The sequence below is a fragment of the Alteromonas sp. G5_S2_22_S1 genome (assembly GCF_054968525.1).
In genome coordinates this window covers 57,672-115,342 of sequence record NZ_JBQKUJ010000002.1, presented here as the reverse complement: position 1 = coordinate 115,342, position 57,671 = coordinate 57,672, and the positions used below count along the sequence as shown (strand labels likewise).

Annotated in this window: 46 protein-coding genes (2 of these 46 cut by a window edge); 13 read left to right on the top strand and 33 right to left on the bottom strand. The window is 46.4% G+C overall.

Annotated features, from left to right (window positions below; all coding sequences use genetic code 11):
• The 9 genes from ACTRWF_RS02725 to ACTRWF_RS02685 all read right to left on the bottom strand — a co-directional run.
• On the bottom strand, positions 1–402 hold the beginning of the coding sequence (locus tag ACTRWF_RS02725; protein ID WP_012517248.1) for an ABC transporter permease. The gene continues 594 nt to the left of window position 1, outside the view; 402 of the gene's 996 nt are visible here — the first part of the coding sequence; its start codon is at positions 400–402; the stop codon falls past the left edge of the window.
• A gap of 89 nt (positions 403–491) precedes the next feature.
• Entirely contained in the window at positions 492–1,901 is a 1,410-nt protein-coding gene (locus tag ACTRWF_RS02720) for a CmpA/NrtA family ABC transporter substrate-binding protein (RefSeq protein ID WP_015066202.1), read from the bottom strand.
• A gap of 557 nt (positions 1,902–2,458) precedes the next feature.
• Positions 2,459–3,775, bottom strand: coding sequence for a methyl-accepting chemotaxis protein (locus ACTRWF_RS02715; protein WP_012517246.1), 1,317 nt, complete (start codon positions 3,773–3,775; stop codon positions 2,459–2,461).
• Positions 3,776–3,975: 200 nt separating this feature from the next.
• Positions 3,976–4,971, bottom strand: a complete 996-nt coding sequence (locus tag ACTRWF_RS02710; protein ID WP_015066201.1) for a glycosyl transferase family protein — start codon at positions 4,969–4,971, stop codon at positions 3,976–3,978.
• Entirely contained in the window at positions 4,955–5,896 is a 942-nt protein-coding gene (gene cobA / locus ACTRWF_RS02705; protein ID WP_462835097.1) for a uroporphyrinogen-III C-methyltransferase, read from the bottom strand. Before cobA ends, ACTRWF_RS02710 begins: the two co-directional genes overlap by 17 nt.
• Before the next feature lie 36 nt (positions 5,897–5,932).
• The gene (locus tag ACTRWF_RS02700) at positions 5,933–8,761 is read right to left on the bottom strand and encodes a molybdopterin-dependent oxidoreductase (protein ID WP_462835096.1); all 2,829 of its coding nucleotides are present in this window, start codon (positions 8,759–8,761) and stop codon (positions 5,933–5,935) included.
• A gap of 58 nt (positions 8,762–8,819) precedes the next feature.
• Complete coding sequence (gene nirD / locus ACTRWF_RS02695) at positions 8,820–9,191, bottom strand: nitrite reductase small subunit NirD (RefSeq protein WP_015066198.1); 372 nt, start codon at positions 9,189–9,191, stop codon at positions 8,820–8,822.
• Positions 9,192–9,227: 36 nt separating this feature from the next.
• Positions 9,228–11,777 carry a nitrite reductase large subunit NirB gene (nirB, locus tag ACTRWF_RS02690; RefSeq protein WP_015066197.1) on the bottom strand — a complete coding sequence of 850 codons (2,550 nt, stop codon included), beginning with the start codon at positions 11,775–11,777 and terminating at the stop codon, positions 9,228–9,230.
• 327 nt (positions 11,778–12,104) lie between these two features.
• Positions 12,105–13,670 (bottom strand): SulP family inorganic anion transporter, encoded by a 1,566-nt coding sequence (locus tag ACTRWF_RS02685; RefSeq protein WP_015066196.1) that lies wholly within the window; start codon positions 13,668–13,670, stop codon positions 12,105–12,107.
• 405 nt (positions 13,671–14,075) lie between these two features.
• Between ACTRWF_RS02685 and ACTRWF_RS02680 the strand changes: the two genes are divergently transcribed.
• Together ACTRWF_RS02680 and ACTRWF_RS02675 are read left to right on the top strand one after the other, a co-directional pair.
• The gene (locus ACTRWF_RS02680; RefSeq protein ID WP_012517238.1) at positions 14,076–14,363 is read left to right on the top strand and encodes a hypothetical protein; all 288 of its coding nucleotides are present in this window, start codon (positions 14,076–14,078) and stop codon (positions 14,361–14,363) included.
• 325 nt (positions 14,364–14,688) lie between these two features.
• Entirely contained in the window at positions 14,689–16,029 is a 1,341-nt protein-coding gene (locus ACTRWF_RS02675; protein WP_015066195.1) for a nitrate regulatory protein, read from the top strand.
• Positions 16,030–16,101: 72 nt separating this feature from the next.
• Here ACTRWF_RS02675 and ACTRWF_RS02670 read toward each other — a convergent pair whose 3' ends face one another.
• Genes ACTRWF_RS02670 through ACTRWF_RS02650 form a run of 5 tightly spaced genes read right to left on the bottom strand, consistent with a single transcriptional unit; the run spans position 16,102 to position 18,429 of the window.
• Complete coding sequence (locus ACTRWF_RS02670; protein ID WP_250635964.1) at positions 16,102–16,503, bottom strand: nucleotidyltransferase family protein; 402 nt, start codon at positions 16,501–16,503, stop codon at positions 16,102–16,104.
• A complete protein-coding gene (locus ACTRWF_RS02665) occupies positions 16,445–16,732 on the bottom strand; it encodes a nucleotidyltransferase family protein (RefSeq protein ID WP_250635963.1) in 288 nt (95 codons plus the stop codon). The genes ACTRWF_RS02670 and ACTRWF_RS02665 overlap by 59 nt, the downstream gene beginning before the upstream one ends.
• Before the next feature lie 2 nt (positions 16,733–16,734).
• Positions 16,735–17,427, bottom strand: coding sequence for a phosphatase PAP2 family protein (locus tag ACTRWF_RS02660; RefSeq protein WP_012517235.1), 693 nt, complete (start codon positions 17,425–17,427; stop codon positions 16,735–16,737).
• A gap of 32 nt (positions 17,428–17,459) precedes the next feature.
• Positions 17,460–17,780: a BolA/IbaG family iron-sulfur metabolism protein gene (locus ACTRWF_RS02655; RefSeq protein ID WP_012517234.1), complete on the bottom strand. Its 321-nt coding sequence runs from the start codon at positions 17,778–17,780 to the stop codon at positions 17,460–17,462.
• Positions 17,781–17,787: 7 nt separating this feature from the next.
• Positions 17,788–18,429, bottom strand: coding sequence for an alpha-ketoglutarate-dependent dioxygenase AlkB family protein (locus ACTRWF_RS02650; protein WP_012517233.1), 642 nt, complete (start codon positions 18,427–18,429; stop codon positions 17,788–17,790).
• 333 nt (positions 18,430–18,762) lie between these two features.
• On the opposite strand from ACTRWF_RS02650, the gene ACTRWF_RS02645 reads away from it, so the two are divergent.
• Both ACTRWF_RS02645 and ACTRWF_RS02640 read left to right on the top strand, forming a co-directional pair.
• The gene (locus ACTRWF_RS02645) at positions 18,763–19,995 is read left to right on the top strand and encodes a methyltransferase (RefSeq protein WP_012517232.1); all 1,233 of its coding nucleotides are present in this window, start codon (positions 18,763–18,765) and stop codon (positions 19,993–19,995) included.
• A gap of 47 nt (positions 19,996–20,042) precedes the next feature.
• Positions 20,043–20,651 (top strand): peptidylprolyl isomerase, encoded by a 609-nt coding sequence (locus tag ACTRWF_RS02640; RefSeq protein ID WP_012517231.1) that lies wholly within the window; start codon positions 20,043–20,045, stop codon positions 20,649–20,651.
• 98 nt (positions 20,652–20,749) lie between these two features.
• Here the strand turns inward: ACTRWF_RS02640 and ACTRWF_RS02635 are convergent, their stop codons facing one another.
• From ACTRWF_RS02635 to efp, 7 genes are all read right to left on the bottom strand, one after another.
• Positions 20,750–21,979 carry a dipeptidase gene (locus tag ACTRWF_RS02635; protein ID WP_012517230.1) on the bottom strand — a complete coding sequence of 410 codons (1,230 nt, stop codon included), beginning with the start codon at positions 21,977–21,979 and terminating at the stop codon, positions 20,750–20,752.
• Positions 21,980–24,325 (bottom strand): TonB-dependent receptor, encoded by a 2,346-nt coding sequence (locus ACTRWF_RS02630; protein ID WP_012517229.1) that lies wholly within the window; start codon positions 24,323–24,325, stop codon positions 21,980–21,982. It lies immediately after the preceding gene.
• Between the two features lie 436 nt (positions 24,326–24,761).
• On the bottom strand, positions 24,762–25,286 hold the full coding sequence (locus ACTRWF_RS02625; RefSeq protein WP_012517228.1) for a GNAT family N-acetyltransferase: 525 nt from the start codon (positions 25,284–25,286) through the stop codon (positions 24,762–24,764).
• A 70-nt stretch (positions 25,287–25,356) separates the two neighbouring features.
• A complete protein-coding gene (locus ACTRWF_RS02620; RefSeq protein ID WP_462835095.1) occupies positions 25,357–25,980 on the bottom strand; it encodes a gamma-glutamylcyclotransferase in 624 nt (207 codons plus the stop codon).
• A gap of 106 nt (positions 25,981–26,086) precedes the next feature.
• Positions 26,087–28,552: a TonB-dependent receptor domain-containing protein gene (locus tag ACTRWF_RS02615; protein WP_462835094.1), complete on the bottom strand. Its 2,466-nt coding sequence runs from the start codon at positions 28,550–28,552 to the stop codon at positions 26,087–26,089.
• Between the two features lie 164 nt (positions 28,553–28,716).
• Entirely contained in the window at positions 28,717–29,685 is a 969-nt protein-coding gene (epmA, locus tag ACTRWF_RS02610; RefSeq protein ID WP_287148829.1) for an elongation factor P--(R)-beta-lysine ligase, read from the bottom strand.
• A gap of 102 nt (positions 29,686–29,787) precedes the next feature.
• Entirely contained in the window at positions 29,788–30,357 is a 570-nt protein-coding gene (gene efp / locus ACTRWF_RS02605; RefSeq protein ID WP_012517224.1) for an elongation factor P, read from the bottom strand.
• A gap of 36 nt (positions 30,358–30,393) precedes the next feature.
• Here efp and epmB point away from each other — a divergent pair, with 36 nt between their 5' ends.
• Positions 30,394–31,419 carry an EF-P beta-lysylation protein EpmB gene (epmB, locus tag ACTRWF_RS02600; RefSeq protein WP_012517223.1) on the top strand — a complete coding sequence of 342 codons (1,026 nt, stop codon included), beginning with the start codon at positions 30,394–30,396 and terminating at the stop codon, positions 31,417–31,419.
• A gap of 1 nt (position 31,420) precedes the next feature.
• Here the strand turns inward: epmB and ACTRWF_RS02595 are convergent, their stop codons facing one another.
• Positions 31,421–31,612 (bottom strand): hypothetical protein, encoded by a 192-nt coding sequence (locus tag ACTRWF_RS02595; protein ID WP_020742859.1) that lies wholly within the window; start codon positions 31,610–31,612, stop codon positions 31,421–31,423.
• A gap of 254 nt (positions 31,613–31,866) precedes the next feature.
• On the opposite strand from ACTRWF_RS02595, the gene ACTRWF_RS02590 reads away from it, so the two are divergent.
• Positions 31,867–32,199 carry a hypothetical protein gene (locus ACTRWF_RS02590; RefSeq protein WP_020742858.1) on the top strand — a complete coding sequence of 111 codons (333 nt, stop codon included), beginning with the start codon at positions 31,867–31,869 and terminating at the stop codon, positions 32,197–32,199.
• A gap of 129 nt (positions 32,200–32,328) precedes the next feature.
• Here the strand turns inward: ACTRWF_RS02590 and ACTRWF_RS02585 are convergent, their stop codons facing one another.
• The gene (locus tag ACTRWF_RS02585) at positions 32,329–33,537 is read right to left on the bottom strand and encodes a YfiM family lipoprotein (RefSeq protein ID WP_232362902.1); all 1,209 of its coding nucleotides are present in this window, start codon (positions 33,535–33,537) and stop codon (positions 32,329–32,331) included.
• Between the two features lie 209 nt (positions 33,538–33,746).
• Positions 33,747–34,451: an HAD family hydrolase gene (locus ACTRWF_RS02580; RefSeq protein ID WP_012517218.1), complete on the bottom strand. Its 705-nt coding sequence runs from the start codon at positions 34,449–34,451 to the stop codon at positions 33,747–33,749.
• A 236-nt stretch (positions 34,452–34,687) separates the two neighbouring features.
• Between ACTRWF_RS02580 and ACTRWF_RS02575 the strand changes: the two genes are divergently transcribed.
• On the top strand, positions 34,688–35,365 hold the full coding sequence (locus ACTRWF_RS02575; RefSeq protein ID WP_012517217.1) for a hypothetical protein: 678 nt from the start codon (positions 34,688–34,690) through the stop codon (positions 35,363–35,365).
• Between the two features lie 31 nt (positions 35,366–35,396).
• Here ACTRWF_RS02575 and parE read toward each other — a convergent pair whose 3' ends face one another.
• The 5 genes from parE to nudF all read right to left on the bottom strand — a co-directional run bounded on the left by parE (position 35,397) and on the right by nudF (position 39,884).
• Positions 35,397–37,292 (bottom strand): DNA topoisomerase IV subunit B, encoded by a 1,896-nt coding sequence (parE, locus tag ACTRWF_RS02570; RefSeq protein WP_012517216.1) that lies wholly within the window; start codon positions 37,290–37,292, stop codon positions 35,397–35,399.
• A gap of 118 nt (positions 37,293–37,410) precedes the next feature.
• Positions 37,411–37,992 (bottom strand): YqiA/YcfP family alpha/beta fold hydrolase, encoded by a 582-nt coding sequence (locus ACTRWF_RS02565; RefSeq protein WP_015066189.1) that lies wholly within the window; start codon positions 37,990–37,992, stop codon positions 37,411–37,413.
• A gap of 28 nt (positions 37,993–38,020) precedes the next feature.
• A complete protein-coding gene (locus tag ACTRWF_RS02560; RefSeq protein WP_012517214.1) occupies positions 38,021–38,824 on the bottom strand; it encodes a metallophosphoesterase family protein in 804 nt (267 codons plus the stop codon).
• Positions 38,821–39,261 carry a DUF1249 domain-containing protein gene (locus ACTRWF_RS02555; RefSeq protein WP_015066188.1) on the bottom strand — a complete coding sequence of 147 codons (441 nt, stop codon included), beginning with the start codon at positions 39,259–39,261 and terminating at the stop codon, positions 38,821–38,823. Before ACTRWF_RS02555 ends, ACTRWF_RS02560 begins: the two co-directional genes overlap by 4 nt.
• Complete coding sequence (nudF, locus tag ACTRWF_RS02550) at positions 39,258–39,884, bottom strand: ADP-ribose diphosphatase (protein WP_020742856.1); 627 nt, start codon at positions 39,882–39,884, stop codon at positions 39,258–39,260. The genes ACTRWF_RS02555 and nudF overlap by 4 nt, the downstream gene beginning before the upstream one ends.
• A gap of 296 nt (positions 39,885–40,180) precedes the next feature.
• On the opposite strand from nudF, the gene tolC reads away from it, so the two are divergent.
• The gene (gene tolC, locus ACTRWF_RS02545; RefSeq protein ID WP_462835093.1) at positions 40,181–41,569 is read left to right on the top strand and encodes an outer membrane channel protein TolC; all 1,389 of its coding nucleotides are present in this window, start codon (positions 40,181–40,183) and stop codon (positions 41,567–41,569) included.
• Between the two features lie 97 nt (positions 41,570–41,666).
• Here the strand turns inward: tolC and ACTRWF_RS02540 are convergent, their stop codons facing one another.
• Positions 41,667–41,819 (bottom strand): hypothetical protein, encoded by a 153-nt coding sequence (locus tag ACTRWF_RS02540; protein ID WP_012517210.1) that lies wholly within the window; start codon positions 41,817–41,819, stop codon positions 41,667–41,669.
• Between the two features lie 214 nt (positions 41,820–42,033).
• Between ACTRWF_RS02540 and ACTRWF_RS02535 the strand changes: the two genes are divergently transcribed.
• On the top strand, positions 42,034–42,888 hold the full coding sequence (locus ACTRWF_RS02535; RefSeq protein ID WP_024015683.1) for an ion transporter: 855 nt from the start codon (positions 42,034–42,036) through the stop codon (positions 42,886–42,888).
• Between the two features lie 182 nt (positions 42,889–43,070).
• Here the strand turns inward: ACTRWF_RS02535 and prsT are convergent, their stop codons facing one another.
• Positions 43,071–45,845 (bottom strand): XrtA/PEP-CTERM system TPR-repeat protein PrsT, encoded by a 2,775-nt coding sequence (gene prsT / locus ACTRWF_RS02530; protein ID WP_012517208.1) that lies wholly within the window; start codon positions 45,843–45,845, stop codon positions 43,071–43,073.
• 306 nt (positions 45,846–46,151) lie between these two features.
• Between prsT and ACTRWF_RS02525 the strand changes: the two genes are divergently transcribed.
• From ACTRWF_RS02525 to ACTRWF_RS02515, 3 genes are all read left to right on the top strand, one after another.
• The gene (locus tag ACTRWF_RS02525) at positions 46,152–47,921 is read left to right on the top strand and encodes a DEAD/DEAH box helicase (protein ID WP_012517207.1); all 1,770 of its coding nucleotides are present in this window, start codon (positions 46,152–46,154) and stop codon (positions 47,919–47,921) included.
• Positions 47,922–48,050: 129 nt separating this feature from the next.
• The gene (gene cysG, locus ACTRWF_RS02520; protein WP_012517206.1) at positions 48,051–49,436 is read left to right on the top strand and encodes a siroheme synthase CysG; all 1,386 of its coding nucleotides are present in this window, start codon (positions 48,051–48,053) and stop codon (positions 49,434–49,436) included.
• A gap of 97 nt (positions 49,437–49,533) precedes the next feature.
• Positions 49,534–50,529, top strand: coding sequence for a hypothetical protein (locus ACTRWF_RS02515; RefSeq protein WP_232363096.1), 996 nt, complete (start codon positions 49,534–49,536; stop codon positions 50,527–50,529).
• Between the two features lie 133 nt (positions 50,530–50,662).
• Here ACTRWF_RS02515 and ACTRWF_RS02510 read toward each other — a convergent pair whose 3' ends face one another.
• Together ACTRWF_RS02510 and ACTRWF_RS02505 are read right to left on the bottom strand one after the other, a co-directional pair.
• Entirely contained in the window at positions 50,663–52,060 is a 1,398-nt protein-coding gene (locus tag ACTRWF_RS02510; RefSeq protein ID WP_462835092.1) for a PhoH family protein, read from the bottom strand.
• Positions 52,061–52,363: 303 nt separating this feature from the next.
• Positions 52,364–54,439 carry an extracellular solute-binding protein gene (locus tag ACTRWF_RS02505; protein ID WP_015066180.1) on the bottom strand — a complete coding sequence of 692 codons (2,076 nt, stop codon included), beginning with the start codon at positions 54,437–54,439 and terminating at the stop codon, positions 52,364–52,366.
• Positions 54,440–54,884: 445 nt separating this feature from the next.
• Here ACTRWF_RS02505 and rapA point away from each other — a divergent pair, with 445 nt between their 5' ends.
• Positions 54,885–57,671, top strand: the 5' portion of a protein-coding gene (rapA, locus tag ACTRWF_RS02500; protein WP_015066178.1) for an RNA polymerase-associated protein RapA. It continues 57 nt past the right edge of the window; the window shows 2,787 of its 2,844 coding nt (coding positions 1–2,787); it begins with the start codon at positions 54,885–54,887; its stop codon lies off the right edge, out of view.

Sequence of the window (57,671 nt, the reverse complement as noted above, 5' to 3'; positions counted from 1 at the left end):
AATAAAAAAGCCCACCATTACGGTGTATAGACTTGTCCATATTTGGTCAAAAAAGGTCGGCGCACCGGTAAAATCTCTTATTTTTGGCTCATAAGTGGGGTCTTGAGCTACGCGAGCTGCGTTTCTCGCCTCTTGACGTTCATAAAATGCCGCGGCCTTTTCACGCTGTGCAATATGTTCATCAATTAATGCCCCCGTCTGTTCAAAAACCTGTACCGGGCCAGGAAATTGCCCTAGCGAGGTATCAATACTTTTCGCGACGCCATTCCAAATAGCCAAAAACATTAGCAAACCGATAACAGGCAGCAACAAGGCAGGGGTGGATTGGTATAGCCGACTCGCCATTGAATTAGCATTAGACGGCGAGGTTGGAAGACGAAGAATGGTAGTCATCTTGCTCATTGCTTGCTCCTGACATTGATTAAGCGCTGGTGCACTGTGTTTGCCCCGCTGCACCCAAAGGAAGCTTCCGGGGCGATTAAACTCGACACTTAAAGAACTGTGTTGCCTTTAAGGCCAATTTTAAATTGCTCTAAATAAGCATTTGGCTTGCTTCCATCAAAGGTGACGCCGTCAATAAATTCGCTTTGTGCAGGCTTGTAACCTGTTTCTGTCGAAAACTCTGGGAAGTCTGACGCCTTCGCTTTTCCTTCTGCAATAAGTGCTTTAGCGGCCTGAGCATACACTTCAGGCTTATACACCTTCTTCGCGGTTTCTTTGTACCAGTCGTCAGACTTTGCTTCAGATATTTGCCCCCAGCGACGCATTTGCGTGAGGTACCAAATCGCATCGCTGTAGTAAGGGTAGGTTGCGTTATAACGGAAGAATACGTTGAAGTCTGGCACATCGCGTTTATCGCCTTTTTCGTACTCAAACGTTCCGGTCATGCTGTTGGCAAGGACATCTTCATCCGCGCCTACATAGTTACTTTTCGCTAGAATTTTCACCGCTTCAGGACGATTCGCATTGTCGTTTTCATCAAGCCACATTGCTGCTCGAATAAGGGCTTTAACCACGCGAATATGCGTATTGGGGTACTTTTCAGCCCAACCTTGGCTAACGCCGAACACTTTCTCGGGATTGTTTTTCCAAATCTCGTAGTCAGTGATAACGGGAACACCAATGCCTTTAAATACAGCCTGTTGGTTCCACGGCTCGCCTACGCAATATCCGTAAATCGTGCCCGCTTCCATGGTTGCTGGCATTTGAGGAGGAGGGGTTACAGAAAGCAGTGCCTGTGCGTCTATTTGCCCCGCTGTATCACCTTTGTGTGGCGCGTAGTACCCCGGATGAATACCCCCCGCGGCTAGCCAGTAACGAAGTTCATAGTTATGGGTAGAAACTGGAAAAACCATACCCATATTAAACGGCCTACCGGCGTTGCGGTATTCGTCAACAACAGGTTTCAGGTAGTCGGCTTTAATAGGATGTACTGGTTTGCCATTTTCCTGAGGGATATGGGCTTTCATTTTTTCCCAAACCTCATTGGATACCGTTATACCGTTACCGTTGAGATCCATACTGAAGGCCGTAACCACGTGAGACTCGGTACCAAAACCGATAGTCGCACCGAGCGGTTGCCCCGCGAGCATGTGCGCTCCGTCCAACTGCCCATCAATAACCCTATCTAGCAACACTTTCCAGTTTGCTTGTGCTTCAAGGGTAACGTAAAGCCCTTCTTCTTCGAAAAAGCCTTTCTCGTAGGCTACCGCTAGGGGTGCCATGTCAGTTAACTTGATAAAGCCAAACTTTAACTCTTCTTTTTCAGGCCAGCCCAACGCTGGCTCCTGTGCGGTAACAGAAGTGGAGAAGCTCGCTACGGAGACAGCGAGAGCAGCGCATACGCCAGCACTCGCCGTTCGCAAGCGTTTAAGTAGTGATGTTGTTTTTAACCCAGTCATACGTGTTCCTCGTAACCAAAAAAAAAACCCACCAGCTATCGACGTAATACCGTCGAGCATGGTGGGCTTCGTTGCCGTGTTTGTAATATCGGAGTTCTTACAAACGCATCAAGTTGTTAATGGTAAGTCAGGAATTCCCGCTCACACACCTCATCTTTAAGGGAGGTTTATCAAAAGCTTTAGCTTATAAAACCACTCTGTTCTTATTATTATTCACTTGCCATAGTTACCGGAGATGATATCGCTTCCCTACCGTTCTCCGCTGAATCCTGTTTATTTACCCTATGGCAAATGTTGTGCATTCCACAATGTCGTTGCACTGTGTATGCAAACACTACTCTTTAATAGCAGTATCGTTATTGCACCAGATTAATAGCAGCCTTTGTGCCACAAATATAAACATCTGATTTATATGATATTTAGCAAAAAACAAGGAAGGACATTCAAGAATTACGGGGAGCTAAGTGCACCAAAAAAGGGGGTACTGTTCAACGGTGGTGCGTGTGATACGCGTCCACCGCTGAATCATGTGTTGGCCTTGTTAAAGGGAGACTACCTTACAAACGCTTAGTGAATTGGCCTATGGCGTTTACCACCTCGTTCGCGCCACTTTGTATTTCGCCCATCGCTTGACCAGACTGAGTTGAATACTCTAACGCTTCTCGGGCTTTTTCTTGCCCAGCTTCAATCAACTGCACTGCATTTTCAGTTAGCTTTCTATTTTCTACTACCACATTGACAATTTCTTCTGTAGCACTGCTTGTTCGCGAGGCAAGTTGCCTAACCTCATCAGCCACCACGGCAAACCCACGACCTTGGTCGCCGGCCCGTGCCGCTTCAATAGCGGCGTTTAATGCTAATAAGTTAGTCTGATCGGCAATACCGCTAATGCTTTTTACAAGGTCGGCGACTTTTTGTGATTGCTCGTCAAGATCCTTAATACCTGCGCTAGCATTACCCATTTGAGCGGTAAGTTCGTTCATCGCATTCACTGTGGAATCGAGTACTTCATTACCTTTGCGCGCCTGTTCACCTGTTTCCTGTGAAATATTAAAAGCGACATTCGCGGCTTCAGAAATAGCAAATTCGCGCTGCATTTGCTCTGTAATCACAGTGGCAAATTTCACCACTTTATACAGTTCTCCGTCTTCATTTCTAATTGGGTTGTATGACGCTTCTAACCACACTTCATTGCCAGCACTATCTATACGCTTGTAACGCCCCGATTCTAACTGTCCTTTTGCTAAACCCCGCCAAAACTGTTTATATTCCTCAGAATTTGCTTCTTCTTCGGTACAGAAGATGCGGTGATGCTTACCTTGAACTTGTTCTAAGGTATAGCCGGTCCCTTTTAAAAAGTTCTCGTTCGCCGTGATGATAGTGCCGTCTAATTTAAATTCGATAACAGCAGAAGAACGATGAAGCGCAGCAATCATGTCTCTCAATTCATTGCTGTGAGTGATATTTCGCGTTTGCTCTGCCATATAAAAGGCGATGTACTTCACATTTCCAAAGGCATCATCAATAGGCTGAATAATCCCCCTCACCCAAACCTCTTGGCCTTTAGCATCGAAAAAGCTTATCGCGCCATGCCAGTGGCGGTGAGTTTTGATGGCGCCAAGTAAATCCTGTGCAGCTGGCTTTCTTAACGCATTTTGACTCATTAGGCTGTCTAGACTCTTGCCTTCTAATTCGCTGAGTGAATAGCCAGTAGCTTGGGAATAGAGGTCATTCACTGCGCGAATTCGGCCTTCTGCACTTAATTCGACATACAACATTTCTTCCCGTAATTCTTCCTGAACGGTATGATATGCCTCGATTTCCTTTTCCAAACGTTGCTTCTCGGCTATCAACTCTTTATTTTTGAAAAACATTCTGCGCTCCTAATGGACCTCGTTTCACGCATTTTTAACGTCTGCATCTATTTACACTAAAGGCAAATCACCACTACAGGCAAATCACCACTACAGGCATGCCCGTAGCATGCCTCGGTAAGAGCAGTCATTTTGAAACAATAGGCTAATTTTTTTGGTCTTGACTAAAGATAGCAGAGGATTTGAAGAGCATTAAAAATTTAAGAAAATAAAAAAGGCAGGGATTGTTTATCGCGCTCAGCCCAAAGCTGCCTTGCTTGGGTAAGGGCATCGGTAACGGCACAATTTTTAAGAAGTACTAGATAGCTAGCTAATGTACTTAGGATAGCCTGCTCACCATAAAGGCTATTTGCTTTACCTGCCCAGACGTCAAGCATGTCGTCAACCTTCATATCTTTGTCTTTGAGCGCCCATTTATCAGCGAGCACAGGCATTATAACTTCTTCGGTTTTCCCGTTTCGGGTAATAAAAAGCTCAGTTTCTCTTTCACCGTTAACTTCTGGATCACCTCCATCACCGCGAAAGCAGAGCGCATCAATCGAAGGATAGTTTTCGTTTACGCGGCAGTGTTTATGGTCAAGGTGCATGTGATAAACCCCTTGAACACAAAATTTGGCAGCTGTAGGGTTCAATAGTCTAGCGAGAGTATTAGCACACGATCGTAATCCAAAGACGTCTCGTAATTTAATAATAGTGTCCAAAGCGGGAAGAAGATAAGACAAATCAAGGTAAGTGACACCCTTTTCAGTCAACTGCTGTTTTGCCTGAGCAATACTATTAACTTCGGGTAAGCCAAGTTTGGGTAAAGCGATACTCGCGTAAAGGCGACCAGAACCTGGCTCGTGGGCACCGTGAAGCATAACTGAATACCCGTTTCTTGCCAATATGGCCACGGCCAATAAATACCAAGGTAGTTGACGGCGTTTACCTGCATAACACCCTATATCTAAGGTAGGCGTAAGTGTTTTCACCTCGGGCTCGATTAACTCTCTACAGGCATCGACAAAACCAATGACTTCTTCTGGGGTTTCTTCTCGCGTGCGCAGCAGCATGAGAAAAGCGCCGCGCTGATCGCCTGTCACTTCATTAGCCAACACCATTTTCATGGCATGGTAGGCCTCTTCTCGGGTTAGGCTGCGCCCTCCTTTCTGACCCTTACCAATTATTTTTATGTATTCGCTAAATGGTTGCTGCATGCTCGGATGAATGTAGTAGAAGTGTATTAACCTGTTGACGAGACTCTACCACTTTTCCAAATATAAGTAACGTCGGGCCCGTTAAATTCGCTGCGTTTACTTTACTATGTATATCAGCCAGCGTTCCTGTAATCATGCGCTGCCCAGGGGTGGTCGCATTTTCTATGGCTGCTACAGGCCATGCGCGTGGCACGTTGTGATTAACCAGCCCACGGCAAAGCCCTTCTAGGCGACTTAGCCCCATGTAAACCACCATGGTGTGTTTCAATACGCTTTGTGCCATTGACGCCATTTCTGGCCATTGGTCTGCATCTTTAAAGTGGGCCGTCATAAAGCTTACCGATTGGGCGCAGCGCCTGTCGGTAAGGGGTATTCCGGTATAGGCAGATACGCCCGATGCAGCGGTAATACCAGGCACGATAGCGAAAGGAATTTCCGCTTTGGTTAATGCATCAGTTTCTTCGCAGGTTCTTGCAAATAGCGCTGGGTCGCCCCCTTTTAAACGCACGACGGTGCGCCCCATGCCTGCGAGTTCAACTACGCGCTTACAAATAGCATCTTGGGTGAAGCTGTGCTTTTTACAGCGTTTACCCACATATTCTTTCGCCACTGCTTGAGGGATTAACGCCAGTATATCTTCGCTCACTAAGGCATCGAACAGCACTATGTCTGCCTGTTGTAAGAGGCGAAGCGCCTTTAATGTAAGTAACTCGGCATCTCCTGGGCCTGCGCCTACAATAAATACTTGGCCGCGCTTTCCAGCGTTACGCTGAGAAAGCGTTGAAAATCGGCTCAAAAAACGCGACGCCGTCGAATTGCTCTTGATTATGTGCTGGGTATTGCGTTTAGCTACGCTAAGGTTGGCTCCGCGGGCTTTAAAAAAGGTGCGTAACAAAGGTAACGACCAGCTAGATGCTAATGACATGGATAAACGCTCCTAAATAATGTGAATGTAGATAACTTAAGCACCTATCAATGCGTGCTGATTAATTCGTTGTGATAGTGCAGGCTTACACGATCCACAGTTCGTACCGCATTTTAGCTTTTTTCCAAGTTCCGTTACCGAGGAGCAACCGCCCTCTATAGCGTCACTAATTGTTTTCTCGCGCACCTCGAAGCAACTACACACTACATCGCCATTTAAAAACGCCTCGTCTACTTGAGTGCGTAATAACTTGCGCTGGGTTTCAAGGCTAATAGAGGTATTCAGCAGACTGGCAACCCAAGCATTAGGCACTGACCATCCAACGTTAGCGTCTACTGCGGCTTCCTGCTCTGGCTCATCACCTAAAAACGCCGCAAAGCAAAGCTTATCGTCTACAAGGGCTATACATACTGAGTAGGTGTGATGATGAAACTGCAATAACACAGTGTTTTGTGGTAACAGAGGTAACACGTCTTGTGTGAATGCTCGGCGGCCCTTGTTCGATGCAATATTAAATACCGTTGACGCATCACCAGACAGGTTTGTATTCGCTGGCAATACTGCACCTTCAATGGGCGTTTTCGTCCAATAGTCGCAAGCATGCTGCAGTGCGACTTCATCGAGAAAGTTAAATTCACTGGGCTGCGCGTTTTGCACTATTGATGCAACGAAAACTTTGCCGTAGGTGGTAAAGCGTACAGGTTCTATAGCAACGGCAGCGTGCTTTAACTCGGGTTGACCTGAAATAGGGTCTACCGCACTGGCGTAAAGTGCCCCCAACTTGCAGTGTGAGCCGTACTGAGCAGACCAATGGATAGGAATGAAGACTTCTCCTTTGCGCATGTCTTCATCGATTTTAACGGGATAGATAACCGGGGCATCTACACATGCCGCACTATGCAAAGCCACGTAGTCTTTATTCCTCGCGCCTAGCGTTTTAGCATCATGAGGGCTTACATGCACGCTGGCATTAGACGTATGGGCTAGCAACTTTGCTGCTTTGCCGGTACGAGTCATGGTATGCCATTGATCTCTGGCGCGCCCACTGTTTACCACAAACGGGAACAGCTTCGACGTTTGTTGCTGTGGTGCTTTAAATACAACAGGAATAAGCTTGGCTTTACCGTTAGGCGTAGAGAACTGTTTATCGGCAAAGGGTCGCTTGCTGTTAAGCCCTTGCATACCTTGCAACTCATCAGATGTTGTAAATGGCCACTGTAAAGGCGACATGGCGTCATATTGCGCCTGAGTAATATTTTGTAAAGGCGATAGGTCCAGCTGGCGTTGCCCATTATTTTGATAACCGGTTAACCCTGCGTATTCGCAAAAAATTTGCGATGGATGGGTAAAATTAAATGCCTCAGCAAAGCCCATTTTAGCCGCTACGTCACACATAATTTGCCAATCGTGTTTTGCACAGCCTGGCGGAGGCAAGATACCCCGCTGACGTGATACACGGCGCTCTGAATTGGTCACCGTTCCATCCTTTTCAGACCATCCCGTTGCCGGAAGGGCAATGTGGGCGTATTTCAATGTGTCGTTAGATTCAACGATGTCAGACACCACCACCATGTCGCACTTTGATAGTGCGCGCTCGACTTGACCGCGGTTGGGCATACTTACTACAGGGTTAGTGCCCATTATCCAAACGAATTTTACTTCCCCCCTTTCAATGGCGTTAAAGAGGTCAACAGCTTTAAGCCCCTGCCCTTTAGGCATAACTGGCGCGTTCCAGTATGTTTTTACTGCGTTGATATGCTCAAGGTTTTCAAGGTCCATATGTGCGGCAAGCATATTTGCTAACCCGCCTACTTCACGGCCTCCCATGGCATTCGGCTGGCCCGTAATTGAGAAAGGCCCGCAGCCTTCTTTTGCAATTAAATCGGTGGCTAAATGGCAGTTTATAATGGCTTGCGCTTTATCTACGCCTGCTGACGATTGGTTCACCCCCATTGAATAGAAGGTAATAGCCCGAGTCGCTTCACAAAAAATCTCATAAAAGGTTTTCACGCTGCTAGCGTCGACATCGCAAATCTTGGCGACTTCGCTAAGCGTCGACGCGCTCGCACTTTCTAAGGCTTCATCTAAACCGTCGGCAAACCTTCCAACGCTTGCCTTGTCTATCCTTTCCTGCTTATTAGCAAAGCGTAGCAGGCCATTGAAGAGTGCCACATCACTGCCGGGTTTTATTGCTAGGTGAAGGTCGGCAATGGTACAGGTTTCGGTTTTGCGTGGGTCTATGACCACCACCTTCATGTGCGGGTTTTTAAGCTTTGCACGCTGAATACGCTGAAAGAGTACAGGATGTGCCCACGCCGTGTTACTCCCTGTTATAACAAGTAAGTCAGTGCTTTCTAAATCTGCGTAATCGCATGGCACCACGTCTTCGCCAAATGCACGCTTGTAGGCAGCCACGGCTGACGACATGCAAAGGCGTGAGTTAGTATCAATATTGGCACTGCCGATGTAGCCTTTCATTAATTTGTTGGCAATGTAATAGTCTTCGGTCAGTAGTTGACCTGACACGTAAAAAGCAACGGCATCCGCGCCATACTGCGCAATAGTAGAGGCGATCTTATCCGCAATCACATCGGTGGCCGTGTCCCAATCCACCGATTTACCTGCCATGGTTGGGTGAAGCAAACGCCCATTAAGGCCGTTCGTTTCAAGCAGGTTTGTTCCTTTAACGCACAATCTACCAAAATTGGCGGGATGCTCGGGCGTGCCCTTAACAGTGTCCAGGGTTACGGCACGCATACTTGCGTTGCAACTGATATCTACGCCACAACCCACGCCGCAATAAGGGCATGTTGTTTGTCTTAACTGTTCAGACATAATATCGGGTTGTGGAGTAGCCATATTCATATCATTACCTTTTTCGTTTTCTCTGCTTTGTCAACGCCTTCTGTGTGCAGCGTACCGCTTAAATGCCAATGAAAACCTTTTCACCTTCTACTTTCACCGGGTAAGTGGTAACCGATATATCATCGTGTTCCTTACATAGCCCGCTTTCTAAAAAGTAATGCTCCTTGTATAAAGGAGACGCAACTACCGGGGCGCCGCCAATTGACCCCAAAAGCCCGCGATATAGCACGTTGGCCTTGCCAATGGGGTCGTAATTACTTATCGCAAAAACCTGGGTTTCCCCTTTGATACATAAACAAAAAATCGCGATTTGCCGAGACTCTACCAGGGCGCAAACGCCGCTATTTTTTACTAAGTCCCGTGTTTCGCACACTAGGTGCCATTGCTGAATATCTTGTCCTGAAGCTAAAAGATTTGGCGCTGCTGACATCAAATGTTCCTCCTAAGCTCTTTAATAACTAAATCGCTATACCATAGCGACTGGAATAAACTGGTCTTTCCCTGCCACTTTTTCAGCTTCTGTTGCAGGGCGAACCTGGCCGCGCTCTGAAACAAACTGAATATTGGTATCGCCTGCATTACTGTTTACAAACTGACGGAAACGCTTGCGCGCTTCAGGGTCTTCGATAGTGGTTTTCCACTCACATTGATACGCGTCAACCACGGTATCCATTTGCGCTTCTAGCTCGTCGTTAATGCCCAAGGCGTCGTTTATCACCACATCTTGAAGATAAGCTAAGCCGCCTTCTAGGTTATCCATCCACACTGAAGTACGCTGAAGGCGATCGGCAGTCTTCACATAGAACATCAACACGCGGTCGATATATTTGATAAGGGTTTCGGTATCTAAGTCGGTGGCAAACAAGTCGGCATGGCGGGGCTTCATACCGCCGTTACCGCATACATACAAGTTCCAGCCCTGCTCAGTGGCAATAACACCAATGTCTTTACTTTGGGCCTCAGCACATTCACGGGTACAGCCTGATACAGCAAATTTGATTTTGTGCGGTGCACGTAAGCCTTTATAGCGATTTTCTAAATCGATAGCGGTACCAACTGAGTCTTGTACGCCATAGCGACACCAAGTACTTCCCACGCACGACTTCACAGTGCGCAGTGCTTTCGCATACGCATGACCGGTTTCAAATCCCCCCGCTACTAGCTTCTCCCAGATGTCAGGAAGGTGTTCAACACGCGCGCCGAATAAATCGATACGCTGCCCACCGGTTATTTTGGTGTACAGGTTGTACTCTTTCGCCACTTCACCTAACAAAATCAATTTCTCTGGCGTGATTTCTCCGCCCGGTACCCGTGGCACAACGGAATAAGTCCCGTCTTTTTGCATGTTGCCAAGGTAGATATCGTTAGTATCTTGTAACGGTAGGTGGGCCGATTTTAGAATGTAGTCGTTATAAACTGATGCCAAAATAGAGCCCACTGCGGGCTTACAAATCTCGCAACCTAAACCTTCACCATGCTGCTCTAGCAGGTCATCAAACGTGCGAATATCGTTTACTTTTACAATGTGAAAGAGCTCTTGACGTGTATAGTTAAAGTGCTCACAAATGGCTTTTGAAACTTCAACGCCGCGTTTTTCAAGCTCGCTGTCCACCACGTTTTTAAGTAGCGCTGCACAGCCACCACAGCCTGTACTGGCTTTGGTTTCACCTTTCACATCAGCTACGCTACAGCAGCCACCTTCAATGGCTGAAACAATATCGCCTTTTGTTACATTCAGGCAGGAACAAATAGACGCGGTGTCGGGTAACGCATCGGCGCCAAGAGCAGGAGCGGCATCCGACGACGGAAGAATAAGGCTTTCAGGATGCTCAGGAAGGTCGATAGCGTTAAGCGCATACTGCAATAACGTATCGTAATCGCTTGTGTCACCAACCAGTACCGCGCCCAGCACTTTCTTTTGTTCACTATCAACAACAAGCTTTTTGTAAACGCCTTCAGGCTGGTTTAAGTAGGTATAACTCAATGCCCCTTCAGTACGTTCGTGCGCATCACCAATGGAGCCAACCTCAACCCCCATAAGCTTCAACTTGGTGCTCATATCGGCACCTGAAAACTCTGCATCACCACCGGTTAGATGACTTACCGCGGTGCGAGCCATAGTATAGCCGGGGGCGACAAGGCCGAAAATTTTGTTGTCCCATAGCGCGCACTCGCCTACGGCGTATATATTCGGATCAGACGTCACACAGTGGTTATCAATAACAATACCGCCGCGCTCGCCAAGTGTTAGTGCTGACTTCCTACCAAGCTGATCCGAAGGGCGAATACCCGCAGAAAAAAGGATCATGTCGGTTTCAAGTTCGGTGCCATCGGCGAACACCATTTTATAGCGACAGGTATTTCCCGCTTCAATGCTTTGTGTCGCTTTTTGGGTATGAACAGTCACGCCCAAATCTTCAATTTTATCTTTAAGGACTTTACCACCGGCTTGGTCAAGTTGAACCGCCATTAGCTGTGGCGCGAACTCGACGACATGAGTATCAAGGCCGGCTTGCTTAAGTGCGTTCGCCGCTTCTAAGCCTAACAGGCCGCCGCCGACAACCACCCCCACGCTACTTACCGCCGCCGAGGCCTCAATGGCAAGCAAGTCATCGATGGTACGGTAGACCAAACAGTGCTCTTGCTCGTTACCGGGAATAGGCGGCACGAAAGGATATGAGCCGGTAGCAAGCACAAGTTTATCGTAACTAAATACCTGCCCCTCTGACGTCGTCACTTTTTTGTTGTCACGGTCTATATCGGTCACCAACGCATTGGTCACTACACTTACGCCCCACTGGGCATACTGTGCTGGGGTGGTAAGCGCTAAATCATCAGCACTTGCGCCACTAAAAAACGAAGATAAGTAAACGCGGTCGTACGCGAGGCGAGACTCGCCGCATAAGACGGTTATTTCTACATTGGCGTCGCTTTGATGAAGCTGCTCAACAAAATGGTGCCCCACCATGCCGTTGCCTACGACGACAATTTGCGTTTTTGAGTCCAATGAAGTCATGATATTCCCCTTTTTTCGGGACAAAAAAAAGCCCGCTTCAACTTTCGTTGATGCGGGCTTCGTTGCCTATTTTGCTAGTACTGACACTTAAGTTCAGCATATTCTAGCTAACACATTTTACGGAGTGTTATAAATCACACAATTTTCAGCGATTGACACAAATCACTAAAACACACTTTACGTTTAATAATATCCAAATTCAGTGCCAACCGTGTAACACGCTGTTTTTAATAGATTTAAGATAAAAAAGGCAATATTTTTATTTCTAAGCTGCACCAAACAAACGCAAACCTGTGTTCACTTGGTGCATTACTTAATGTTAAAGATTTATGCCAGTTTGTCTGTCGCTACGCGATAACGAGGGTCTTCTACCACGTTTATCTCAACAAACTTGTCTGCCTTGCGAAGTAGTGAACGACACTCATCGCTAATGTGGCGAATGTGCAGCTTCTTACCTTGCTCTTCATACTTGTCAGCAAGGGTGTCCAGCGCATCAATACCTGACGAATCCCAAATGCGAGAATCTTTAAAATCAATAACGATATCATTAGGATCGTTGGCAATATCAAACAAATCTTTAAAGTGAGATACCGAACCAAAGAACAGTGGGCCGTCTAGCTCATACACTTTCCAGCCGTCGTTATCGATATGCGATTTCGCTTCAATATGACGGGCGTGTTTCCATGCAAACACCAGCGCGGAAACGATAACCCCTACCACAACCGCTATCGCAAGGTCAGCAATAACCGTAACGCCGGTGACCAAGAATAATACAAAGGCATCTTCTTTGTTAACGCCGCGAACAATTCTAAATGACGCCCATTCAAAAGTAGCGATTACTACCACAAACATAACCCCAACAAGGGCGGCTAGCGGGATCATTTCAATAAGCGGGGCGGCGAATAAAATAAAGCCCAACAGTACTAACGCCGCGGTGATGCCTGACAGGCGACCACGACCACCAGAGTTAATATTAATCATGCTTTGACCAATCATGGCGCAACCGCCCATACCGCCGAAGAAACCGTTAACGGTATTCGCAACACCTTGGCCCACGCATTCTTTGTTACCGCGACCACGGGTATCGGTCATTTCATCAATCAAGGAAAGCGTGAGTAGCGATTCAATAAGCCCTACTAAGCAAAGGATCACAGACGTAGGTAGAACAATCATCACAGTTTCCCAGGTAAACGGCACCATAGGAATAGCAAAGCTTGGCAATTCACCGGCTAGAGTAGCGGCGTCGCGCTGGTCTGCAGGCAGCAAGTCACGAACAAAGTCGATAACCGTACGGGCTTCTAGGTCAAGGCCGTGCACTAATGCCGTTACCGTAACAATGGCCACAAGCGAAGCAGGTACAGCTTTAGTTAGCTTAGGAAGCAAGTAAATAATGGCCATGGTTAACGCCACAAGCCCTAGCATCCAATATAGCAGCGTACCTTCCATCCACTGAAGTTCACCTGCCGCATTGGTCACTTTAAATTGACCTAGCTGAGCCAAGAAAATAACGATGGCCAAACCGTTTACGAAGCCCAGCATTACCGGGTATGGCACCAGTCGAATAAACTTGCCGAGCTTGAATATACCGCACATTATTTGCAGCAAACCGGCCAAGATAACCGCAGCGAACAAGTACTGTACGCCGTGCTGGGCAACCAGTGCCACCATCACCACGGCCATAGCGCCGGTAGCGCCAGAAATCATACCCGGGCGACCGCCAATAGCAGAAGTGATCAAGCCCATCATGAAAGCCGCATAAAGACCAATCATTGGTTCTACGCCGGCTACAAATGCAAATGCTACGGCCTCAGGTACCAAGGCAAGCGCCACGGTAATACCCGATAGCACGTCGTTTTTAACGTTGCTGTCTTTACTGGTAATTAAATCGAACATGTTCTCTCAGAAGCTAAGATGTTAAACACAACAACCCACCGTGGCGTAAACCGCTAGATTGAGCAGCACACCATGCAAGTAGGAGAATTTTTCGGCGATTCTATCACCATTAGGGCTTAAAATCTTTTAATAGATTGTTACTAAGACAAACCTTAATCCGTAAAGTCTTTCCGCTTTCCGCCACCAGTTTGTTGCTGCCCAAATTTTTTATGTTGATAGAACCCTGTTTTTGAGCGTTTTCATATCGCTTAATTTTCTCGCCTTTGCTGACAAATGGCGCCGTCCATGGCATCGTATTACGGTATTTTATTCATGTTGTCCGTCAGCGCTCACGGTTGGAACTAAGTCGAGCATGGTGATGAGACATCGCTTTAAGGCTAGTGCCTTATTCAACGAGGAGTTAAAGTGGTACCTTATATTCTTACTATTTTGTGCGTGTTGGTGGCAGGCGCTATTCATTGGATGTCACCAAAGGCTTATTGGAAAGCGACCATTATGTCGACCGCCGTTATTTTATTGTTTTCCGTTGCCGCCCTGTTTATCTTCCAAGCGTCGGGCATGCTAGTGAGCGAGCACACCGGAGAAAACGCTGACTTCTCAGGGCAAATGCTTACTATCACAACCATGATTGCGTTCTTTGGCTTTCTCATTTCCTTATTTGTAGGGTGGTTTCTTCGGGTAGTAAGAAACTAAGAGACAACCACATTAAGAAAAATCCCAAAGTTTCAGCGTTTTGCTGTGTTGTACGTATAAACAGCCCCGAAAACGCCAACACCAGGTTGCACCAATTTGGCGCAACCTTTCACTTCTCGCTACACAAATAAGGCAACAGCCACACCCTCGCCCCCTTTATGTCGAACCATGGTCAAACCCTTCGTGGCTCCCAGCCCTTTATTCTTATTGGCGCTGAAAGAACTTAACGCCACTGAACCTTCATGGCATCCCTGCATTATAAACAGGGCATAAGTGTTGCTTGGCTTAACGCGTTATCTCTATTTTTAGCTAAAGTAGTTTCCTTATGCTTCATGAATCCGAACCGACCATTACACTGTGTAGCGACGCGACTAAGCGCTTTTTACTTGCAGCTAAACACGCTGAGATTACGGTACTTGAACAGTTATCGAGTAACTGCCGCATTGTTATTGCAGTGCGAGAACTTATTCATGAACTTCAAAAGGAACGGGGTGCCAGCAATATCTTTCTCGCGTCAAACGCCGAGCGATACAGCTCAGAGCGGATGCAATATGTTGCTGCTAGTGAACACGCAGAGTCAACGCTAAAAAGCCAGTTAAAATCCCTCTACCTGACTGATGAGATCACCACGGGCAACCCGCGTTTATTGAGTAGCATTACGCTTGCAATGCAGGCCACAGACTACCTACCTCGATTAAGAGAACAAGTGAGTAAGCAGAAGCTAACGCCACTGGAATCGACACGCGCGTACAGCCGTTTAGTCGCCAGTTTACTTACCGTTATTTTTGAAGCGGCGGATATTGCAAGCGACCCAACTATTACTAGATTGCTAGTGGCGTTATTCAACTTTATGCAGGCGAAGGAATACGCAGGGCAAGAACGGGCTTGGGGGGCGATTGGTTTTGCAGAAACCCATTTTGATGCGCGTTTATGCGAAAAGCTTGCTGCCCTTCAGCAAGCCCAAGAACATCACTTCAATATTTTCTGTGAGTTTAGCTGTAAAGCACACAAAGACGCCTTGGATACGTTAAATAAAAGCCCTGCCGCTATCGATATCGCGCAGCTTAGAAACATGATTGCGCAACTTGGTGACGGCAGCCCAATTGCTGGTGAGATATCAGAAGTTTGGTTTGATGTAGCGACACGTCGCATGGATGCCATGCAGGCCATTGAAGTCGCGCTCACGGAAGCCCTTTTGCATCAAGCCAATACTAAAGTGGCCGACGCAAAAAATGAAATGGCCAATCATCAACAGTTGCTTAAACGCTTCAACGATGAACACGCCACCGATGGCTCGCCACTCACCCTATTGTTCGACCCCAGCATGCCGGGCTTAGCGGAAGATAGTAAAGACGACGAGCTTAAAACGCTGCCACTTAATGAGCAAACCAAAACCTTATCTGCCCACCGCTCTTTTTATGATTTACTGCGTTCACAAGCACAACATATCGAAGACATGGGCCGCGAACTTGAAGAAGCCAAGCGGGCAATACAAGATCAAAAGCTGATAAGTCGAGCAAAACTGGTGGTAATGGAGCAGTTTGGCTTAAGTGAGAATAACGCCTACCGACGATTGCAAAAACAAGCCATGAGCGAAAATACCACCATAGCGGCCATTGCCGCTAAGATAGTTAGTATTGCTACAAAAAGTGCAGTGAGAAAGTAGCTTAAGCCCATTTTTGCTTTAGTGATTAGCCAAAATAGCTGAATATACATGCCATTTGCTGCACTTCTGTTGCTATAACACGACCTTCAACAAAGGCCAAACCTTAGGCCAACTTTTAGACACAACGCGTTGCTCAAAAACATCAGGTCTAGGGTATTTGGGGTTAATACTTATCGTGCCGGCGAAGTTTGCTTCCAAGCCAAATGGCGCCAGTATATCTACATCGTCATTTGCTAAAAGGCGCACCGCTACACAGGTCTCCCGCTCTATCCAATATGAAATGGCCTCACTGCAGCTTTTATAGGGCGCGTGCCCGTGAGCCAAATGCATACGCGCTTGGTTTTTTACCTGCCAGTTGGCATTCGGCACAAAACGGGCAAGCTCATGTTCAAACGCTTTCTCCTGTGCCTTAGCTTCAGATAAGACGCCCGGCCTGGACGCCTGGCTGAGAAAGCGATTCGATGGTGTTCTCAACGCTAACCTTGCTCTGCGGCACGGTAATTTCATCGCTAAAGTAAACCACATCAATATCATTAAGTGGCGTAGGTCTAGCCTTATTGTGTAAATCATCCCAAATGGCATTTCGCACAAACCCCGCACCCAAATAGCCTTGTGGTAAATTAAGTGCGCTTAGTGCGCGAAGGCAATCCATTCTGAAAGGGTCGCGGTGTATTATTTTACTAAGCGCCTGGTTTAGCACCACACTTAGCCTTCTTTTTTAATACGCAGCTTACGTTTCCACTTTATTACGTAAAAACAAAACGACGCCATGCTGCCCCCTGCAAACCACCCCGCGATGATGTCACTAGGCCAATGCACACCCAACAAAACGCGGCTTAAGCCAATGCAAAACACCAAAAAAGCGGCGGTGAAGTAAATCCATGTCCGCACTGATGTGTTTTGTGTGAAGTATGTAAGCAAGTGCGCAATATAGAAATAAACCAACGTCGACAGCGTAGCGTGGGCCGAAGGAAAGCTTTGGGTATACACATCAACGTGTTGCATGGTTAATGACGGACGTGGCCTATCAATTCCCGCTTTAAGTAAAAAAGTCATCGCTATGCCTGCCGCTACCGCGAGAATAAAAGTCAGTGATTTTTTCTTTTCCCCCGCCAAGGCCAATGCCCCTGCTACCGCTGCAGCAACAAATATAAGCACGGTGTTACTGCCAAGGGCGGTAACATCTCTTAACACATCGTTCTTCCATCCATGTACATCGCCAAGCGCGCTCAGTGTCGTAAATAATGTATTGTCGAATGAGGTCATTACGCCCATATAAACAAATAACATCATAAGTAAAAAGCCGGTGCCCATTAGCAGTACTTGAATTGCTGGGGCTTTAATAATGTTCACGTAAGAGGCGAGCGCCCCATTGTTTTTTGTATCGCTGCTTTTCATTTATTTACTTCCATTTATTACGATAAAAAGCGTTACTTGTCGTGTTTACTGCCGCCTAAACAATTAGGAGAAGCCAAAGACTCTCCGCCACGGGCTTCCCACTCTGCGGGTGTATAAGTATGCAGTGCAAGAGCATGTACAGGCCCCTGTAACGCTTCTGCGGCAAGACCATTTATTTCTCTGTGGCGAGCAATAAGGCGTTTGCCTTCGAACGCGTCGCTTACTACGGTTACTTTAAAGTGGCTCTGCGCGCCGTCGGGCACATTGTGCATGAAGCTCTCATCCACCACTTCGAGGTAGCTCGGGTTTAGTGCTGCTTTAATCGTTGATTCAAGAAACGTTTTTACTTGCATGGTTGGCTTACCTTGCTCTTTGAATAAGGTGTCGAAAAGTAAGATTAATTCTACCACCGATAGGCTTAGCCGTCTTCGCAATCCCGTGCACATAATGACTTTGCGTTGCCCCAGCCATAATCAACACACTACCGTGTTCGAGTATTTGGGTATATTTTTCTTTTGTTTCTTTGTGTTTTAAAACAAAAGGCCTAGCCTCACCTAGCGTTACCGAAGCAATCACTGGGTTCGTACCTAACTCTGGTTCATTATCAGAGTGAAAACTCATGCTATCTTGCCCGTCGCGATACCAGTTAGCGAGTACACTGTTAAATTTTGTACCGTAGTTGGGCGAGCATAACGCTTCACAACGGGCTTTAATTAACGCGAGGCTTGATGTCCATGGGTTAGGTGGCATAGTAAGGTTTGAATAGGTATAGGTGCACTCAGGGTCGCCATGCCAGCTTTGAAGACGGGGAATTTTCACCTGTTTACCAAACAACCGAAGAGTATCTTGTCTCCAGGGTAATTCGGTTTTTAGCCGTTCGAAGAAAGCGTCAGCATCATTCTTCGACAATGCGTTAGGAAAATACCGAACATCTGCCTCAGTCAGCGGAAGCTGGTAAGGCACACTTTCTTCATCAGGTGTCTCAAAGAGAGAAAATTGCATGTCTATTCGTTTAATTCCATTGTGGTAATTGTGAGGGGTTGCTCCCGCTTATTATACAAACTCCAATATTGGCCGCCGCGGTGATAATTTATTTTTCGCTATTTCTTAGCGTAGTCTTCATTACGGGCTGCGTGACATTGTGGTTTGATTTAGTGGCCAGTTAAATACTCGGTCTACAAGCGGAATTAAAAAAGACGGCCAGGATATTTCATTATAAGGCGTTATTAAGTAGAGCCTTATTTTGGGTATGGTAAGATAGACAGTAAATCTCTAACCTAATGGCGCATTCGTCAATAGCGAATGTCGTGAGCCTTTCCTTTGCAACAGACCCCAATGAATACAGAATTTATATTTGCCGACCGTCAACTCTCGCTTATTCGCTACCCTGAAAAGCACCAGCATGTGAGCCTTCAAGCATGGGACAGTGCTGATGAACTGGTGATAGAGCATCTAGAGTCTCTTTTGAGTGAGAATGAGCTGTCTATCGGCGATAATGAAAGTACGCCGTCGCTAATGATCTTTAACGACGATTTCGGCGCATTAGGCTGTTGGTTTTCACATTTAGCCCCTTATTGGGTTTCCGATTCCTATATATCTTTGCGTTCGTTGCACGAGAATTTAAAAGCAAATTCCTTGATACGCGCTTCTGAAGGCTCGTGTACACAAGAACTAAAAACGTCACCGGTTAAAACATTAACCAGCGTTGAGAGCGCTAGTTTTAAGCCTGCATGTGCACCGGCCGTGGTAGTCATAAAAGTGCCTCGAGCGCTTGCTTTACTTGAACAACAGCTTATTGATTTACAAGCCTATATTACGCCTGAAACCCAGGTTATCGCGACGGGCAAGGTCAAGGCGATCACGAAATCGGCACTTAACCTTTTCGAAAAATACATTGGCCCGACGACGACATCTCTGGCGAAGAAAAAGTCACGACTTATTTTTGCCACACCAAGAGACTCGTTAAAACAGGCGACATCGCCCTACCCAACGCGGTGGCAGTGTAAAAGCACCATGGGCGCTGCGCTTATTATAGACAACCTTGCCAATACGTTTGCACGCCAGTCGCTAGATATCGGTGCACGCATTATGCTGGAGCACATGACGGTCAGTGCCAACGACGTAGTGGTAGACTTAGGGTGCGGCAACGGCGTACTGGGTGTTAACGCACTCTCTCTTGCCCCAGATGCCAAGGTGATTTTTGTAGATGAGTCATATATGGCGTTAGAAAGTGCCAGACTTAATGTACTTAACAACTTCCCCGATAAAATCGAACAGTGTGAGTTTGTCGCAAGTAATTGCTTAGAGACACTCTTAAACCGAGAAAATAAACCTGCTGTTACTAAAATTTTGTGTAACCCACCGTTTCATCAGCAAAACGCGATTACCGATCATATCGCGTGGCAGATGTTTACCGACTCTCGCGACCTGCTTGTCAAAAGCGGGCATTTGGTTGTGGTTGGGAATAGACACCTTGAGTATCACATTAAGCTTAAAAAACTGTTTGGTGGCGCAAAGGTACTTGCGAGTGACAAAAAGTTCGTTATCTTAGGCACTGCTAAACGATAAGCACGCTTAAAAAACGCGTAATACGGAATATATTTAAAGGCATTTTTATGAAAAAAATACTTTTACCACTTCTTACCGCCATCGCGCTGCTAGGCAGCAGTTCAGCGGTTTTGGCAAAGAAAGATGACGGTTCACAGGTTCAGCCAGATAACTACTATCCTCGGGTAAAAATTGAAACTACCATGGGCGATATTGTGGTTGAACTCGACAGAAGACGTGCGCCTATTACGGTAAATAACTTTCTTCGCTACGTAGATAAACGCGCCTATGAAGACACTATTTTCCATCGCATTGTGCCCGGCTTTGTTGTACAGGGCGGCGGCTATACCGCAGACTTCGACGGCAAATCAAACTTCCCCGATATCTTTAATGAGTCAGGTAACGGTTTAACTAACGATCTACACACCATTGCGATGGCACGACAAGGTGACCCACATACCGCAAACCGACAGTTTTTCTTTAATGTGAACGACAACAGCAGCTTAAACCCGGGCAGAGACTGGGGCTACGCGGTATTTGGCGTGATTGTGGAAGGCGAAGATATTGTAGATGCCATGTCAGAGGTGGAAACTGAGTACTCACTTCGCTTGAACGCGAATAATGTGCCTATTGAACCTATTGTCATTAAAAAAATGACGGTTCTGCCGCCGCTTTAGTACATCTTTCTTCGATTTAACCACCCTTTTTCGATTTAGATATCAATGTGTCCTTTTCTGGCGAAAACGGACACATTGCTTCAAGGTTTAGGTAGATGTCATTTTAGCGACTGGGCGTATTCTTGTGCCTGAGTTAACAACCGCAACACGTTGTTACCCCAAATATCTTGCAAGTCTTCTTTGGTGTAGCCTTCGGCTAGAAGCCTCTCTGTTATCAGCGGTAAAGCGGCAACATCCATCATGCGCTCCACACCGCCGCCGCCATCCCAATCTGCACCCACCCCAGTATGTTTAGGCCCAGCAACTTTTAAAATATGAAGAAAGTGAGCCATATAATCGTCAAAGGTTGCACGAACAGCAGGGTGCTCCATATCAATTTGCTTACGTTTTTGCTTTAGCGCAGCCACTTGCTCTGGCGTCATTTCAGCAATGTTCCCCATTTGCTTAAATAATTCCCCATACGCTTTCTTGCGTTTGGGGTCGCTTGGCAATTCTGTTAAGTAAGAGCCATAGGCGTTGACATGGATAACACCGCCACTTGCGACCAACTTTTTTAGTAGTTCATCATTGATGTTTCTCGGATGATCATAGACGGCTTTCGTGCCCGAATGCGACAGGATGACAGGCGTTTTCGACAGCCGTATCATGTCTTCGAGTAAGTCGTCGTGAGCATGCGAGCCATCCAAAATTATACCCAGTTCGTTAGCTTTCTTTACAAGCTTTTCTCCAAGTGGAGAAAGCCCTCCGTATTGCTGGCCATTAGGATCAGTGGAACTATCGCCAAATTGGTTATTCTTAAAATGAACGGGACCAACCATCCTAAGCCCCATTTTATAGAAAGTATCTAACAAGCTGAGGTCTTCCCCCAGCGGGTAAGCATTTTCCATACTGATATAAACAATTTTCTTATCATTATCAGCGATAGCTTTGGCGTCTTTTGGATCAGTGGCAAGAGTAAATGTATCCGGGTTGGCTTCGACCATTTTATGAATAGCCATAGCACGAAGAATCGCTGTGTCGCGTGCAGATTTAAACCCCTCTACTGTAACTGGGCCCTGTGGCGTGTAAATAACCCAGAACCCGCCGTCTAATCCGCCGCTTTCCATTCTTGGAACATCCACTTGGGAAAAGTCATCCTCAACATTATGCGCATGCATAATATTAAAACCGGGCTGTACGAGCAGCGCTGGCGTATCTAGGTGCGTATCCATGACGACCATAGAGTCATGAATATCGCTTGCCTTTACTGACTCCGCATTAGAATAGGCACTTGTTAAAGCTAAAGAGAGTGCTAAAGCGCTTACTGTTTTACCATTTACGTACCGCATTTAGAAATCCACCGTTAATGTTGCTTGGAAAGTACGTGGGCTAAGTGGGCGACCAAACGAGGAACCGGTGAAGCCGAAAGACATAACTTCTTTATCGAATACATTATCAACGTTAAACCGCAATCGAATATTCTCGGGCATACCAAAATTGTTAGGACCACCAATATCTACGTAAGCCTGAGCAACCAGGTAGCTCTCTAACTCATAGGTCTCGTTAAAGTCTGTATATCGAATGTCTGTATATTTGGCAGAGAAATTCGCAACTAGCCATTCGGTAGGTTCATAGGTAATACCGCCGGTCATTAACCATTCAGGGCTATCAGGTAATTGGCTGCCGGCTGGATTACCTGCAAACCCGTCTTCTAGTTCGGCTTTCTTATACGATATATTTGCATTGAAATAGAGCTTTCTGTCGAACATTTCGGGTTGAAAAACTCCGCTAAATTCGATGCCGTAGGCTTTAGATGCACCGGCGTTAACATAAAAGGTTTCTGGTTGGCCTGTTGCTGGATTAATCACGCTACTGGCAATTAGTCGATTATCAAACTGGGTATAAAATAGCGCGACCGCACCGTTGTAATGCTCTCGGTTGGTTCTAAATCCGAGCTCATAGTTGTCGGCTTCCTCTCCTTGCGGAGCTTCAACGTCAAACCCAACAGCATTGTCAAAGATATCGTCCGTTCCTGCCGGCAGTGCAAAGTTTTGCGCGAACGAAGCGAATAGCTGATCCGATTCATTTAAACGATAAACCGCGCCAACCATTGGCAGAAAGTTATCAGTGTATTCAGCCTCAATAGACTGCGGTCCATAACCAAGTTCGCCATCTATTTCGTAATCGTTATAGTCTCTGTACCCGTCTAGTGAATAGTCGATAGACAGCGACTTAAACCCGACTTCTAGCAACAAGTCATCGTTCATCATGGCAAAGTTATCTTTAATAAATAACTGTGTAGTATCACGAACGGCAGTGTAATTCCTTCGGTAATAAGCTACTTCGTCGTAAATAACGTCACCGTCCGCACTGCCGCCGGTTTTATTCAAACGCGCCTGTGTTCTATTGTAGGTGTCTTCTTCTACCCAGCCACCCGCCTCGAATTTGTGCTCACCAACAAACCAAGTGACGCTTCCCACGAGCCCCTCTCGCTCACCACCTACAGTAGATAGGCCGTATTGCACGCCCCTAGGGTGAACCACATCTAACCCCGCTGCTGCTTGGTCAGTATAAATACTCAACGTATTAGAATAGCTATCAGGCGATACACCGTAACCATTTTTATCTTCATAATACGCCGTAGCTTCAAGTTGAATATCATCGGTTAAGTAGGTGCCAAACCCAAGAGAATAAAGTTTATCGTCTCGTATATTAATTCTATCTTCGTAATAGCTTGTACAATTAGAACCTGTAAATACCGGCGTAAAGTCAGTGTCATCAATAGTACCGTCACCATTGAAGTCATAAACCTCAGGTTGAGGTTCGATACATCCTTCGGGAATACTGTCTAGGTAGCTGTAGTAATAGTCATCTTCAAAAACAGAGGCTGGTGCAGAAGGTGAATCGTAGTCGAAAAAGTCATTTGCTACGTAAGTAGCTTGAATATAGCTACTGCCAAATTCATAAAGCGCTTTTGCTTCAATATGCTCTCTGTCGATAGTACCTGGACCCCGCCATAAGTCAGAATCGGTTTTCGAGCGACTTACATACGCTTTAAAACCATCGATGTCGCCGGTTTCCAGCTTGACGAAGGTACGCTGTAAATCAAAATCGCCAGCAGTAACTGCGACCATACCTCCCATTTCATCCGAAGGCCGCACCGTATTGTATTGCGCAATCGGACCGAGCGATGCGTAAGTTGGTGCAGAGACATCTCCCGCGCCAGGTGAGGCAATGACAGCCCCTAAATTCTCATTATCAACGTATCGGAATATAGGGCTTCCTCCAAATGCATCAGAGCGTCCCATTGGAATACCATCAAGAACAAATCCCATTTGACTGAGCTGGAAAGCTCGCACTTGTACCGAGTTACCAAACTCATAAAGGCCAAGTGCACCATCAGTTTGAACGTTAAAGCCAGGTAAACTCTCTAGCATTTTCAGGCCGGAAATGCCCGAAGGTGCTGAAAGCAACTCCTCGCGACTCACCGCAAGTGTATTGGTGGCTTCGTCAGTTCCAATTGCAATATCGGTTTGGGTTACACGACGTCCTGTGACAACTATTTTTTCTTCTGTTTCGACTTGCTGTTCACTAGTCCTCTCTTGAGAATTAGCGTAGGTAGGGATAAGCGCTTGGCTTATTATTCCTGCTAACAATGTGCATTTGAATGTTGTATGTGTACTTTTTATTGTCATAGCTGCGGTCTTCTTATTAGGTTTTATATCGACTTGGCGACCCTGTTTTTTATTCTGCGCATTTCCATTTGCGGTGCGTTTACTACCTGTTGTTCAACAGGCATACCATTGCGCAAAGAGGGGCGAGAAATTTTGACGAATTACCTTTAATCAGAGACGAATGACTCAACCAGGGGAAATACCGTAGTAGAAGAGGCTGAACTGTTAACGTACAAGTAACATTTAAATGGCAAAGAGATCGTTGAAAAGCACCCATTTTGACAGCAATGCACCAAATTAGACGAAAGTATAAATAAGCAATAGCGTTCTGGTTAAGACAAACGAATCATTAAAGGAATGTTGAAACGGTGAGGCCTTTTAGCGATTAAAGACTAGGTTTAAGGTTTAAGGTTTAAGCTTTGAACCGTAATGCAGGTAAGCGCTGAACATAATAGCGCTAGATATGTGAAGTTATTTCTAACCTATACAGGTATTGATGAGGAAACGCTTTGTCAAAGTACAACCCCTGCTTTTCAAACCCTAAGCGCAACAGCAGGTTCTGTGATGCCCTATTTTCGGGGTGCGTCATCGCAGTTAAAAAGCTGTAGCCTTGTAAGGCAGACCAGGCAATTACGCGCTCACATGCCTCTAAGCACACTCCCTTGCCCCGAGCATCCGGTAACATGGCAAAACCCAAATCAGGGCATTCAAAAGAGAAGCGGTTAAAAAGACCGCATACGCCAAGCGGCCGTCTAGCGTCGTTATCTTCCACGGCTAACAGTCCGTAGCCCCACTCTTCTCGCTGAGCATTCGTCTTACCAATATAGTCGCATGCATCATCAAGGCTATTTACGTTCTTGCTGCCAATATATTTAAGCCATAACGCATCTTGCTGAAGTGCAAGTACCCAGTGCTGGTCGTCAAAGGTAAGCGGGCGCAAGGTAATTCTGTCGGTGGTAAATATTGGAAGGGCTGTGTTCACGCTAATCCTGTTATTACATGTGGGTCGAGTTATGCTTTAATATAAAGCCTTTAGAACAATAGCGCAGGCGCTACCGCTTCGCGAGCAAACGGTCTATATGAGCTGTATCTTCACTATTTACTAACGCCGCCCGGGGATACTTAGGGCTGGCTCTGTCATTCACTCTAGGGTGCCCCCAAAGGGAAGTGTGGGCTACAAAACGCTCGGCCTCCGCTTGCCCTCCGTGCTCTAAGCAACCAGCCATACAGGTATCGATATACGTTTGGTGAACGGGAAACGTATCATTTGCAGGCTCACAGGCAAGGGTTTCACAAATCCAAAAAGTGAATTGAGATAAGCGCTCACTAGGTGGTACGTATGCGCTTTGGTTATGTAAGTGAAAGTCGAGGTCTTGCGGGCTTACTTCTACAAACCGGTAGTCCTTTTCCCTCTCTTGCAAGGCTGGATTTATTTGGGTGGGTATTAGCTGTGCATTGAGCTTGCTATGCGCATTAGCTACCGCGCCCACGTAGGTTTGCTGCTCTTGCAAGCTGCGCGTAACCCAAGCTCGTTCAAACCCGGCTACCGTGACCGGCACACCTTCGGTGAAAATATTGGAATAGCGCTCTCTGCTGCATTTGCTTAGTAAGCTTCCGTAACCTAAAACCATGTGCTTTTCAGTTTGAACGTTTAGCCACTGGGTTAGTTCATTCATTGTTACCTCTGTGTCACAGCCGCGGGGTTACATTCTCCCTATTGTAGAAACGCAAAAGGCGGTGTGCAATACACCGCCTTCGTTTACTTGTGTGAAGGTTGTTTAATTAAAACAACGCTCTCACACCCATAGTAAAGTTTCTACCCGGAAGCGGTGCCTGGTCTTTTAAGAAAGACGTATGCACTCGCGCTTCCTCATCGGTTAGGTTATCACCACGGGCGAATACTACCCAGTCTATGTTTTGTGTAGCAAATTCGTATTGCACGCTAGCGTTTACTAAGGTGTAGCCGTCGGTGGTCGTTTCAAACGACGCAACGTTATTTTGCTCGTCATACCATGTGAAACCTACATCGGCGCTTAACCCGTCGTTTACGTAGCTTAATTCACTACCAAAACGCATAGGTGGTGTACGCGGAAGGTTATCGTCTTCCACTTCTGCGCGAATGTAGTCACCGAACACGGTAAGGCGCAACGAATCGCTTAAATCTACATAGGTTTCTGCTTCAAAACCCCAGATATCAGCATCAGCCTGTTGGAAGTAATATACCGGCAAACCTTCTTCATTGCCGTGCTCATCATGCTCTTCTTCTACAGCTTCATCTTCGTCGTGCTCTTCATGCTCGGTTAGCGCGATTAGCCCTTTACTGGTTTGATAAATGTAGTCGTCTGCTTGATTGTAGAAGAACGACACGCTGTAACCCCAATCGCCCGTAAACTTGCGGAAGGTTAGATCTAGATTCGTACTCACTTCTTCCTTTACGCCTTTGAGGGTTTCTTCAATATGCCCTTCATCGTCCATATCGAAGACTAAACCCACTTCATAGCTTTGGGTAGCCAAATGCTGACCAGCAGAGAAAAGCTCTTGCTGACTTGGGGCGCGTTCGCTGCGTGAAAGCGTAACTGCAATTGAGTGACCTTCTTGATATTCCCAGTTGGCCCCTGCGGAAAGCGACACGCTGGTAAAGTCGTAATCTGGGAAGGTAAAGGCTACAGCATGCTCCTCATGTTCTTCGCCCTCGTGATCTTCGTCGTGCTCTTCCCCTTCATGCGCTTCGTGAAGTACTTCCAACTCAATTTCACTGGCTTCAGCGTCTAGCGTTGTGCGCTCTAAACGGCCGCCTAGCTCGAAAGTTACATCACCCACATTTTTCTGCTCAATCACATAAAGTGCATAACTTGATGTTGAATTACCCGGCGTAAACGCTTCTTCGCCTACAGCGTTATAATCACTGTAGTTAAACTGCACACCAAGTACGCCGTGCCAGCCGTTAACTTCTTCGTGATAAGCAGACAAGCGAATATCACTCGACTCATTTGTAAATACAGTACCTGGCTCACCGTCTTCTATTTCAGCATGCTGGTAATCTGTGTAGGCAGCGGCAAATTTAAGGTTAGTCAAACCTTGTATAGGTGAATGCCATTCACCTGCAGCTTGATAACGGGTCATGTCTACATCAAGTAGCACGCCCTCTTCGCCTTCATGATCTTCATCTTCATGATTGCCATCAAGCTCGTCACGCTCTTCATCGTGTTCGTCATGTTCGTCTTCGTGCCCATGACTATGACCAGGCACGCCGTACTCATTATCAAGCTGTTCTACGGCAAAGCCAAAGTAACCTTCTTCAGCCACGTAAGATAAACCGGCAACAACATTGCGGGTTTCCATGGCACTGCTTTCAAGTTCACCGTTTGGTTCAACTTCGTCTGGGTCGATAGAGGCAAAGCCTGGAATATCGGCATTATCTGTATCGCGATAAAAACCATCAACATGCCATACAATGTTGTCGCTGCCCCCCGTCACGTCAGCACGGGTGTACGAACCGTTATTGACCGTGCTGTAGCTGGTTTCAGCTTCCCCTTCAACACCGTCTAATTGATACTGAGGAATGCGCTTGTCGACTACGTTTACCACGCCCCCAATGGCGCCGCTTCCGTACTGTAACGTAGCCGGCCCACGAAGCACCTCTACTTGCGTAGCACTGGCAAGGGATGTCGCTACGTTGTGATCGGGGCCGACGCGGGATACGTCAGACACATCGAGTCCGTTTTGAACAATCTTGACGCGCGGGCCATCGTTACCGCGGATCACCGGGCTACTCGAAACCGGGCCAAAATAGGTACTGTGAACACCCGGCGCATTTTTTAGAGTTTCACCAAGGGTAGGCGCTTCTATTTTGCGTAGCTTTTCAGCGCCAATGACGGTAACAGGGGTCACTGATTCAAGCACTGAAGACTGTAATGCATTAGCGGTTACAACAATGTTTTCGACCGATGCTGGCTTTAATACGAAGTCGACGTTTTGATCGGTGTCTACATCACCTAAGTCGTTATCACCGTGTATGAAGTTAGAAGAATAGACGTGTAAATGAATATGAGGCTGCTTCACATCGTCGAAGCGATAAACACCATTTTCATCTGTGTAAGCCACGCGGCGGCTACCTTCTATTTTTACTTCGGCGCCAGCAACGGGCTGACCTGCGGTATCGGTAACCTTTCCGGTAACTGTTGTGGCATACACAGGCGCACTTAATAGCCCTGCTATGGACAAACTTAGCAGCGAACGCATTTTCATGGGTATTCCTTGGTGGATGTTATAACATCATTTGGTGATGTTATAACATTTTAAGGGAGTAAGCCCTTATGTCAACCGCCAGTAGTCGCTAGTGACAATAAGTTTGCCTTATTTTCATGTTTTGAGATTATTTCAGCGGAAATTCGCCACCGCTCCCTATCTGTTTAAGCGCGGCTAACGGTAAAGTTAATTACTTCGTTAATATGATTAGCTCCTGTTTTTAGCATCAGTAATCTATCCACCCCTAATGCAACGCCGGCGCACAAAGGCAAACCTACTTCTAACGCGTTTAAAAAGTTTTCGTCTACGGGTTTTGTAACAAGCCCGCTGGCACGGCGCTTTTCATTGTCGCTTTCAAAGCGCACCCGCTGCTCTTTTGCTGCGCTTAGTTCGTTAAAGCCATTAGCAAGCTCTGCCCCTTTAAAATACACTTCAAAGCGTTCGGCCACACGAGGGTCTGTAGCGCTAAGCTTGGCCAGTGCTGCCTGCGATGCGGGAAAATTGTAAATAAAACACGGCTTATCACTGCCAATTTGAGGTTCGATAACATAGCTAAATAGAAGTTGCAGTTTGCTATCAAAGCTTAGATTTTCTGGCTCATGAATGTCTATTCCTTGTTGTTTCATGGCCCCTAGCAATTCGTCATTGCTAGCACTTAACGGGTCAATGTTGAGATAGGTAAGAAACGCATCCTGGTAAGTCATTGTATCTGCCGGAAGCGTGGAAAGTGTTTCTTGCAGCAGAGCATCCACTTCATCCATTAATGCGAAATGATCGAAGCCCACTCTATACCATTCAAGCATAGTGAATTCTGGGTTGTGCCAGCGGCCTTCCCCTTCGTGACGAAACGCTTTACAGATTTGATATATCGAGCCACTTTCGGCACACAACAAACGCTTCATGGCATATTCAGGTGAAGTTTGAAGGTAAAGCCTCGTCGGCTTTCCCGACCTATCAAAATTAAACGCGGTATCAAATGCATCTAAGTGTTCGTCGGTCACCGTTCCCTTTGAAAGTAGCGGCGTTTCCACCTCTAAAACATTTTTTCTGTGAAAAAACTCGCGAATAGTGCGAAGTATTTCAGCACGGGCCACCCGTGCTTCATGTGTCGCGGTAGGCTGCCAATTTTGCATATTATCGGCCCAAATTCAGAAGCTAAAATAAAAAGCCGGTACGCAAGGGCACCGGCTTTAACCTGAAACACTACGTGCCTAGGCACATAGTTATATTAGTGTTTACTTTTGTACACGTGACACATACTCGCCAGAGCGAGTATCTACGCGAATAACTTCACCGGTTTGAACAAATAGTGGAACACGAACTACCGCGCCAGTGCTAAGCGTCGCTGGCTTACCGCCTGTACCCGCCGTATCACCTTTAAGGCCTGGGTCGGTTTCGGTAATTTCTAACTCAACAAAGTTAGGTGGCGTTACTGTGATAGGTGAACCATTCCACAGGGTAATGGTGCAAACATCGTTTTCTACTAGCCACTTTTGATTCTCACCTACCGCTTTTTCATCTGCAGCAATTTGTTCGAATGTATCGTTGTTCATAAAGTGGTAGAATTCGCCGTCGGTGTACAAGTAGGCAAGCTCCGTATCCATTACGTCAGCGCCTTCTACTGATTCACCCGAGCGGAAAGTTTTTTCTAAAACTTTACCTGAAATAAGCTTACGGATTTTAACGCGGTTAAACGCTTGGCCCTTACCCGGCTTTACGTATTCGTTTTCTAGAATGTTGCAAGGTTCGCCGTCCAGCATGATTTTCAGGCCGCCTTTGAACTCGTTAGTGCTGTAATTAGCCATAATTCCTCTGTCTAAACATAAGGTACAAAAAGTTTCGTGGAACAAATAATACCTAAAAAACCGATTTCTGTAGAGCATAACTGGCAAAAAGAATTAGCTGGCAGTTTTACTGATCCCGCAAAACTGCTGCAGCACTTGGGTTTAGACGAAGAAAAGTACGCACAACATATTAAAGCGCGGCGACTGTTCCCCATGCGTGTTCCACGGCATTTCGCTGATTTAATGGAAAAAGGCAACCCCAATGACCCGCTGTTTCTGCAAGTCATGCCGCTGAGCGACGAGTTTTTAACCTCGCCCGGGTACAGTGAAGACCCACTAGAAGAGCACGATACGGCGGGCAAAGGTATTTTGCATAAATATGACTCTCGTGTGCTGCTTATGGTGCGTACCGGGTGTGCGGTTAACTGCCGCTACTGCTTTCGCCGCCATTTCCCTTATGCTGATAACGCCGTAAGCAAACATCAGTGGGAAGAGGTGCTGCAGTACATTCAAGCTCACGACAATATTAACGAAGTCATCTTTTCTGGTGGCGACCCGCTTATGGCTAAAGACGATCATCTCGCGTGGTTAGCTAACGAAATTGCTTCTATCAACCATGTCAAACGCTTGCGGATTCATACCCGTTTGCCCGTGGTACTACCTGAGAGAATCAATAATGCGTTTGTAAATTGGTTTACCGCGCTACCTATTCAAAAAGTATTGGTACTGCATGCCAACCACGCTAACGAGATGTCAGAGGCGCTTAAATCACGGTTAATTACGCTGCGAGAAAAAGGGGTAACTTTGCTTAATCAGTCGGTACTTTTAAAAGGTGTGAATGATTCAGGTGAAGCAATAAGTGATTTAAGCGAAGCACTATTTGAGGCTAGCGTGTTGCCTTACTATTTACACGTGTTGGACAAAGTTCAGGGCGCAAGTCACTTTTACGTGAGTGATGATGAAGGGCGCCACATTATGGAAGAAGCGATAAAGCGCCTGCCAGGCTTTTTAGTCCCCAAACTCGTAAGAGAAATTGGTGGACAGCCCGGCAAAACGCCTATCGACTTACATTTGCATCCGTAACTTACGCGTAGGTATCGACGTTGGCGCCTAACGCGGGGTTTGACGAGGATGCTTTTGGTACGTCAGATGCTGATTCCAGCAGCTGAAGCGACGCTTGTCCCTCTTGTTCTTGCTGGCTTTTTGCCAACTTTAGAGAGGCCAACTCAAGTGACGCACCGGACGTTCCAGAGGCACTAGCACCTTGTAGATCCATACCATTTTCCTTTGTTGCTTGTAGCAAAGTAAAAAAATGGGCAGAATTGCCCACCCTTACGGTATGTTGCATGTTGCGCCCTGTTTAAGAGGCACAAAAAAGACAACAGACGTTAGTGTATCGGCCTTGAAAGTCGAAACTTTAATCAATATTTACCGTAAAGCAATTAAGCGGGCTGTACTGACAGCCATAAAACATTTAAACGTTAGCTTAATACATAAACTTTAGACACTTAGAACCAAAAGGCGTTACCAATGCAACAAAGCCAAGAGATGCAAGCTGTCCATCAACAACTTCAAGAAACACTTCAAACGCTACACCGCAAAGCCGTTGATGCCGATCTAACTTTAGATAATTTGCAGCGCGATCAAAAAGGTAAATTTGCAGCCGTATTTGCTGAAGACAGCGGCTTTACTACGTCGGCCAAACGCTTTGGCCCGTACGTGCAAGAAATTGCTAACGATTGGCAGTCTCTAAAAGCATTAGATGACGATGCAGCGAAACAAGCCTTGGCACCGCTGGTGAAAAAGATAGAGTTGGCACTTGTGACCATAGCGCAATTTCAACAATCACTTGCTAAAAAGTAACGCGAAAAACGAATATCGGGAAGCCCTTTAACGCCGACGGTTACTGGGCTTCTTTACGTTTAAATGTTCTTTTTGGCCTAAAGTGGGGTTCGATAATGTCGCGCTTCAGCCAATTACTGCCCGCGCTTTTTAGGGTTGATAAAGCGGCAGTAAACCCATTCTGCGTTTAATTTCTTTAACTTCTTTCAGGTAAGCTTCGCTATCTACCCTTAGGTATTGTTCGGTAAACGCTTGCTTACTTAACCCTTCAGGCAGACCATCAATGGGCGGAATAATTTCAAGTTCACTTTGAATACGCGCCACAGCATTTTGCACACGTAATGCTGTACTAGGCTCGGTGGCAACCCGAGCAAACTCTGTGCCCGACATGTCTGCGGCTAAATCCACAAAACTATAGCCTGAACCGCCCTTTCCACGATCCATAAGCTCTTTGAATTCGCCTATTGCCAGCGACATGCCTTGCTCAGATAAAAGCTCTAAAGCGGCGGAGATAATAAAGTGGCGCGCCAAGTCATTGCGGTTGTGAAGTACGGCGCCTCGGCGCGGTTTCAACGCCTTGTTGGGATCAGGTTGAATATCACCAACCAAGTTTCCAACGCGATGATGACCCACATACACAGCAAGCGCCAGAATTACCGCCTTATTGTGAAGCAGTGCATCTTCTGATGTTCTACTTTGTTCTCGCGCCCTTGCCATGCCCTCTCGCAGGTACTCGATAAGCGAGACAGGCTTATCTGAAAGCGCAATTTCTCTTCCCGAAATATAGCGCAGGTAGTACGCCGCTAAACGCTGAAGTTCAGTCTCTTCGGTTACCGACATATTAGACGCTACCACATTTAGTTCACTCAACAGTTCATCTAAACGCCCAACATCTAAGGTGAGCTCACCGCTTCGCATAGTCACACGTTCAACGCGCGATAACGCAATGGTGGCGATTTCTGACTGGGTGTAAGAATTAACGGTACGTTCAAGAAAGCGCAGTAAGAACCGACCGGGAATGGTTAAATCGCCAATCTGCACTTGCTCTATTCGCAAACTGTCGCCGGGCAGCACAAGTGCTGAAGCATTAACGAAGTACCCCATATCGGTAATGGCATAAGTAACATTAATGGTGCCGCCAATAGGGGTAATATTCACCACGCCCTTAAAGTCAGGTAGCGCCCGTTGTAAAACGCCTACCAAACTTTCCACTTGCGTTTCAGTTAGGGTAACTTGGTGGCCTTCTTCGCGACGCGAGAACGCCCGCTGCAACTGCCCTAAAAGCTCGTTAACACTGTCAGCACCATCAAGCTGAGTTGGCGCGGTAGAGGCCACCAACGGAGTTTGCTGTACAGCCATAACCGTTACCGTAACGACGGTGGCCACAAGAAGAAATACTATGAAGGCTATACTTATTAACAGCCATTTGACGCTACGCAAAATCATGTGACAGCAACTTTACCCGTGATGCCATTGAGACACTGTGTGGTTAAAACGATGGTTATACTACGTTATCTATTTACCCGCCACCAGTTTCAAGTGGCACGACGAGTCAGCTTTCCAAGGGGTTATTGCGAAATAAGTTCGCTTTCCACCCACGTTTGAAGGTTGCCGCAGCGCACGGTTGCTCGAGATAAGTCATGGTGCTGCGATAGCGGCGTGGGGATCACCACACAGGCTAAGTTAGCGGCAAGGGCGGCCCTCATCCCAGTTTGAGTATCTTCAATGGCCACGCATTCTTCAGGGGTTTTGTTGAGTTGTCGCATGGCAAGTTCGTAACAATCTGGAGCGGGTTTGCTTGTTACCACATCCTCTACGGCCACCACACAAGATATGTAGTTTGCCAAAGCATACTGAGATAAGGTTTTTTCCACCGACTTTTTACTTCCGCCTGTAACAATACCAATGCGGTAGCCTTTATCGAAGCATGTCTTTATGGTCTCTTTAGCATAAGGCATGAGAGGAAAAGCGTGTTTATCTAAATAGTCGCTAATACTTTTGTGTTTCTGTTCGGCTAAAACCTCAGGCGCTACGTCTAATTTAAAATGCGCTACCAAATCGATGGCGTTTTGCTTAACGGGAATGCCTGCCATCACCTCACAATAAAATGTTTCACTTAACTCAACATGATATCCAAGCAGTATGGCTTTCCATAAAACGTAATGTACGGTTTCTGAGTCGATTAACGTACCGTCGTGGTCAAACAATAGCGTTGTGGTTTTTTCGCTAACTGCTAATTGGCCTGAAGTTGAAGACGCAAAATGCAATGTCAAAGTAAACCTCCTTGCTGTGTAGTTGAAATAAAGACTAAAAGTACATGGGGTACTATCGATGCCGATAGTTAATTAAGATGACCAGCGTAATTAACTGGTTAAGTAGGGCGATGCAGGTAGCGGGCCAAGGTTTATAGCCCCACTAATTAACCCACTACTGCCCTTACCTTTTTCAAGCTTGTGATACAATGCTTACCTTTTTACTACTACGTATTAGTAATAACGGAGCAAATTGAGTGCTGTACCATGTATTAGGCTTTGTGAGCGCAGCGCTGTTTTTACTGACTTGGTTAGGGCTATGGTCGCAAATACAAGCCATGTCGCGTTATCAAAATGCGATTACTCGCAGCAGCAGTCTCGATGCCAACCAAAGCCTTTCTCTCAACCAATTTGGCTCTAGCTACTTTGCCTTTTTCTCTATATACCTATTTGGTATATCGGTAGAGCCCTTTAATCATTACCTAGTATGGACGCGCTTTGGTGCACTTATTCTTACCCTCGTTATCATCTGGAAAATCTGGCAACACAGGCGCACTAAAGTATCAGGTTGGGTGACCGCGGTTGCTTTGTTAGCTTTTGTTGCCGGTACCATTTCTATAGCCTTTCGCCCTTTCCCGGGGCTAGCACAGCTGGGTGCCAATACGCTAATGCTGGTCGTTACCGTCGTATTATTTCAAGGTTCGTTACACCAGTGGCTCGTGCTTCAGCGGAGAAAAAAAGTGGGTTCTCTGTCTTTTGCACTATTTAGAAATATTCTTATTAAAGATGTGAGCACCTTACTATTTGGCCTAACTATGCCGTTAAGCCAAAGCTGGCCGCTGCTTATTTTAAACGGCACCAGCGTTATAATGCGTGGCAGTATTTTGTTGAAGATGCACACACTAAAACGCCAAGAACAACGTCTTGGCGTTTAGTTATTCGGGCTTTTTTGCATAACGCCCTGTTTTACAACACGACTTCTGCCATATTTCCTTTGCTTTCTAGCCAAGTCTTGCGATCGCCAGAACGCTTCTTAGCAAGCAACATGTCCATAAGCTCCATCATTTCTTCAGCATCTTCAATCGTCAGCTGAACAAGGCGGCGAGTATTAGGGTCCATGGTGGTTTCGCGAAGCTGCAGCGGGTTCATTTCACCTAGGCCTTTAAAGCGCTGTACGTTCACTTTACCCCGTTTCTTTTCTGCTTCAATACGATCTAGAATGCCCTGCTTTTCGCCTTCATCTAGCGCGTAATACACCTCTTTGCCTACGTCTATTCTAAATAGCGGCGGCATAGCGACGTACACATGACCTTGCTCGACAAGGGTTCTAAAGTGGCGTACGAACAACGCGCATAATAAGGTTGCAATATGAAGCCCATCAGAGTCAGCATCGGCAAGAATACAAATTTTGCCGTAGCGCAAACCAGACAGGTCTGTTGAATCAGGGTCAATACCTAGCGCCACTGAAATATCGTGAATTTCTTGTGATGCCAGTACCTGAGAAGAGTCGACTTCCCAGCTATTCAGGATTTTACCGCGCAGCGGCATGATCGCCTGAAACTCTCTGTCGCGAGCCTGTTTAGCCGAGCCTCCTGCCGAGTCACCCTCTACTAGAAACAGCTCAGAGTAAGAGATATCTTGTGAAGAGCAGTCAGTGAGCTTTCCTGGTAACGCTGGCCCTTGCGTTACCTTCTTACGCGCGACTTTCTTGGTTTGGCGTAAGCGGCGCTGCGCGTTGTTGATACACATTTCTGCCAACGCTTCGGCAATTTCCGTGTGCTGATTTAGCCATAGACTGAATGCATCTTTAACCACACCAGATACGAACGCACTGGCTTGGCGTGATGACAAGCGCTCTTTGGTTTGTCCTGCAAATTGTGGATCTTGCATTTTCGTCGACAGGATATAGGCGCATCGGTCCCAAATATCGTCGGGTGATAGCTTTACGCCCCGCGGCATTAAGTTTCTAAACTCACAGAATTCGCGCATCGACTCAAGCAGGCCTTGGCGCAGCCCGTTAACGTGTGTACCGCCTTGGGCTGTAGGAATAAGGTTAACGTAACTTTCTGTTACTAAGTCGCCGCCCTCGGGCAGCCACATTACTGCCCAGTCAGCGGCTTCCGTATTGCCGGTGAAGTTGCCAACAAACGGCGTGTCTGACGGCAGTGTTTCAAATTCTTCAACGGCTTGGTAGAGGTAATCTTTTAAGCCGTCTTCGTAAAACCATTCTTGGCTTTCTTTAGCGATTTTGTTGTCAAAGCGAATACGTAGGCCAGGGCTTAACACCGCTTTTGCGCGCAAGTTGTGTTTCAAGCGACTTACCGAAAACTTGGCCGAATCGAAGTATTGTGGGTCCGGCCAAAAGTGGACTCGCGTACCGGTATTGCGTTTGCCACAGGTATCAATGACCTGCAAGTCTTCTACTTTGTCGCCATTTTCAAATGCAATTTGATAAACGCTGCTGTCTCTTCGAATAGTCACTTCAACGCGATTTGAAAGGGCGTTGACTACCGAGATACCTACCCCGTGCAAGCCGCCTGAGAACGCATAGTTTTTATTGGAAAACTTACCACCAGCGTGCAGTTTGCATAAGATAAGTTCTACGCCCGATATCCCCTCTTCAGGGTGAATATCTACTGGCATACCACGACCGTCATCAATGACTTCTAGCGATTGATCTTCGTGCAAAATTACTTTGATGCTCGAGGCGTGACCCGCAAGCGCTTCATCCACACTGTTATCAATCACCTCTTGCCCTAAGTGATTAGGACGAGTGGTATCGGTATACATACCAGGGCGGCGCTTAACTGGGTCAAGGCCATTTAAGACCTCGATGGCATCTGAATTGTATTGATTTGACATAGTTATGGTTGTTATTTAAGCCAGCAATAGAATAAGGAATACGCAATACTGTTATTAACCACAGTACTGCACAAAGTATATTTGATGTTATCAGGGCTGGTTAAGGCTGGCAATGCGCTTATTTCAGCAAAAACTCAGCAATGGCTGGCAAGTGATTTTCGTAGCCAACGAAGCTGTGATCACCGCCTTCTTCTATCACAAGGTGACTTTGCGCATATTTTTCAGCCGCTAAGCGATAATCTAAGGTCTCATCTTCGGTTTGTAGTAGCACTTTATACCGCGCCTGATCGCTTATCGATTCAGCCTCTAATGCTTTTATTACTCCTATGTCACCCTCAACTATTTCAAACTGTTCTTTGCTGTACGGGTTTTCATGCGTGCCAATAAAGCTTTGCAGCAGTTCATAAGGGCGCACTGCTGGGTTGATTAGCACGGCCTTGCCACCAAATTGCTCTAGCAAAAACGTTGAAAGATAGCCGCCCATGGAACTGCCAATTAGCTTAAGCCCGTCATCTAATAGTGCTGGCGTACTTTCTATCAGGTCGAGCAGTTGACCTTCTACTTTGCTGGGAAAGTTAGACAACTCGGGAATATGTAGCCTGACATCCGAATGGTTTTGCTCGAAATACGCTTTAGTGGCCTGCGCCTTTACCGATTTAGGGGAGCTTAAGAAGCCGTGTAGGTATAAAATGTGCTGCATAGATGTCTCTTTTCTTTTTTACTATGGGCTAGTGCTCAACCCGTTCAATACTTACGTCCACAACCCCGTCTTCGTGCAGCTCAATTACCTGATAGCCTGGGGCGTCATTGCTTACCCCAAATGCCAACTGCATTTCCCACTGCCAACAGGTCGAAGGGCACCCATACGACGGCGTGCTATTTTCCCCTATTAACTGGCGAAGAGGCGAATGAACATGGCCATGGATTAACGCTTTAATTTGAGCGTATTGCTCAGTTAGCGAAACTAACGCCTCGGCATTTGCTAAAAAATGCTTATCCATCCAACTGTTTGACGGCAGTATATGGTGGTGAAGCGCAATTAAATGATTATTGTCGGGTAATTGGGCGACGGCCTGGGTTAGGTCATGGATCTCGCCACCCTTTACTTCGCCTGCAGCGGTATAAGTGCTATCTAACGCGCGGGTGTCCATACCGTGTATGTGCCAGTTTTGAAACGTCAACGGGTTATCGCTGTTTAACTGCTTATCACCCAGGTACGTTTCAAAGTGCGCATTGTTATCGTGATTACCAGCAAGCACAAACCAAGCAATGTTCGCTCTGTCCACATACTTATCCATTAAGGCGATGAAATGCTGATAGCTTTCAGGCGTATTATCACCACTGATATCGCCGGTAATAAGCATAAAGCATGATGGGGCCATCGATGAATTATTAGCTTCGAACTGTTCAGCATGGTTCACGGCATGAAGCAGGGTGCGCTCTAATGAGTCGTAAGGTGCTATGCCCGCATAGCCGGTTTCGTTTTTATCTTTGAGTAAGTGACAGTCACTTAGCTGAATAAGCTTTATCACGCTTCGGACGTAACGCTAGAGGTATGTTGAAGACAGAAATTCAGCCACTCCGCCAAAAAAATGTTGACCATATGCTTTTCGTTGCGTTGGCGCATTTTAATATTGGGGTAGTCGTAAGATGGCTGCAGCGCCCCTGTATTTTGACTGTTTATCACTTCGGCCATACGCGCATCGTGATATAAGCGCACCGTCATGCTGGGCGTTAAATATGAGGGCATATCTTTAGTGGTTTGCTTAATGCTTAACGTACTGGTGTAGCGAGCAGACTCTACAATACGTATTTCATAAGACAGGCCGACACCAACCGAAAATTCATAGCTCAAATCTTCCGTATCGCAATCAGGCAAAATTCTCAGAACATGGGAGTAGTTCAGTTCGCAAAGCGCCTGCATTGAAGGAAGGTGAGGTACGTATTTTCGTTGATTGCGTTGTGTCACGATGTCTGCCAATGCTCCAGAAGTAGTGTTTTGTGCATAAAGAACCATTGTAGCGCAATTACCGCTGCGGCGTTGTCAATATGGCCATTTTCCAACCATTCAAGGGCGGTGTTTTCTTTTATTCGGTGTACTTTAATGTCTTCAGACTCGCTTTCTAGGCCGTGAATGCCTTGCGCTTGGCTAGCATCAGTCTTTGCTACAAAAATGTGTAACCTTTCGGTCGTGCCGCCTGGGCTCGATAAATAACTCAGCGCTTTGGTTAATTTATCTAGGGTAATACCTGCCTCTTCCATCGACTCTCTATGGCATACAGACTCCGGTGTTTCTCCTTTGTCGATCATGCCCGCGATAATTTCTATCAACCAAGGGCTTGAAGATGTGGCTAATGCCCCAATTCTGACTTGCTCAATGAGCACAAACTCTTGGAGTTCAGGATCGTAGGGCAAGACACCCACCGCGTGACCGCGTTCAAATATTTCTCGCGTGACCGTGTCGCTCCATTCTCCGTTAAAACACTTGTGCTTAAATTGATACTGATTCATGGTAAAGAAACCACGATACACTGGCTTAATGTCGGTAATTTCGACGTCATTTGAGGTAAATGAAAGGAATTCCTTGCTCATTTGCTGACACTTATGGTTCAAATAGATTTATCATACATAGTACATTTACACACCAACCATGTATACGCATGAAAAATGCGGTACGGCGTGTGAGCGAATAACAGAAAACTCATATTACAAGTCGTCTATTACTATAATAATTGCGTGGGTAGATCACATATTCTGTTACAGTTAATCGAATACTGTTACGAGTTTGGACTTTCGGTTTGTGGTTGAATTTTCATACACTTGGTTTTAATAAGTCGTCTTAACGAATAAACGACGACGCAACTTGAACACAACAGGAAGACGTAAGCATGAAACGAACACTTCTGTCGCTAGTTATCGGTGTTTCGATGACAACTGGTGCGCTAGCCGATGACCTAATGCAGGTATATCAACAAGCACTGGCAAACGATCCACTGGTAAACCAGGCGAAAGCGCAACGTGATGCTGCGTTCGAAGGGATCAGTCTTAGCCGCGCAAGCCTACTACCCCAAATCTCTGGCTCTGTGGGTTATACGCACTCGGAGTCTGAACGCTTTCAGCTGCTTGGTCCAGATACGATCTTCACAACAGATACCACTGTCGACACCACTGATTACGGACTTTCCTTATCAATGTCTTTGTATGACCACGCGAACTGGTTGGGTTTAGACCGCGCAGAGAAAGTGGCAGAGCAAAGCGATGCGCAACTTGCGGCTAGTATGCAAGATGTTATCGTGCGTACGGTTACCGCGTATTTCGATGTGTTGCGTGCCCGTGACAACGTAGAGTTTGTTGGTGCTGAAAAACGCGCCATTGAGCGTCAGCTCGAGCAAACACGCCAGCGCTTCGAAGTAGGTCTAACAGCTATTACTGACGTGCACGAAGCGCAAGCGAACTACGACAGCACAGTAGCTCAGGAAATCCAAGCGAAAAACCAGCTTGAGTTTGCCCTTGAAGCACTTCGTGTTATTACCGGCAAGTACCACGATCGTCTTTTCGGTCTAAATACAGAGAATTTCTCTGCGACTATGCCAGTACCAGAAACGGTAGACAGCTGGCTAGAGACCGCGCAGGACCAAAACCTTGCTCTATTAGTTGACCGTTTGGCCATGGACGTGGCAAAAGAAGATATTGCTATTGCGCGCTCTGGTCACTTGCCAACATTATCACTGTCTGGCAGCTACGGCCGCTCGAAAGATGATGTTGATGCTGAAATATTAAATGACGACGGCTCTAGTACACCGTTTGGGTATGAAACGCCGTACTTGGATAACCAATCAATTGGCATTACGCTGAACGTTCCAATCTATCAAGGCGGTAGCGTAAGCGCGCAAACGTCGCAAGCGAAGTACAACTACGTAGCGGCCAGCCAAGCTGCAGAGCAGACGTATCGTCAAACGGTACAGTCAGTTCGCAGCTCGTTTAATAACGTAAAAGCGTCTATCTCTACCATTCGCGCTCTTGAGCAGTCAGTGGTGTCTGCAGATAGCGCACTTAAGGCCACAGAAGCGGGCTTTGATGTCGGTACACGTACTATTGTTGACGTATTGGACAGCACCCGTAACTTGTTTGATGCACGTCGTAACCTTGCGGGCGCACGCTATGACTTTATTCAGTCAGTGGTTACGCTTAAGCAAGCGGCAGGTACATTGACAGGTGAAGACGTAGCGATGATAAATCGCGGCCTTAAGCCCGTTACGAACAATGACAACGGCTAAATTGTATCGTCGTTCATTCGATGATGAATTAGAAGGGTAGCGCAGCGCTGCCCTTTTTTGTGCGCCGCCTAGTTTGTAGTAAAGAAAAGCGTGAGGGTTATTTGGCCGGCGTGAACTTTTGCAGGGCACCTAGAAGCTGTCGATACTCATTACACAAGGCTTGAGCGTTTTGCTTCGTCAATACAAAATTAGATAAACGTACGGACACGGCGTGTAATTTTGCTTGCAACAGTCTTAACTCATCATCCATGATTATGCCCTTTTGTTTCTTACCTATATAGTAAATGACCTAGCTTTTTACGTTACAGTTTTACCTTTTATGTAGGGATACAGGTTTTAATTCGCGCTGACTGCCCCTACATTTATGTCGCAATAAATGTGCGCATAGCAACTTTAGTATAACGCCAATAAGGTTTACCACAAGCCAATTGGTTTATTGATTTTTCCTTGAGTGATAATTAAAAATGCAAGCCTCTGAACTTCAAAATAAATTTGAACGAATCCGCGCCAATAAATGGTTTGAAGCCTTTGTCATCAGTGTCATCGTTATTTCGGCACTGCTGGTGGGGGCTAAAACTTACGAACTGCCTTCAGGGATGGCTTCAGTCACGTTGTTCTTAGACTGGTTCATTAGCGCGTTCTTTTTAACTGAACTCACTATTCGTTTTTTAGCTGAAAAGCAAAAACGCTTTTTTTTCAAGAGCTTTTGGAACTGGTTCGATACGCTTATTGTGGTTATAAGTCTTATTCCAGCTGACGATACGGAATTGGCATTGATAGCCCGTTTGGTACGTGTATTCCGCGTACTTCGTATGATTTCAATTATTCCAGAGCTTAGAATATTGCTTGTTTCTTTAGTAAAAGCTTTGCCTCAGTTGGCTTATGTCATGCTGCTGATGTTTATCATTTTTTACATATACGCAGCGGTAGGCAGTACGTTATTTGAAAACATTAATCCCGTGCTATGGGGCGACATTACCATCTCAATGTTAACGCTCTTTAGAATAATGACATTCGAAGATTGGACAGACGTGATGTATGAAACCCAGGAAGTGTATTCACTAAGCTGGATCTTCTACCTCACCTTTATCTTTTTCACGGCGTTTGCGTTCTTAAATATGGTGATTGGCATTGTAGTAAACGTAATGGAAAGGGAAAACGAAAAAGCCCGCGCAGAGAAAGAAGCAGCGCTGCTAGAGGAGCAAATAGCACAAGGGCATGTTGAGCCAACGTTGCACGACGTTATGAAGGAATTACGGGAGCTTAAGGCCCAGGTGTCAGCGCAAGCGGTAAAAGGTGAAACAAACACCTCTGATTAAACCTCTACACCGTTTTTGATAACTCAAACGGCACTCTCGCGCGCTTCTAGAAAAGCCCCAAAAATAACAAAGGCCACTGTGAGTGGCCTTTGTTTTATAAAGTTTGGAGTAAGCAGCATTGCTCTGCTAATCCACTTAACCTCGGCTAAACCTGTTTAGCACCCGGTGCTGACAGGTACGCCTTACAAGCCGTACTGCGTCTTAAGGGCTTCCACCCTTTGTTTTGCAGCCTCTGTTGTAAACTCTCTGCTTGCTAGCCTCCGTTTAGCCAAAGCGTCTTTGTCTAATTCAAGCAGCAAGGCCACGTGATTAAGATAGACTTCATCGTTTGCAATCGGCCCCGCAGAAATTTGCTCATAGAGTGCCAGTGCGGCCTCTTTTTCACCTTTCGCAATATGTATTTGGGCCAGTGTATCGACCGCATCGGCATTCTCGCGCTGTAGTGATACCGCTTTTTTGGCAAGCGTTTCCGCACGGGCTAAGTCGTTATCTTCAAACGCCAAATAAGCTAAGTTATTGAGCACAACAAAGTTGTCTGGCGTTTGTGTTAACACCTGCTCATAGGTTTCAATTGCGCTGTCTCTGTCGTTGCGAATTTGTCGCTCAGCTAACAGCATGGCGCTTTGAACATCGTTGTTATGCGCCTTTACATGCTTTTGTAGAAAACTAAAGGCCTGCTCTTTTTTCCCAGACATTTCTAGTGCAGCCACGAGAAGTAAGGCATTGTCTGAATTAGGTGTGGCATCATAAGCCGCTTTAGCATGGTCTACCGCCTGCTCTGGCGCTTTCTCGATAAGGTGTAAACGAGCAATAACCCCTCTAACAAACGGCAGCGTTTTAACATCATCCGCGGTGTTGTTAATGATCTCCCACGCAGGCTGTGCCTGACCCAAACGGCTATGGAAATACGCTTTTAAAAGCGTTAATTGTGCGTCTGGGCGTTTTGCTAGCACCTTGTTGGTTAACGCTAGCCCTTGCTTAAACTGCTTTTGTGAATCAACGATAAGCAGTTTGCCCAGTACCGCGTTTTTATCCTGAGGGTAAAGGGATAACCAATGATCGAAAAATGCGGTCGCTTCTTTTACATTATTAGTCGCAATAAGCGACTGCCCTTTTAAATTCCAAAACGCCTGCGGTGATGACTCGTCGCCTTTTACGTCGGCTAAAAGCGAGACTGTTTTATCAAGCTGATTGTTAAGGGAATACATTCTTGCGAGTAAAAGCCGTAAATTAAGCTGATCTTTGTTGCCATTAAACTGCGTTTGGGCATGCGCGATAACCTCATCGCCATTGCCTTTTTCAACGGCTAATGCAAACCACAGCGCTAGCGCTTGTACGTCGGCAGGGTTCTTATCAACAAATGCGCGAATGAACGCCATGGCATTATCTTTTTTGCCTTCTGCTACCAATAGCTTAGCCCGTGAATACGTTACTTCATTGCCCGCATCACTAAGTTCACTTGCTTTGTCGAGGTATTGGGCGGCATCTTGATACGCACCTTCAGCAGTAGCAATATTACCTAGGTAGATAAGTGGCGCAGCAGTTTCTGGCGATTGTTCGTGCCAGTCTTTTGCCGCAGTCTTGGCTTTATCAAGTTGATTGGTGGCAATGTAAGCGCGTAGCAAGGTCGCTTGAGATGTCACTGACTCAGGCGCTTTTTCTACCGCTTCTTCCAAATTAACCAGACCATCAATGTCGTTAAGTGAAAGCTGAAGCACACCTAAACGAGATAAATCATCAGCCGTAGTACTTACCGCCTCAGACTTTGCTACCATTTGCTTAGCACCTACCACGTTACCATCTTTAAGTAACTGATAGCTCGCCTTTGAGAAAAGTGCCGCGTCTACGCCTTGCTCACCTTCCACCCGCGCCAATACTTCTAGCGCTTCATCATTTTCACCAAGCTGAAGCATGCTGTCTGCTAACATACGCAGGCCGGGATGATTATCAGGTAAGCTAGATGCCACCATGGTTAAGTGACGCTGAGCTGCCTCAAAATCTTGAATTTGATATGCACTAAACCCAGCGACCAATCTAACAACTTGGTCGCTTCTGCCGTTTTGCACCGCAATTTCCAAGTACTCTAAAGCATTGGCATAGTTTTCATTGGCCGACTCAATAATGCCTTTAAACGTATTGAGTAAAGGATGATTCTCATTAAGCGTTAGCAAATCATCTACAATGGGCTCTGCTTTATCGAGTTCTCTTATTTCAATGAGCAGCGAAGCATAGGCAAACTTACTGGTAACATCATCAGGGTAATGACTCACGTAAACGCCATAGACTTCAGCGGCTTTTGCTGGCTCACCACTTTGCAGATAGATTTTTGCTAACTGCTGAAGTACGTCTTTATTGGTTGGTGCTTGTTCGCGCAGCGCTTCAGTTGCTGCTAACGCGCCTTCCATGTCATTGTCTAAAACAAACGTATAGCTATCGATTAGCCCCTTGTATACCGAGCTTGTATCTAGCGTAGAAAGATCGGCTATTAACGTTTGTGCCTCTTCGGTCTTACCTAATTGCATAAGCGCCTGAAGCTTGTAAAACCCGACTTCCGCTGACTCTACCGCAGTCATACCTTCTGCGCGGTAATCCACTTCAGCAAGGGCATTTTCTGCTCCTGATTGCTGATAAGCGACAGATAAAAGAGGGATAACTTGACTTACGGGATAACCAAGCTCCATGGCTTTGTTTAATTCTTTTTCTGCCGCGGCAAAGTTGTTCTTTTGTAAATAAAGCTTGCCTAACTCGAAGCGTGGCTCAGCAGCATTAGGCCCTTTTTGAATTGCATTTTTGTACTCAACAATGGCTGCATCAACTTGCTGCTGAGAAACATAGTTTCTCGCATCTGCCAAGTGGCTTTCCATCGACTTTTCGCTACACCCTGACAAAAGCGCACTGGTCAACATAACCGCTAACGTTGTACGTTTAATTAATTTATTTGTTTTATGCTTTGTCATTGTAATTCCTTGCCCTTCCTCAAATTTTTATTGTCACATTGCTGCACATTGTAAAAAAACGCTCACCGCACTGCTTATTATTTCGTCAAATTTATGCAATTTCGTGGCAACCTGTCCATTATTCGAATATAATACTGTTTTTTGCAACACTGCTGGCAAGCATATCGCGAAATACGCTAAGAATACGCTTCATTAACTCGCCGGACAGGCCAGTTCAACGCTGTATAGCGTCTTGCGATAATAAACCGAAAAAGTACGGTTTAGTCGTATGCCGCACCCTCCTTACTTAATGCACCAGGACCCTTAATGACAACAACTGTCGACATGACATTTAAAGACCTCAATTTACCAGAACCAATCTTACAAGCCCTTGAAAAAGTTGGCTACGAGAAACCGTCTCCTATTCAAGCTGAGAGTATTCCTCTTTTACTTGAAGGACACGACTTACTCGGTCAGGCACAGACAGGGACAGGAAAAACCGCTGCGTTTGCCCTGCCCATGTTGGCAAATATCGATCCTGAGCAACGTAAGCCGCAATTACTGGTATTGGCCCCAACCCGTGAATTAGCAATTCAGGTTGCAGAGGCGTTTCAGGTTTATGCGAGCTTTAGTCAAAAAATTAAAGTACTTCCCGTATACGGCGGCCAGTCGTACGACAACCAAATTCGCCAGCTTAAGCGCGGCGTGCAAGTGGTTGTTGGTACACCAGGGCGTATCATCGACCATATCAAGCGCAAAACACTAGACTTAAGCGAACTTAAGTATTTAGTGCTAGATGAAGCAGATGAAATGCTTCGCATGGGCTTTATCGATGACGTTGAGCTTATTCTTAGCCACGCGCCAGAAGAGCGCCAAACTGCGCTGTTCTCGGCAACCATGCCTGGCCCAATCAAGAAGATTACCCAGCGCTATTTGAAAGATCCTAAGCACGTCAAAATTGCGTCTAAGGTAAGCACTGCCAGCACCATTCGCCAGCGTTACTGCCAAATCGCACCGCACCACAAACTTGAAGCGCTAACCCGCATCATGGAAGTGGAAGTGTTCGACGGTATGATTATTTTCGTACGCACGAAAACCGCTACCGTGGAACTTGCCGATAAGCTATCTGCCCGTGGTTACGATGTAGAACCACTAAACGGTGATATTCCTCAGGCAGCCCGTGAGCGTACTGTTGAAAAGCTTAAACAGGGTAAAATCGACATTCTTGTAGCTACTGACGTAGTAGCCCGAGGTCTTGACGTTGAGCGTGTAAGCCACGTTATCAACTACGATATCCCGTATGACAGTGAGTCTTACGTACACCGTATTGGTCGTACCGGTCGTGCTGGTCGTCAAGGTGATGCAATCCTATTTATTTCTCACCGCGAAAAGCGCTTGTTGTTCTCTATCGAGAAAACCACTAAACAGCCTATTGAAGCGATGCCTATTCCTTCAATCAGCGAAATCAATGAGACACGCTTAAGCCGTTTCAAACAGTCGGTTGCCGAAGCAACGCAAGACGATAGCATTGAATCATTAATGCCTATTGTTGAGATGATTAAAGAAGAAAACGAAGCATCGCCTGAAACCATCATGGCTGCGCTACTTAAAATTGCGCAAGGCGACGAGCCGTTAATTCTTAAAGAATCAGATCGACCAGACATCAACAGCAAGCCTCCACGCGATAATCGTGATAGAAACTCTCGCGATGGTCGTGATGGCCGCGAAAGAAAGCCAAGAGTACCACGTGGTAACCGCAAGCCAGAAGAAGGCATGCAGCGCTTCCGTATTGAAGTAGGTCATGTTCACGGCGCTAAGCCTGGCAACATCGTTGGCGCTATTGCGAACGAAGCAAACATAAACTCGAAGCACATTGGCGCTATCGAGATTTATGATAACTTCAGTACTGTTGATTTACCTGACGGTATGCCAAAAGAAACCCGTGACACCCTTTCGGGCACACGCGTAGCAGGTCAGCGATTGAACATTCGTGAATGGTCAGACACGCCACCTAAGCGCGACGGTCGTGGAAGCCGCGGTGACAAAGGTGATCGTGCACCTAGAGGCAACCGTGAAAACCGTAAACGTAAGAACTAAATAGCAACACTTCCAGCCTTTATATAACTAATTGCAATATGAAGGCTGTTTTCGTTGTTTTCTAATTAAAAAGAATTGGCGCAAAATAGTGTCAGTTCTTTTTTTGTATTTGAAGCTAAGAAAACCGCTATGGATTACTTTCCGTTATTCCTTGATGCCAGAAAACTTAACGTCCTTATTGTAGGGGCGGGTGAAGTTGCAGCCCGTAAGCTAGAGCTTATTATGAAGACCCCAGCCACCGTTACCGTGGTGGCACCTTGGGTTTGCGATACGGTTAAGCTGCTTGCTAACAACGAGAAAGTAACGCTCATTGAACGTGAGTTTCAAGACACTGACCTGTCAGACAAGGACATGGTCTTCATTGCCACCGATAAAGGCGATGTGAATCAGTATATCCACGACCTTGCACGCGCTAACAAAGTGCTGGTGAATGTGGTAGATAATACGCCACTTTGCCAGTTTATCACCCCCTCTATTGTCGACCGCTCGCCCATTATTATAGCCATGAGCAGTGGTGGCGTTGCGCCTGTTTTACTGCGTTATTTACGTCAAAAGTTAGAGACGGTACTTCCCGCTAATTTAAGTCGACTAGGTGCGTTTTCTGAGAAATTTCGCGAAAAAGTAAAGCAAACCCTTAACGGGGTAACCGCAAGACGCTACTTCTGGGAAGACGTACTTGACGGCGACATTGCTGAAATGGTTGAAAAGGGCCAAGACAAGAAAGCCGATGAGGCGTTTGATGTGGCACTGCAAGCGGCCGCCGAAGATAAAAAGGTGGAAGGTCAGGTTTATCTTGTGGGTGCAGGCCCTGGCGACCCAGACTTGCTTACCTTTCGTGCCTTACGCTTAATGCAGAAAGCCGACGTGGTAGTTTACGACCGTCTGGTTTCACCACAAATCCTTGAGCTGGTGCGCCGTGATGCCGAGAAAATTTACGTGGGTAAAGCCAAAAGCAATCACACGCTCCCACAAGATGATATTAACCAACTTATGGTTGACGAAGCGAAAAAAGGTAACCGCGTGGTGCGTTTAAAAGGCGGCGATCCGTTCATTTTCGGCCGCGGTGGTGAAGAAATTCAAACCCTTATTCAGCACGGCATTGAGTTTCAAGTTGTACCCGGAATTACCGCAGCAAGCGGTGCATCAAGCTATGCGGGCATTCCCCTTACCCATAGAGATCACGCACAGTCTGTGGTATTTGCCACCGGCCACTTAAGAAATGGCACTATTGACCTTAATTGGCCTGCTCTTGCACAGAAAAACCAAACCGCAGTGTTTTACATGGGTTTAACAGGTTTGCCTATCATCTGCGAAAAGATGATAGAGCAAGGGCTAGATGCCTCTACCCCAATCGCACTTGTGCAATCTGCCACCACTGAAAAGCAGCAGGTGTTAACGGGTACGCTTGAAGACATTGTCGCTAAGCAAGAAAAAGCCCAGCTTCAGCCTCCTACCCTTATAATTGTAGGTAGCGTTGTTGGCCTTCACGATGAGCTAAACTGGTTTCAAGAGTAGGCCAATGAGATAGCCGCTTTTCAGATAGCCTTGTATTTTCTACTAAGGTACGCATACTCAGTAACACGACGTTGGTTATGAGTAGGCGTACTGCACAGTGTTTAGAAAAATTACTTCCCCACCATTAAGCGCCATCAATAGGGTGTTATTAGTGGGCTTGTATTGGCTATCGGTTGGGCTTTTCTTCTCAACCACCGCAGGGGCCGAGCAACTCAAATTCAAAAAGGCGCAGAGTGAATCGGGCGTACTATTTAGCTATGAATGGCTAGATATGGATAGCACTCGACAATCTATTTCCTTCGAATTACCTCACACCGCAATTAAAGCAGCACCAACTCAACAAGCCAACTATCGGCCCAAAATAGCCCAGCGTTACGTAACGGTTGCGCTAATGGAAGAGGCCAAAAAAATTAACCCCAAAGAGGCCCGCGTTAAGATAATACCAAAGCGCGACTCTATTGATATACAGGTTAAAGGGGCGAATGAAGATAAGGTCGAGGCCATACTCAGCAACCTTAAAGCCGTCCAGCGAGAGGCGTATAACGCGTACTTAGATGAGCATTACTTTACGCGCTTCACCACGTTGTTCAATCAAAAGGCGATAAAACCCGACCATACCCGCTATGCCGCCGAGTCGGTGAAACCGCTGGTCGCCGCCTCGCAAGCGTTTTACGAAAAGGTCAACGCACAGTCTGATTCACGGGCGTACTTTTCGCTGATTCTAAGCTGGCTGCAAAGTATTCCGTATGACACACTTGAAGACAGAGTGGTAAGTAATGGTTCAGGCTATGCTCCACCCATTAACGTACTTATGCAAAATGTCGGAGACTGTGACAGTAAGGCTGTACTGGCATCGTCGATGGTTCGCGCATTTTTACCGTCCACGAAAATGATAATGGTATTTCTGCCCAATCACGCGTTGTTGGGCATAGCGCTCACCCCTATGGTAGATGATAGAACCATAGTCCACGACGGCGAGACTTACGTCCTCTACGACCCCACTGGCCCAGCCCTTATTCCATTTGGACAAGTCTCTGAAGACACTGAGCGTTATATAGTGACAGGTCGCTATCAAGTAGAAGCGGTGGACTAAAAGCGGCTTACTCACGCCCTACACAAAAGGCGGGCAAGTCATACCTTTAATTGAAATTTAGTGGGAAAAAGCGCCTTCAAATGAGTCAAGGCGCTTTTGGTATAAACCTATGAATTACCGGTACGCATTTAAGCTATAGGTTTTCTTCGGCAAAACTCGCCAAGCGGCTTCTTACCACCCCATCTAAGTTAATGGTGGCACTGCCAGAGAAGTCTTTAAATTTCTCAACTAGATAGGTCAAACCCGAGGTCACAGCACTTAGGTAATTGCTGTCTATCTGCGCTAGGTTGCCCCCAACAATGAGCTTAGTGCCTTCACCACAGCGCGTGATAATGGTTTTAAGCTGTGACGCCGTTAAGTTTTGCGACTCATCCAAAATCACAATGGCATTTTGAATGCTTCGGCCTCGCATAAAGTTCACCGACTTGTACTGAATGTTGGCTTTTTCCATGATGTAATTCATAGAGCCTTTGGTATTCTCATCGTGTTTGTGAAGCACTTCAAGCGAGTCGGTGATAGCCGCCAACCAGGGCAACATTTTTTCCTCTTCGGTTCCCGGTAAAAAGCCAATAGATTCGGCAATTTCAGGCGTGCTTCGCGTTACGATGATCTTATCGTACATGTTTCGCTCTACCACCATTTCAAGGGCAGCAGCTAGCGCAAGGAGAGTTTTACCACTACCGGCAGGTCCGGTAAGGATAACCATATCAATGTGCGGGTCGAGTAGCGCATGAAGCGCCATAGCCTGGCCGATATTTTTAGGTGTAATTCCCCACGCATGACGGCCCATTAAGCGTTCGTAGCCTAAATCCAATACCTCTAAATGATCGTCAGTAATTTCTTCCACCAAGCCTGCGAACTGTTGGGTTTCATCTAACAAGAACTCATTTACATACGCTTCTGGCAGCATAGATTTGGGAATAGTATGAATGGTGTCTCGCCCTTCGGTGCGACTATCCACACTTTTTACGCTTTCCCAAAAGTTGCCTTCAAATGTATGGAAGCCTCGGGATAGATACTTGATGTCGGTAATGAGTTGGTCGGTGCGATAATCTTCAACATGAGCAAGGCCTGCCCCTTTCGCCTTAAGCCGCATGTTTAAGTCTTTGGTCACCAATACCACTTTTTGCGGCGCAAACGTCTTTTGTAAATGCAGCGCTACGTTAATAATGCGATTGTCATTCTCATTGCTGGTAAAGACCTGCTGAGACTCAACCATGTTAAGGTCGGCGAAAATAGATAAACTGCCTGAGGGTGCCGTTTGTCCCGCGCCTAACCCATCCATAGATACACCAGCCAGCATATCTTCTGGCGTTGCATCGTGGAGTAAGTCCTCCATTGCGCGAATGGATACCCGTGCGTCACGCGCCACGTCTTTTTTGCTGTCTTTGATGTAGTCGAGCTCTTCCAATACAGTCATTGGAATTACAACGTCGTGTTCTTTAAAGGAGAGAAAAGCGTGGGGTTCGTGAAGCAGAATATTAGTATCGAGGACGTAAATCTTAGTTTCGGTAGAATTTTTTCTTGGCATCCTTCACTCCGGTAAATAAAGCCAGGTTAGCCGTTATGCTCTTTAATGAACGCACGCGCTAACAAGCTGCAGTTACGGTTGTAGGAGAATGCCGCTCGAAACAGGACCTCTTCCCCTACTCGCGTCGACTGAGAAGCAGTACTACTCATTCTGCCTCGCGAGTTCGTTAGTAAAATAGCGAACCCTTAATTCCACCATAATCCAGTTTTTGAGAATTAGCACTGTTTTTTGCTATTTATTTTGTGGAGTGACTCGCCTTTGCCCTTCTCGCACATTCGTAATACTAACTACTTTGCTAACACGCTATTCTTCTTTATCAGCGAAGTACCCTGCCCGTTCCAAAATAATCTGAGTCTGGCTTTGCGCTCCTTCTAGCGCCGCTTTTACGCTTTTTTCCCCAGTAACCACATCATTAATTTGTGCCCCTACGGCGTAACCGATAGCGGTAAATTCTGGGATAGGGATAAACTGTTTGCCTACCATGGCATTACCTGGTTTATCGCTTGAAAGTAACTTCAATGCTTGATGTTCAAAAGCCGCATAAGGTACGGCTTGCAGATAATCGCTAGAATATGTTGAGTGTCGAGTACCAGAAGGGGCCGCGTATTCTCCGTGGGCTTTCTTAAGTAAATTAATAAAGGTTTTAGACGTTAAAAAATGCGCAAGTAACTGCGCCTCTTCTACATAGCGAGATTTTTTCGGTATTGCAAAATTCCATGACCAAAACCATTGCGCCCCTTTCTGTTGCTTACCCAGCGGCGCATAGGTTACTCCGGTAAATTGAGTCACTTTAGAAAAGCGATCATCAAATAAAGCCCCGCCTAATGAAGAAGCGTCAACGAAAAAGGCTAATTTCCCTTGGGCAAAGAGCTCTTGATTCTCTTGCCAACCCATATCATGATTATCAGGCGGCCCATATTGCCTAACAAGCTCAGCATACATACCGACTGCATCAAACCATGCCTTACTATCCAGTGTGGGCTGCATGTTGTTGTCTAACCACGCACCGCCATAGGTGTTGGCCATGGTGCTCACTAATGCCATATTCTGCCCCCAGCCCACTCGCGTTCTAAGCCCTATACCATAGACTTCTTTTTCAGGTATATGCACTTGTTTAGCAAGAGACTTAATATCGTTATAGGTGAGTACAGTGGGTAGACTTAATCTAAACTTTTCTAGCAGGTCTTTTCGGTAAAAAGTAAGCGTAGTTTCAGCGACAAAAGGCAATCCATAAAGCTGGCCATCGACAATGTTTGCATGCAGAGCGGCAGGAATAATATCGTCGATATCGTAATCGGCGGGATGCGATTTGAAAGGAAGTAGAACGCCTCGTTTAGCCCATATGGGAAGACCATAGCTGCCGATTAACACCAAGTCGAAGCTGTTTTCGTTAACAGAAAAGTCACCTAGCAGTCTACGGCGCAAAACGGTTTCATCCATTATTCGCCATTGAATATTGGAGTGCAGCAAAGGCGAATCGTGTTTATCTAAGTATGCTTTAGCTTGAAAAACGGCATTAATATCTGGCGCCCCGACAACTAATGCCTCTTCCCCCTGTGAAGCGTCATAGACGCCATATTTCTCGAGTGTGAGCGTTAATAATCCGCTTTGTTTTTGTTTCTGTAACGCTAAGTTAAATTTCTCAATTAACTGAGAGGCTCCAGGTGTCTGCTTAGACAGTGCGAGATGATAAGTGCTAGCTACCTCCGCTCCAGGGATAAAATTAAACTTCCCAATTAAATTGGGCCGTTCATTTACTAACGCCTCCTTTGCGCTGTATTTATCAATAAACAGTACATCAATTCGTCCTTTACCAAGTAAATCCAATAGGTTAACGGTAGATGCTCCCGGATACAGGTTGAAAAACGTTTCATTTGATAAGAATTTGGGGGCTGTCGTCCCCCTCAGATACCCGATTCCTCGTAAATTTTGTCGTTTAAGCCATTCAACAAGGTTGTCGGGGCTACTGTTATCCTTGAAATCTTTCGTCCTAATTAGGAACCCACTTGCTCCTGCAGGGATCGCATCAGATAAAAGGAATGCGTCTGTGAAGCGCTCATGATGGTGAACAGGAAATACGCCATCGAGTGCTCCCTTCTTTGCCAACATCACAGCCCTAGCATGAGGATAACGCTCAACGATAAGCTGCTCATCTAGTTCTTCAAAAGCTTTTACCACCACTTCATTTACGTATCCTTTCGACACGTCTTTGCTGTCACTAAAGGGGCTAACTTCCGAGGTTGCAAGCACGATAGGACGAGCATAGGCCAGCTCGCTAATAATGAGGGCAGTGACAAATAGGCAGCGAGCGGCAGTCGCTAAATGTAGCATTAACGGCGGGACTCGAAAGCTAGAGACAAAACGTCTTGTCTGCGACACTATGCAATTCCTTTTGTGGAGTAAGTGTTAGATAAATAGCAGATAAAAACAAAAAGTGCGTTACTATCGTCAAATAATTTACCATTCAATCAACCGACACTTGTTAACATCACCTCAACTCTACTTATCGAGTATAGGCATGCCGCCTGGCACAGCGACTTTCTTAACATTACTTGAGCCTTACAACGCCCCCGAACTTATTAACGCCATAAAGAATGCAACCAGCAACGATGATAAAAAGGCGATACAAGGCATACAAGCCCTGTATAAAATGCATTGGCAGTAGACACGACCATTTGAGAACCACATGGATGTGTTTATGCGTGTTGCAAATTCGCCCCCTCTACGCCTATGTAGTAAAAACGACAACCAATAGTCTAGTATTAATGACTTATCACAGCGCAATGCGTACAATACCGCCCCCCGAAAAACAGGTTGGTGATTTATGAGTTCAGATAGTCAATTTTCAGTTGGTCAACGTTGGTTAAGCAACACGGAAACAGAGCTAGGTTTAGGTGTGATTATGGGCACCGATTTCCGTTCAGTTGAAGTATTGTACCCCGCAACTGGCGAAGCACGTAAATATACCAAACAAGACGCTCCACTAACGCGACTCATCTTTGAAATTGGCGAAACAGTAAAAAGCCAAGATGGTTGGGAAATGACCATTACAGAAAAAGAAGAAAGCCAAGGGGTGTGTATTTATCACGGGCTTCGCGAAGACACCAAAGCGCAAGTGCGTTTGCCCGAGACGATGCTAGACAGCCATATTCAACTAAACCAACCTGAAAGACGTTTGTTCAGCCAGCAGCTCGACAACCCAAAGTGGTTCGATTTACGAGAGCGTGCTTTAGACTATCAATACGACTACCTTCGCTCTAGCACTATCGGCCTAGCTGGCGCGCGTATTTCTCTTATTCCTCATCAGCTTCACATTGCTTCAGAAGTCGGCGGTAGACACGCGCCGCGCGTACTCCTTGCCGATGAAGTAGGGTTAGGTAAAACCATTGAAGCTGCGCTAATTATCCATCAGCAGCTTAAAACGGGCCGCGCTGAACGCGTGCTTATTTTGGTGCCTGACTCATTAGTACACCAATGGCTGGTTGAGATGCTTCGTAGAGTAAACCTACCCTTTGCCATTTACGATGAAAGTCGTTGCGACGCGATAGAAGAAAGCGAAGCGTCTGATGCTGGCGAAGTGAATCCGTTTGAAAACGATCAGCTAGTACTTTGTAGCATCGACTTTTTAAGCCAAAGCGAAAAGCGCCAGCAGCAAGTTCAGGCCGCAAGCTGGGATTTGATGGTTGTGGATGAAGCTCATCACCTGGCGTGGTCAAGCGAGGCGCCATCAGCTGAGTATAAGTGCGTTGAAGCTTTAGCTAACCTAACGCCTGGTGTATTGCTGCTTACGGCAACCCCAGATCAGCTTGGTCACGAAAGTCACTTTGCTCGCCTGCGTCTTCTTGACCCTGCTCGTTTTCATAGTTACAACGCTTTTTTAGAAGAAGAGTCGAAATATAGCCAGCTGGCCGACGCCGTCGCGCCACTGCTTTCAGATGCAGAGCCTAACGACAAACAACGTACCAAATTGGCAGAGTTCGCCCCTGATGTCATGGAGCACACCGGCGATTTGAGCACGCCAGAAAACCGCCATGCGCTGTTACACCAGTTAATTGACTGTCACGGCACTGGCCGCATGCTGTTTAGAAACCGTCGCGCTAATATTGAAGGCTTTCCTGAACGTAAACTGAGCGCTTATGAACTAACCATGCCTGAAGTCTACGCAGATGCGGTAAGCGGCGGCGACCTGACCTACTCGCTTTACCCCGAGCGAATGGCCAACGTGGTAAATAGCTGGACTAAACACGACCCTCGTGTTGAATGGCTGCTTGACTTCATGCAGAGCGTTAAGCCTGAAAAAATACTGCTTATTTGTGCCAGTGCTCGCACTGCGCAAGAGCTAGGTGAAGTCATTCGCACTCAATCAGGCATTCGACACAGCGTATTCCACGAAGGTATGAGCATTGTAGAGCGCGACAAGGCTGCTCACTACTTTGCCGACGAGGAAGAAGGTGCACAAATTCTACTGTGTAGCGAAATTGGCAGTGAAGGCCGTAACTTCCAGTTTGCCCACCATTTGGTGTTGTTCGATTTACCCATTACACCTGATTTACTGGAACAGCGCATTGGTCGACTCGATCGAATTGGCCAAACGCAAACAGTACAAATTCACGTACCGTATCTTGCTAAGACCGCGCAGCATGTGTTGTTAGATTGGTACCATGAAGGACTAAACGCATTTGAGAAAACCTGCCCGACAGGCTCTGGCGTATTCGATGACGTTAAACCGTTGCTTGTTGGTGCATGCTTACATCCCGATGATATGAGCGCTCGTGATGAACTTATCAATATGAGCGTAACGCTGAACAGCCAGCTTGTAGCGCAGTTGGAGGCCGGACGAGATCGCTTACTAGAGTTAAATGCCTCTGGTGAAGGGCGCGTAGAGCAGTTACTCGAAGACATTGTTACCCTTGATAGCGAACAAGATCTATCGCGCTTCATGGGCCGCGTGTTCGACGCTATCGGTGTACAGCAAGAAGAGAAAGGCAACGACTGCTTTATTCTTATGCCTACCGAGTCTATGGTGAGTCAGCTTCCTGGCCTTGACCCTGAGGGAATGACAGTCACCTACAAGCGCCGTGTGGCAACAACCTTAGAGAACGTGCAGTTTCTTAGCTGGGACCACCCTCTTGTTCATACCGCCATTGACGTTATCCTTACGGATGTTCACGGCAAGAGTAGCATGGGCTTTATTGCTGAGCCGTCGCTGCCAAAAGGCGCATACTGGATAGAGGCGTTATTTGTTCTTCATGCTCAAGCGCCAAAAGCGTTGCAGCTTGGCCGTTTCTTACCGCAGACGCCGGTACGCGTATGCTTAGATGCACAAGGAAATGCGTCTGACTTAAGCTTCGATGTGAAACGTAAGATTGGACGTAAAATTTCAGCGCAGCTATTGAAAGCCCTGCAACAGCCACTTGAGTTGGCTATTGAGAAGGCGCGTAAGCTTGCCCACCAGCAGGCCAATCAAAAGCAGCACGACGCGTTGAATACCATGCACTTGACCTTGGGCGAAGAAATTCAACGTTTACGCGACTTACAAAAGCGCAATCCAGCGGTGCGAGACAGTGAAATTGAGTTCATTGAAACGCAAATGAATGCCCTCGATAAGGTA

Excerpts from the sequence above, each read along its gene's own strand:
- tolC (WP_462835093.1), top strand. The coding sequence starts at position 40,181 with ATGAAACGAACACTTCTGTCGCTAGTTATCGGTGTTTCGATGACAACT.
- ACTRWF_RS02585 (WP_232362902.1), bottom strand. The coding sequence starts at position 33,537 with ATGGCTGTACAGCAAACTCCGTTGGTGGCCTCTACCGCGCCAACTCAG.
- nirB (WP_015066197.1), bottom strand. The coding sequence starts at position 11,777 with ATGACTTCATTGGACTCAAAAACGCAAATTGTCGTCGTAGGCAACGGC.
- nudF (WP_020742856.1), bottom strand. The coding sequence starts at position 39,884 with ATGAGCAAGGAATTCCTTTCATTTACCTCAAATGACGTCGAAATTACC.
- nirD (WP_015066198.1), bottom strand. The coding sequence starts at position 9,191 with ATGTCAGCAGCGCCAAATCTTTTAGCTTCAGGACAAGATATTCAGCAA.
- ACTRWF_RS02630 (WP_012517229.1), bottom strand. The coding sequence starts at position 24,325 with ATGACAATAAAAAGTACACATACAACATTCAAATGCACATTGTTAGCA.
- ACTRWF_RS02635 (WP_012517230.1), bottom strand. The coding sequence starts at position 21,979 with ATGCGGTACGTAAATGGTAAAACAGTAAGCGCTTTAGCACTCTCTTTA.
- ACTRWF_RS02590 (WP_020742858.1), top strand. The coding sequence starts at position 31,867 with ATGCAACAAAGCCAAGAGATGCAAGCTGTCCATCAACAACTTCAAGAA.
- efp (WP_012517224.1), bottom strand. The coding sequence starts at position 30,357 with ATGGCTAATTACAGCACTAACGAGTTCAAAGGCGGCCTGAAAATCATG.
- ACTRWF_RS02700 (WP_462835096.1), bottom strand. The coding sequence starts at position 8,761 with ATGAATATGGCTACTCCACAACCCGATATTATGTCTGAACAGTTAAGA.
- ACTRWF_RS02720 (WP_015066202.1), bottom strand. The coding sequence starts at position 1,901 with ATGACTGGGTTAAAAACAACATCACTACTTAAACGCTTGCGAACGGCG.
- ACTRWF_RS02650 (WP_012517233.1), bottom strand. The coding sequence starts at position 18,429 with ATGCAATTTTCTCTCTTTGAGACACCTGATGAAGAAAGTGTGCCTTAC.
- epmA (WP_287148829.1), bottom strand. The coding sequence starts at position 29,685 with ATGCAAAATTGGCAGCCTACCGCGACACATGAAGCACGGGTGGCCCGT.
- prsT (WP_012517208.1), bottom strand. The coding sequence starts at position 45,845 with ATGACAAAGCATAAAACAAATAAATTAATTAAACGTACAACGTTAGCG.
- ACTRWF_RS02710 (WP_015066201.1), bottom strand. The coding sequence starts at position 4,971 with ATGCAGCAACCATTTAGCGAATACATAAAAATAATTGGTAAGGGTCAG.
- ACTRWF_RS02540 (WP_012517210.1), bottom strand. The coding sequence starts at position 41,819 with ATGGATGATGAGTTAAGACTGTTGCAAGCAAAATTACACGCCGTGTCC.
- ACTRWF_RS02685 (WP_015066196.1), bottom strand. The coding sequence starts at position 13,670 with ATGTTCGATTTAATTACCAGTAAAGACAGCAACGTTAAAAACGACGTG.
- ACTRWF_RS02675 (WP_015066195.1), top strand. The coding sequence starts at position 14,689 with ATGCTTCATGAATCCGAACCGACCATTACACTGTGTAGCGACGCGACT.
- ACTRWF_RS02715 (WP_012517246.1), bottom strand. The coding sequence starts at position 3,775 with ATGTTTTTCAAAAATAAAGAGTTGATAGCCGAGAAGCAACGTTTGGAA.
- ACTRWF_RS02655 (WP_012517234.1), bottom strand. The coding sequence starts at position 17,780 with ATGCAAGTAAAAACGTTTCTTGAATCAACGATTAAAGCAGCACTAAAC.
- ACTRWF_RS02510 (WP_462835092.1), bottom strand. The coding sequence starts at position 52,060 with ATGCCAAGAAAAAATTCTACCGAAACTAAGATTTACGTCCTCGATACT.
- ACTRWF_RS02525 (WP_012517207.1), top strand. The coding sequence starts at position 46,152 with ATGACAACAACTGTCGACATGACATTTAAAGACCTCAATTTACCAGAA.
- ACTRWF_RS02640 (WP_012517231.1), top strand. The coding sequence starts at position 20,043 with ATGAAAAAAATACTTTTACCACTTCTTACCGCCATCGCGCTGCTAGGC.
- parE (WP_012517216.1), bottom strand. The coding sequence starts at position 37,292 with ATGTCAAATCAATACAATTCAGATGCCATCGAGGTCTTAAATGGCCTT.
- ACTRWF_RS02595 (WP_020742859.1), bottom strand. The coding sequence starts at position 31,612 with ATGGATCTACAAGGTGCTAGTGCCTCTGGAACGTCCGGTGCGTCACTT.
- ACTRWF_RS02535 (WP_024015683.1), top strand. The coding sequence starts at position 42,034 with ATGCAAGCCTCTGAACTTCAAAATAAATTTGAACGAATCCGCGCCAAT.
- ACTRWF_RS02645 (WP_012517232.1), top strand. The coding sequence starts at position 18,763 with ATGAATACAGAATTTATATTTGCCGACCGTCAACTCTCGCTTATTCGC.
- cysG (WP_012517206.1), top strand. The coding sequence starts at position 48,051 with ATGGATTACTTTCCGTTATTCCTTGATGCCAGAAAACTTAACGTCCTT.
- ACTRWF_RS02615 (WP_462835094.1), bottom strand. The coding sequence starts at position 28,552 with ATGAAAATGCGTTCGCTGCTAAGTTTGTCCATAGCAGGGCTATTAAGT.
- ACTRWF_RS02565 (WP_015066189.1), bottom strand. The coding sequence starts at position 37,992 with ATGCAGCACATTTTATACCTACACGGCTTCTTAAGCTCCCCTAAATCG.
- ACTRWF_RS02660 (WP_012517235.1), bottom strand. The coding sequence starts at position 17,427 with ATGAAAAGCAGCGATACAAAAAACAATGGGGCGCTCGCCTCTTACGTG.
- ACTRWF_RS02620 (WP_462835095.1), bottom strand. The coding sequence starts at position 25,980 with ATGAATGAACTAACCCAGTGGCTAAACGTTCAAACTGAAAAGCACATG.
- cobA (WP_462835097.1), bottom strand. The coding sequence starts at position 5,896 with ATGTCATTAGCATCTAGCTGGTCGTTACCTTTGTTACGCACCTTTTTT.